At 64.9% G+C, this 55,607-nt stretch carries 57 protein-coding genes (2 of these 57 running past the window's edge); 23 read left to right on the top strand and 34 right to left on the bottom strand.

The features are described from left to right. From F8237_RS15895 to F8237_RS15905, 3 genes are all read right to left on the bottom strand, one after another. Window positions 1-139, bottom strand: partial view of a flavin monoamine oxidase family protein gene (locus F8237_RS15895; protein ID WP_151646038.1) — the 5' portion only. Its footprint begins 1,109 nt before the window's first position; 139 of the gene's 1,248 nt are visible here — the first part of the coding sequence; its start codon is at window positions 137-139; the stop codon falls past the left edge of the window. Between the two features lie 200 nt (window positions 140-339). After that, window positions 340-2,166, bottom strand: coding sequence for a translational GTPase TypA (gene typA / locus F8237_RS15900; protein WP_151646040.1), 1,827 nt, complete (start codon window positions 2,164-2,166; stop codon window positions 340-342). A 288-nt stretch (window positions 2,167-2,454) separates the two neighbouring features. Further along, on the bottom strand, window positions 2,455-3,231 hold the full coding sequence (locus tag F8237_RS15905; RefSeq protein WP_151646042.1) for a Crp/Fnr family transcriptional regulator: 777 nt from the start codon (window positions 3,229-3,231) through the stop codon (window positions 2,455-2,457). A gap of 185 nt (window positions 3,232-3,416) precedes the next feature. Between F8237_RS15905 and F8237_RS15910 the strand changes: the two genes are divergently transcribed. Then, complete coding sequence (locus F8237_RS15910) at window positions 3,417-3,800, top strand: response regulator (protein ID WP_374761612.1); 384 nt, start codon at window positions 3,417-3,419, stop codon at window positions 3,798-3,800. A gap of 34 nt (window positions 3,801-3,834) precedes the next feature. Here F8237_RS15910 and F8237_RS15915 read toward each other — a convergent pair whose 3' ends face one another. After that, the gene (locus F8237_RS15915; protein WP_162006070.1) at window positions 3,835-5,376 is read right to left on the bottom strand and encodes an alkaline phosphatase D family protein; all 1,542 of its coding nucleotides are present in this window, start codon (window positions 5,374-5,376) and stop codon (window positions 3,835-3,837) included. A gap of 175 nt (window positions 5,377-5,551) precedes the next feature. Next, window positions 5,552-6,997: a TAXI family TRAP transporter solute-binding subunit gene (locus F8237_RS15920; protein WP_151646048.1), complete on the bottom strand. Its 1,446-nt coding sequence runs from the start codon at window positions 6,995-6,997 to the stop codon at window positions 5,552-5,554. Between the two features lie 151 nt (window positions 6,998-7,148). On the opposite strand from F8237_RS15920, the gene F8237_RS15925 reads away from it, so the two are divergent. Together F8237_RS15925 and F8237_RS15930 are read left to right on the top strand one after the other, a co-directional pair. Then, window positions 7,149-7,451, top strand: a complete 303-nt coding sequence (locus F8237_RS15925; RefSeq protein WP_151646050.1) for a 4a-hydroxytetrahydrobiopterin dehydratase — start codon at window positions 7,149-7,151, stop codon at window positions 7,449-7,451. Window positions 7,452-7,541: 90 nt separating this feature from the next. Further along, window positions 7,542-7,934 (top strand): YkvA family protein, encoded by a 393-nt coding sequence (locus F8237_RS15930; RefSeq protein ID WP_151646052.1) that lies wholly within the window; start codon window positions 7,542-7,544, stop codon window positions 7,932-7,934. Between the two features lie 194 nt (window positions 7,935-8,128). On the opposite strand, the gene F8237_RS15940 is transcribed toward F8237_RS15930, so the two are convergent. The 3 genes from F8237_RS15940 to F8237_RS15950 form a co-directional block, all read right to left on the bottom strand. Next, the gene (locus tag F8237_RS15940) at window positions 8,129-9,289 is read right to left on the bottom strand and encodes a TAXI family TRAP transporter solute-binding subunit (protein ID WP_151646056.1); all 1,161 of its coding nucleotides are present in this window, start codon (window positions 9,287-9,289) and stop codon (window positions 8,129-8,131) included. A 20-nt stretch (window positions 9,290-9,309) separates the two neighbouring features. Further along, window positions 9,310-10,131 carry a hypothetical protein gene (locus F8237_RS15945; RefSeq protein WP_151646058.1) on the bottom strand — a complete coding sequence of 274 codons (822 nt, stop codon included), beginning with the start codon at window positions 10,129-10,131 and terminating at the stop codon, window positions 9,310-9,312. Between the two features lie 430 nt (window positions 10,132-10,561). Beyond that, a complete protein-coding gene (locus F8237_RS15950) occupies window positions 10,562-11,536 on the bottom strand; it encodes an NADPH:quinone oxidoreductase family protein (RefSeq protein ID WP_151646060.1) in 975 nt (324 codons plus the stop codon). Window positions 11,537-11,763: 227 nt separating this feature from the next. On the opposite strand from F8237_RS15950, the gene F8237_RS15955 reads away from it, so the two are divergent. From F8237_RS15955 to F8237_RS15985, 7 genes are all read left to right on the top strand, one after another. Further along, window positions 11,764-12,603: an SDR family oxidoreductase gene (locus tag F8237_RS15955; RefSeq protein ID WP_151646062.1), complete on the top strand. Its 840-nt coding sequence runs from the start codon at window positions 11,764-11,766 to the stop codon at window positions 12,601-12,603. 118 nt (window positions 12,604-12,721) lie between these two features. Next, window positions 12,722-13,369 (top strand): invasion associated locus B family protein, encoded by a 648-nt coding sequence (locus F8237_RS15960; RefSeq protein ID WP_151646064.1) that lies wholly within the window; start codon window positions 12,722-12,724, stop codon window positions 13,367-13,369. A gap of 225 nt (window positions 13,370-13,594) precedes the next feature. Further along, window positions 13,595-14,797 carry a dual-specificity RNA methyltransferase RlmN gene (gene rlmN, locus F8237_RS15965; protein WP_151650564.1) on the top strand — a complete coding sequence of 401 codons (1,203 nt, stop codon included), beginning with the start codon at window positions 13,595-13,597 and terminating at the stop codon, window positions 14,795-14,797. Window positions 14,798-14,922: 125 nt separating this feature from the next. After that, complete coding sequence (locus F8237_RS15970; RefSeq protein ID WP_151646066.1) at window positions 14,923-15,417, top strand: hypothetical protein; 495 nt, start codon at window positions 14,923-14,925, stop codon at window positions 15,415-15,417. A 217-nt stretch (window positions 15,418-15,634) separates the two neighbouring features. Beyond that, a complete protein-coding gene (locus F8237_RS15975) occupies window positions 15,635-16,411 on the top strand; it encodes a phosphatase PAP2 family protein (RefSeq protein ID WP_151646068.1) in 777 nt (258 codons plus the stop codon). A 93-nt stretch (window positions 16,412-16,504) separates the two neighbouring features. Then, complete coding sequence (gene argG / locus F8237_RS15980; RefSeq protein ID WP_151646070.1) at window positions 16,505-17,842, top strand: argininosuccinate synthase; 1,338 nt, start codon at window positions 16,505-16,507, stop codon at window positions 17,840-17,842. Window positions 17,843-18,045: 203 nt separating this feature from the next. Beyond that, window positions 18,046-19,803 carry an alkaline phosphatase gene (locus F8237_RS15985; RefSeq protein WP_151646072.1) on the top strand — a complete coding sequence of 586 codons (1,758 nt, stop codon included), beginning with the start codon at window positions 18,046-18,048 and terminating at the stop codon, window positions 19,801-19,803. A gap of 65 nt (window positions 19,804-19,868) precedes the next feature. On the opposite strand, the gene F8237_RS15990 is transcribed toward F8237_RS15985, so the two are convergent. The 9 genes from F8237_RS15990 to sdhC form a co-directional block, all read right to left on the bottom strand. Beyond that, window positions 19,869-21,995: an OmpA family protein gene (locus F8237_RS15990; protein WP_151646074.1), complete on the bottom strand. Its 2,127-nt coding sequence runs from the start codon at window positions 21,993-21,995 to the stop codon at window positions 19,869-19,871. A 180-nt stretch (window positions 21,996-22,175) separates the two neighbouring features. Further along, window positions 22,176-22,418 (bottom strand): hypothetical protein, encoded by a 243-nt coding sequence (locus F8237_RS15995; protein ID WP_162006380.1) that lies wholly within the window; start codon window positions 22,416-22,418, stop codon window positions 22,176-22,178. Window positions 22,419-22,501: 83 nt separating this feature from the next. Then, complete coding sequence (locus F8237_RS16000) at window positions 22,502-22,888, bottom strand: VOC family protein (RefSeq protein ID WP_151646076.1); 387 nt, start codon at window positions 22,886-22,888, stop codon at window positions 22,502-22,504. A 24-nt stretch (window positions 22,889-22,912) separates the two neighbouring features. After that, complete coding sequence (locus F8237_RS16005) at window positions 22,913-23,737, bottom strand: FkbM family methyltransferase (protein WP_162006071.1); 825 nt, start codon at window positions 23,735-23,737, stop codon at window positions 22,913-22,915. Between the two features lie 212 nt (window positions 23,738-23,949). Continuing rightward, the gene (locus tag F8237_RS16010; protein WP_151646080.1) at window positions 23,950-25,908 is read right to left on the bottom strand and encodes an ABC transporter ATP-binding protein/permease; all 1,959 of its coding nucleotides are present in this window, start codon (window positions 25,906-25,908) and stop codon (window positions 23,950-23,952) included. A 62-nt stretch (window positions 25,909-25,970) separates the two neighbouring features. Further along, window positions 25,971-26,753 carry a succinate dehydrogenase iron-sulfur subunit gene (locus F8237_RS16015; RefSeq protein WP_151646082.1) on the bottom strand — a complete coding sequence of 261 codons (783 nt, stop codon included), beginning with the start codon at window positions 26,751-26,753 and terminating at the stop codon, window positions 25,971-25,973. Window positions 26,754-26,860: 107 nt separating this feature from the next. Further along, the gene (gene sdhA, locus F8237_RS16020; protein ID WP_151646084.1) at window positions 26,861-28,696 is read right to left on the bottom strand and encodes a succinate dehydrogenase flavoprotein subunit; all 1,836 of its coding nucleotides are present in this window, start codon (window positions 28,694-28,696) and stop codon (window positions 26,861-26,863) included. A 3-nt stretch (window positions 28,697-28,699) separates the two neighbouring features. Continuing rightward, entirely contained in the window at window positions 28,700-29,104 is a 405-nt protein-coding gene (gene sdhD, locus F8237_RS16025) for a succinate dehydrogenase, hydrophobic membrane anchor protein (RefSeq protein ID WP_151646086.1), read from the bottom strand. Then, the gene (gene sdhC, locus F8237_RS16030) at window positions 29,101-29,499 is read right to left on the bottom strand and encodes a succinate dehydrogenase, cytochrome b556 subunit (RefSeq protein WP_151646088.1); all 399 of its coding nucleotides are present in this window, start codon (window positions 29,497-29,499) and stop codon (window positions 29,101-29,103) included. Before sdhC ends, sdhD begins: the two co-directional genes overlap by 4 nt. Window positions 29,500-30,007: 508 nt before the next feature. Between sdhC and F8237_RS16035 the strand changes: the two genes are divergently transcribed. Continuing rightward, window positions 30,008-30,868: a sulfite exporter TauE/SafE family protein gene (locus F8237_RS16035; RefSeq protein ID WP_151646090.1), complete on the top strand. Its 861-nt coding sequence runs from the start codon at window positions 30,008-30,010 to the stop codon at window positions 30,866-30,868. 185 nt (window positions 30,869-31,053) lie between these two features. On the opposite strand, the gene F8237_RS16040 is transcribed toward F8237_RS16035, so the two are convergent. After that, window positions 31,054-32,583, bottom strand: coding sequence for a malonate--CoA ligase (locus tag F8237_RS16040; RefSeq protein WP_151646092.1), 1,530 nt, complete (start codon window positions 32,581-32,583; stop codon window positions 31,054-31,056). A gap of 114 nt (window positions 32,584-32,697) precedes the next feature. Between F8237_RS16040 and F8237_RS16045 the strand changes: the two genes are divergently transcribed. The 4 genes from F8237_RS16045 (at window position 32,698) to F8237_RS16060 (ending at window position 36,006) form a co-directional block, all read left to right on the top strand. Continuing rightward, complete coding sequence (locus F8237_RS16045; protein WP_151646094.1) at window positions 32,698-33,459, top strand: SDR family oxidoreductase; 762 nt, start codon at window positions 32,698-32,700, stop codon at window positions 33,457-33,459. A gap of 385 nt (window positions 33,460-33,844) precedes the next feature. Next, the gene (locus tag F8237_RS16050; RefSeq protein WP_151646096.1) at window positions 33,845-34,399 is read left to right on the top strand and encodes a fasciclin domain-containing protein; all 555 of its coding nucleotides are present in this window, start codon (window positions 33,845-33,847) and stop codon (window positions 34,397-34,399) included. A 183-nt stretch (window positions 34,400-34,582) separates the two neighbouring features. Beyond that, complete coding sequence (locus F8237_RS16055; RefSeq protein ID WP_151646098.1) at window positions 34,583-35,212, top strand: cytochrome b/b6 domain-containing protein; 630 nt, start codon at window positions 34,583-34,585, stop codon at window positions 35,210-35,212. 11 nt (window positions 35,213-35,223) lie between these two features. Beyond that, window positions 35,224-36,006 (top strand): molybdopterin-binding protein, encoded by a 783-nt coding sequence (locus F8237_RS16060; RefSeq protein ID WP_151646100.1) that lies wholly within the window; start codon window positions 35,224-35,226, stop codon window positions 36,004-36,006. 126 nt (window positions 36,007-36,132) lie between these two features. On the opposite strand, the gene F8237_RS16065 is transcribed toward F8237_RS16060, so the two are convergent. Then, a complete protein-coding gene (locus tag F8237_RS16065; protein WP_151646102.1) occupies window positions 36,133-37,320 on the bottom strand; it encodes a YbfB/YjiJ family MFS transporter in 1,188 nt (395 codons plus the stop codon). A 267-nt stretch (window positions 37,321-37,587) separates the two neighbouring features. On the opposite strand from F8237_RS16065, the gene leuB reads away from it, so the two are divergent. Continuing rightward, on the top strand, window positions 37,588-38,700 hold the full coding sequence (gene leuB / locus F8237_RS16070; protein WP_151646104.1) for a 3-isopropylmalate dehydrogenase: 1,113 nt from the start codon (window positions 37,588-37,590) through the stop codon (window positions 38,698-38,700). A gap of 223 nt (window positions 38,701-38,923) precedes the next feature. Here leuB and F8237_RS16075 read toward each other — a convergent pair whose 3' ends face one another. Further along, window positions 38,924-39,316 (bottom strand): hypothetical protein, encoded by a 393-nt coding sequence (locus F8237_RS16075; RefSeq protein WP_151646106.1) that lies wholly within the window; start codon window positions 39,314-39,316, stop codon window positions 38,924-38,926. A 169-nt stretch (window positions 39,317-39,485) separates the two neighbouring features. Beyond that, the gene (locus tag F8237_RS16080) at window positions 39,486-40,280 is read right to left on the bottom strand and encodes a hypothetical protein (protein ID WP_151646108.1); all 795 of its coding nucleotides are present in this window, start codon (window positions 40,278-40,280) and stop codon (window positions 39,486-39,488) included. A 116-nt stretch (window positions 40,281-40,396) separates the two neighbouring features. Between F8237_RS16080 and F8237_RS16085 the strand changes: the two genes are divergently transcribed. Beyond that, window positions 40,397-41,431: an aspartate-semialdehyde dehydrogenase gene (locus F8237_RS16085; protein ID WP_151646110.1), complete on the top strand. Its 1,035-nt coding sequence runs from the start codon at window positions 40,397-40,399 to the stop codon at window positions 41,429-41,431. 128 nt (window positions 41,432-41,559) lie between these two features. On the opposite strand, the gene F8237_RS16090 is transcribed toward F8237_RS16085, so the two are convergent. Continuing rightward, entirely contained in the window at window positions 41,560-42,204 is a 645-nt protein-coding gene (locus tag F8237_RS16090; RefSeq protein WP_151646112.1) for a carbonic anhydrase, read from the bottom strand. A gap of 169 nt (window positions 42,205-42,373) precedes the next feature. Here F8237_RS16090 and F8237_RS16095 point away from each other — a divergent pair, with 169 nt between their 5' ends. After that, complete coding sequence (locus F8237_RS16095; protein ID WP_151646114.1) at window positions 42,374-43,255, top strand: HpcH/HpaI aldolase/citrate lyase family protein; 882 nt, start codon at window positions 42,374-42,376, stop codon at window positions 43,253-43,255. 10 nt (window positions 43,256-43,265) lie between these two features. Here F8237_RS16095 and F8237_RS16100 read toward each other — a convergent pair whose 3' ends face one another. Next, window positions 43,266-44,021 (bottom strand): SDR family NAD(P)-dependent oxidoreductase, encoded by a 756-nt coding sequence (locus tag F8237_RS16100; RefSeq protein ID WP_151646116.1) that lies wholly within the window; start codon window positions 44,019-44,021, stop codon window positions 43,266-43,268. A gap of 191 nt (window positions 44,022-44,212) precedes the next feature. Between F8237_RS16100 and F8237_RS16105 the strand changes: the two genes are divergently transcribed. Together F8237_RS16105 and F8237_RS36875 are read left to right on the top strand one after the other, a co-directional pair. After that, window positions 44,213-45,106, top strand: coding sequence for an AraC family transcriptional regulator (locus F8237_RS16105; RefSeq protein WP_151646118.1), 894 nt, complete (start codon window positions 44,213-44,215; stop codon window positions 45,104-45,106). Between the two features lie 59 nt (window positions 45,107-45,165). Next, on the top strand, window positions 45,166-45,531 hold the full coding sequence (locus F8237_RS36875; RefSeq protein ID WP_244626126.1) for a hypothetical protein: 366 nt from the start codon (window positions 45,166-45,168) through the stop codon (window positions 45,529-45,531). Between the two features lie 70 nt (window positions 45,532-45,601). Here the strand turns inward: F8237_RS36875 and F8237_RS16115 are convergent, their stop codons facing one another. From F8237_RS16115 to F8237_RS16135, 5 genes are all read right to left on the bottom strand, one after another. Continuing rightward, on the bottom strand, window positions 45,602-46,021 hold the full coding sequence (locus tag F8237_RS16115; RefSeq protein WP_151646120.1) for a DUF6455 family protein: 420 nt from the start codon (window positions 46,019-46,021) through the stop codon (window positions 45,602-45,604). 129 nt (window positions 46,022-46,150) lie between these two features. Then, window positions 46,151-46,885 carry an alpha/beta fold hydrolase gene (locus F8237_RS16120; protein ID WP_151646122.1) on the bottom strand — a complete coding sequence of 245 codons (735 nt, stop codon included), beginning with the start codon at window positions 46,883-46,885 and terminating at the stop codon, window positions 46,151-46,153. 28 nt (window positions 46,886-46,913) lie between these two features. Further along, on the bottom strand, window positions 46,914-47,699 hold the full coding sequence (locus F8237_RS16125) for a glycosyltransferase family 32 protein (RefSeq protein WP_151646124.1): 786 nt from the start codon (window positions 47,697-47,699) through the stop codon (window positions 46,914-46,916). Window positions 47,700-47,778: 79 nt separating this feature from the next. Next, a complete protein-coding gene (gene leuD / locus F8237_RS16130) occupies window positions 47,779-48,384 on the bottom strand; it encodes a 3-isopropylmalate dehydratase small subunit (RefSeq protein ID WP_151646126.1) in 606 nt (201 codons plus the stop codon). Window positions 48,385-48,544: 160 nt separating this feature from the next. Further along, window positions 48,545-48,943 carry a metallopeptidase family protein gene (locus F8237_RS16135; RefSeq protein WP_014438984.1) on the bottom strand — a complete coding sequence of 133 codons (399 nt, stop codon included), beginning with the start codon at window positions 48,941-48,943 and terminating at the stop codon, window positions 48,545-48,547. 162 nt (window positions 48,944-49,105) lie between these two features. Here F8237_RS16135 and F8237_RS16140 point away from each other — a divergent pair, with 162 nt between their 5' ends. The 3 genes from F8237_RS16140 to F8237_RS16150 all read left to right on the top strand — a co-directional run bounded on the left by F8237_RS16140 (window position 49,106) and on the right by F8237_RS16150 (window position 50,385). Then, entirely contained in the window at window positions 49,106-49,384 is a 279-nt protein-coding gene (locus tag F8237_RS16140) for a hypothetical protein (RefSeq protein WP_162006072.1), read from the top strand. Window positions 49,385-49,443: 59 nt separating this feature from the next. Continuing rightward, window positions 49,444-49,704 carry a hypothetical protein gene (locus F8237_RS16145; protein ID WP_151646128.1) on the top strand — a complete coding sequence of 87 codons (261 nt, stop codon included), beginning with the start codon at window positions 49,444-49,446 and terminating at the stop codon, window positions 49,702-49,704. 150 nt (window positions 49,705-49,854) lie between these two features. Beyond that, window positions 49,855-50,385, top strand: a complete 531-nt coding sequence (locus F8237_RS16150; protein WP_151646130.1) for a hypothetical protein — start codon at window positions 49,855-49,857, stop codon at window positions 50,383-50,385. 69 nt (window positions 50,386-50,454) lie between these two features. Here the strand turns inward: F8237_RS16150 and leuC are convergent, their stop codons facing one another. From leuC to ffh, 6 genes are all read right to left on the bottom strand, one after another. After that, on the bottom strand, window positions 50,455-51,861 hold the full coding sequence (gene leuC / locus F8237_RS16155) for a 3-isopropylmalate dehydratase large subunit (protein ID WP_151646132.1): 1,407 nt from the start codon (window positions 51,859-51,861) through the stop codon (window positions 50,455-50,457). A 321-nt stretch (window positions 51,862-52,182) separates the two neighbouring features. After that, complete coding sequence (rplS, locus tag F8237_RS16160; RefSeq protein WP_151646134.1) at window positions 52,183-52,563, bottom strand: 50S ribosomal protein L19; 381 nt, start codon at window positions 52,561-52,563, stop codon at window positions 52,183-52,185. Window positions 52,564-52,672: 109 nt separating this feature from the next. Next, complete coding sequence (gene trmD / locus F8237_RS16165) at window positions 52,673-53,440, bottom strand: tRNA (guanosine(37)-N1)-methyltransferase TrmD (protein WP_151646136.1); 768 nt, start codon at window positions 53,438-53,440, stop codon at window positions 52,673-52,675. 116 nt (window positions 53,441-53,556) lie between these two features. Beyond that, the gene (rimM, locus tag F8237_RS16170) at window positions 53,557-54,114 is read right to left on the bottom strand and encodes a ribosome maturation factor RimM (protein WP_151646138.1); all 558 of its coding nucleotides are present in this window, start codon (window positions 54,112-54,114) and stop codon (window positions 53,557-53,559) included. 9 nt (window positions 54,115-54,123) lie between these two features. Beyond that, the gene (gene rpsP / locus F8237_RS16175; protein WP_014438992.1) at window positions 54,124-54,456 is read right to left on the bottom strand and encodes a 30S ribosomal protein S16; all 333 of its coding nucleotides are present in this window, start codon (window positions 54,454-54,456) and stop codon (window positions 54,124-54,126) included. An 86-nt stretch (window positions 54,457-54,542) separates the two neighbouring features. Then, window positions 54,543-55,607, bottom strand: the 3' portion of a protein-coding gene (ffh, locus tag F8237_RS16180) for a signal recognition particle protein (RefSeq protein ID WP_151646140.1). It continues 483 nt past the right edge of the window; the window shows 1,065 of its 1,548 coding nt (coding positions 484-1,548); its start codon lies off the right edge, out of view — the gene reads right to left on this strand; its stop codon occupies window positions 54,543-54,545.

Consider the following 55,607-nt stretch of genomic DNA (forward strand, 5'->3'; position numbering starts at 1 on the left):
AGGCCCGGCCGCCGAGACGACCGCGCGCTTCCAGCACGATCACGGAGAGGCCGGTGCCTTGCAGCGCATGCGCGGCGCCGAGGCCGGCGGCACCCGCGCCGATGATGGCGACGTCGACGGATGAGGGGAGAGAACCCATGGGCGGGCTCTAGCACGTTCGTGGGGTGTGCTGAAGCCGGCCAGATATGCAGCTCTCGTGTCCCGGACGCGGTGCGGCGTGTAACGCCGCTCCGCAGAGCCGGGACCCAAGGTGATGTGCAGGTGGTGAGAATACTGGGCCCCGGCTCAGCAGCGCATCACTGGCGTGCTGCGCTGCGTCCGGGGCGCGAGACAGTGGCTTTACGCCACCGCTTCCTTGGACTTTTCCGCGCGCTTGCGCTCGTTCGGGTCGAGGTGCTTCTTGCGCAGGCGGATCGACTTCGGGGTGATCTCCACCAGCTCGTCGTCCTCGATATAGGCGAGCGCCTTTTCCAAGGTCATCCGGATCGGCGGGGTCAGGCGCACAGCCTCGTCCTTCGAGGTCGTGCGGATGTTGGTGAGCTGCTTGCCCTTGAGCACGTTGATCTCGAGATCGTTGTCGCGGGTATGTTCGCCGACGATCATGCCCTTGTAGACCTTCCAGCCGGGCTCGATCATCATCGGGCCGCGGTCTTCCAGCTTGAACATGGCATAGGCGACTGCGTCGCCCTGGTCGTTGGAGATCAGCACGCCGTTGCGGCGGCCCTGGATCGGGCCCTTGTAGGGCAGGTAGTTGTGGAACAGACGATTCATGATCGCCGTGCCCTTGGTATCGGTCATCAGCTCGCCCTGGTAGCCGATCAGGCCGCGGGTCGGCGCGTAGAACACCAGACGCAGGCGGTTGCCGCCGGACGGCCTCATCTCGATCAGCTCGGATTTGCGCTCGCTCATCTTCTGCACGACGACGCCGGAATGCTCCTCGTCGACGTCGATCACGACTTCCTCGATCGGCTCCAGCGTGGCGCCGGTCGCTTCGTCCTTCTGGAACACGACGCGCGGGCGCGACACGGAGAGCTCAAAGCCCTCGCGGCGCATGGTCTCGATCAGGATCGCGAGCTGCAATTCGCCGCGACCCGATACTTCCATCGCGTCCTTGTCCTGGGACTCGACCACGCGCAGCGCGACGTTGCCCTCGGCCTCGCGCAACAGGCGATCGCGGATCAGGCGGCTGGTGACCTTGTCGCCTTCGGTGCCGGCGAGCGGCGAGTTGTTGACGATGAACGACATCGATACGGTCGGCGGATCGATCGGCTGCGCCTGCAGCGGGATCTCGACGGACGGATCGCAGAACGTGTCGGCCACGGTGCCCTTGGGCAGTCCGGCGATGGCGACAATGTCGCCAGCTTCGGCAATATCGACCGGCTGGCGCTCGAGGCCGCGGAACGCCAGGATCTTGCTGATCCGGCCGGTTTCCACCAGCTTGCCGTCACGTGACAGCACTTTCACGGCCTGGTTCGGCTTAACCGTGCCGGATGTGATGCGGCCGGTGATGATGCGGCCGAGATAGGGGTTGGCCTCGAGAATGGTGCCGAGCAGCCGGAACGGACCTTCCTCGACCACCGGCGGCGCCACATGCTTGAGCACGAGATCGAACAGCGGCTTCATGCCCACGTCATGGGATGCGTCCGGCGAGTCAGCCATCCAGCCGTTCTTGCCCGAGCCGTAGAGAATCGGGAAGTCGAGCTGCTCGTCGGTGGCGTCCAGCGCCGCGAACAGGTCGAACACCTCGTTGACGACTTCGGAGATGCGGGCGTCAGGACGATCGACCTTGTTGATGGCGACGATCGGCTTCAGGCCGAGCTTGAGCGCCTTGCCGACCACGAATTTGGTCTGCGGCATCGGGCCTTCAGCGGCGTCGACCAGCACGATCACGCCGTCGACCATCGACAGGATACGCTCGACCTCACCGCCGAAGTCGGCGTGGCCGGGGGTGTCGACGATGTTGATCTGGGTGTCTTCCCAATGCACCGAGGTGCATTTGGCCAGAATGGTGATGCCGCGCTCGCGTTCCAGATCGTTGGAATCCATCGCGCGCTCGACCTGGCGCTGGTTGTCGCGATAGGTGCCGGACTGCTGCAGCAGCTTGTCGACCAGAGTGGTCTTGCCGTGGTCGACGTGGGCGATGATGGCGATGTTGCGAAGGTTCATGGGTGAGCTTCTTTGCGGTCGGACAATGGGTTAAGCGCGATCTCGCCGGTCAAGCCGGGACCTTATTTCGAAACAACGCTGGAAGACTGGAAACGGGGGCTTTCCGCCCAAAAAGGAAGCCCGGCCATATCGACCGGGCACCCTATGCGTTGCGGCGCAATATAGGCAAAAACCGCCAAAAAACAATGTGTTCTTTGGGCCTTGGTTGACTGAATTTTGTCCGGGAATCCCCGGGACTTAGCTCAAATCCCGCACCAAACCGGCCCTTTAGCCGGGAACGGGGCCCGATCAGCCCTGTGCTGAGCTGGGGCTGGTCTCTTCGGTCGGGTAGACCCCACGCAGCACCTCCTCGAAATGCAGCTTCACGGCGTCGTTGCAGAGGCAGGCGCGCTGGCGCAGGCCATCGTGGTTGCGGACCAGGATCGAGCCGCGCCGCGTGTCCAGCACACCCTCGGCCTTGAACGATTGCAGCACGCGGCTCGCATAGCTGCGGCCGACGCCGAGCAAAGTCGCGAGCTGCTCATGCGTCAGCGGCACGCTGCTCTCGTCACCGGTGCGCTCCATCGCCGCCAGGATCCACTTCGCCGTGCGCTGCTCGATCGAGTGGATGGCGTTGCAGGCGGTGGACTGGAAGATCTGCGCCAGCATGCAGTCCGCGTAGCGGGCGAAGATGTTGCGCAGCGAGGCCGAGCGAAGCTTTGCCGCTTCCAGCTTGGCGACGTTGACGCGCGCAAACGGGCCGCCGAACTTCACGCAGATGCGGGTGTAGGCCGGCAGAAATCCCTCGCTGACGATTCCGCCCACCGCCCCTTCGCGGCCGACCAGAATGGTCTCGACGTCGCGGCCGTCTTCATTGGGAACGAGGAAGGTCGCGAGCGCCGGTCCGCAGGGAAAGTGCACGACCTGGACATCGTCGCCGGGACTGTAGAGCAGCTCGTTGGCCGCGGCGTCGTCCACGATGACGTGGGGCGCGAGCAGCGCGTAGTCCGCCGGGTTCAAACGTCGCAGCAGATTGTTGGCCGGCCGGCTGTCGACCTCGGTTGTCTTGCTGGTGCGCACGTCCATCGTAAATCCCCTGCTCTCCTCTCGACACTAACGAGGTCCGTTCGTCCGCTGTGTGTACAAGTGGACAGACGGCCCAACTGTTGTGTGGTGAGTTTCGTTCCGGGAACCCTCCGATGCGCTGGGCGCAGGCGTCAGGATGAGGCTGTCCTGATCGGAAAATGATGCAGACCTCGATAGCCAGGATCATGATACCTGCTTCCCCGGACGGCTTGGCCGATGTCCCCGCCGATGTCCTCATCGTCGAGGACGATCCGATCATTGCGATCGATTTCGAGGATCGCCTGCTCGGATTTGGCGTGGCGAGCGTGCGCACCGTGGGATCGGTGGCGCAGGCGCTGGCCGCGATCGCGGCGCGTGCGCCTGATTTCGCGCTGCTCGACGTCGAGCTTGGCCGCGAGAAGAGCTTCGCCGTCGCCGAGCGGCTGACGGCCGCGCAAATTCCCTTCGTCTTCGTGACCGGCTACGGCGCCGAGACCAGCATCCCGGCCGCGTTCAAGGCGCGGCCGCGGCTGCAGAAGCCTTGCTCGTCCGACGCCCTGGAGACCGCGCTCCGCACGCGCGGAGCGTGATCGGCCGTTGCTAGCGGCTGAGCTCCCTCGAGCGTCAGGCAGGCTTCGGATCGAGTGTGGTCGACCACAGCGCGACGTCGGCGCGGTCGCGCAGCGTCACCGTCATCTGGCCGGAGGCGCCGTCGATCTTGACGTGGCCGAAGAACTGCATGCCGGCGGATGGCGGCAGGTTCTGGTTGTCCCTGCCCGGCGCCTTGATGAAGCGCACCTCCGGCCCAAAGGTGTTGTCGAGCGCGTTCGGGCCGAAGGTGCCCGCATGCAGCGGGCCCGAGACGAACTCCCAGAACGGCTCGAAGTCCTGGAACTGCGCCTTGTTGGGATCGTAATAGTGCGCGGCGGCGTAGTGCACGTCCGCGGTCAGCCATACTGTATTGCTGATCGGCGCCATCTTGATGAAGCGCAGGAGGTCGGCGATCTCGAACTCGCGGCCGCGCACCGGGCCGTCGCCTTGTGCGAACGCTTCAGATCCGCCCCTCGGCGTGTCTGAGACGACGAGGCTGAGCGGCATGTCGGACGCGATCACCTTCCAGGTCGCGCGCGAGTTCAGAAGGCCGCGCTTGAGCCAGGCGATCTGGTCCGGGCCGAGGAAGTAGCTCGCGGGGCCGTAAGCGGTGTCGAGATTGGGGCCGTTCGGGCCGCGATAGCTGCGTTCGTCGAGCATGAACACATCGAGATGCGGGCCGTAGGATATCTGGCGGTAGACGCGGCCCGGCTCGTTGATGCTCTCGCGCATCGGATACATTTCGTGGAAGGCTCGGGCGCCGCGCGCCGCGAGCAGCGCGATGTCGCGCTCCTTGTAGGTCGCCGGCAGCTCCTTCGACGGCGACCAGTTGTTGGTCACCTCGTGGTCGTCCCACTGCACGAAGATCGGCACTTCGGCATTGAAGGCGCGCAGATTCTCGTCGGTGAGATTGTATTTGTGCGCGGCGCGGTACTCGTCCAGCGTCTCGGCGACCTTGGCCTTCTCCGGGATCGTGACGTTCTTCCAGATCTTGCCGTCGGCGAGCTTCACCTCGGATGCAATCGGGCCGTCGGCGTAGATCGTGTCGCCGGAGTGCAGGAAAAAATCCGGACGATGCTTGCGCATCGCGGAGAAGGTGAACATGCCGCCGTCATCCGGGTTGATGCCCCAGCCCTGTCCGGCGACGTCGCCGCCCCAGACGAAGCTGACATCGCGGCGGTCGGCGGGCGCAGTGCGGAAGCGGCCGACCACCGGCTCGCCCTCGACCGCGGTGTGCGAGAGGTCGCGGAAGCGGATTCGGTAGAAGATGTCCTGTCCGGCCGGCAGGCTGTCGATCAGCATCTTTGCGGTGAAGTCGCTCTCGGGCAGCGCGGCGATCGGCGGCAGCGCGCGGACGTCCTTGAACGACTCCGTGGTTGCCACGTCGACCAGCATCTGCGCGGGCCGGTCAGCGCGCGCCCAGACCACGCCGCCGTCGACGGTGACATCGCCCGACTGCACGCCGTGCGTCACCGCCGGCCGGTCCGCCGCACGCGACAGATAGGGCATCGCGATCGCGCCAAGCGCGCCGGCGCTGGTGGCGAGGAAGCGGCGGCGGGAGAATTTGATCTTCATGGTGGGTTGATCCGAAAACGAGGCCGCAGCAAGGCTCGTCATTCCGGGGCCCGCCGTCAGGCGCGAGCCCGGAATCCATTGGCCCTCATCTATGCTGCTCGATGGATTCCGGACTCGTGCTTCGCGCGCTCCGGAATGACAGCGGGAGCTATATTAAGACAATGTGACGCGGCGATTACGCGTTGCCGGCTGCTCTGAATTGCGGGCCTGTGCGTTGCGGGTTTTGCGGCATGGTGAACAGCACCGCCTTGCGGTCGGCAACGGCCGCGTGGAACTGATCGAGCACGATGTTGAAGGCTGTAAGCGCACCCTCTTCAATCGCGCCGTTATCGTAGCAGCGCAGCGTGTCGCGCAGGATCTCGTCGGCTTCGGTTTGCATCAGATCGAGCTCTTCGGTCGTCTCGCTCTTGCGCGCCGCCGCGATCATGTCGAACAGGCGTTCGCGCAGATGACTGTTGTTGTCGCGCTCGTCCTTCTTGAGATAGCCCGCGAACCAGGCGCCAATCGAGCCCATGGCCGAGAGCCCCATCAGGCCCCACCAGATGTAATCGCTGTATTTGTCGAGGAAGGTCTTCTCCTCGCCGTCGACGAAGGCGGCGGCGCCGGGATGCACGGGGATCACCGCATCCTTGTCGGTGTCGGGCGTCTCGATTTTCGCCGCCAGCGGGAATTCCGTCACCAGTTGATGCCGCACGGCAAAGAGCTGGCGCGTGAATGCGGCGATGGTGGTTTCGGACACGCCCTTGCGCGCCACGATGTGGTGCGAGAAGCTGATGGTCTTGACCTCGTCCTCGGGACGGTCGGGCGAGCCGCCATAGGTGCCGGCGGGAATCTCCGAGGCCTCGTAGACCGGATGGTTCTGCGCGATCGCGTCGGCGGAATCGATGGCGAGGAAGATCGGCGTGCCACCGTCTTTGGCGGAGGCCGCGATCGCATCCGACGTGATCTTGCTGTTGACGGGGCCGGCCGCGAGATAGGCGTCGGCCTTCTGGGCCTTGATCGCCTCGGCGGCCTCACTGGCCGGGAACTGGATGATCTCGACCTTGGCGGGATCGACGGCGTATTGCTGCAGGATCACCTTGAGCAGATTGACGTTGGCCTGCGTCTTGCCCACCACGCCGACGCGATGGCCGGCGAGCTGCGCGATCTTGGTGATCTTCGCGCCCTTCTTCTTGCCCTTGCCGGGTACCGACCACAGCACCACGACGTTCTTGCGCAGGGTCGCGACCGCCTGCGCATTCTTCGGCACGTCGACGTCGCCTCGCACGATGGCGAGATCGACCTTGCCTTCCGCGAGCGCCTCGGCACTGGCGTTGGCACTGTCGGTCTGGATCGGCCGCAGCCGCACGAAACTCTTGTTCTGCGTGAATGCCTGCGTCAGCGCCTGCACGACCTTGAGATCATCGCTGTTGGCCGGACCGACCGCGATCTTCAACGCAACAGGTCGCATCGCGAAATAATAACCGCCAGTGAGCGCACCGATGATGGCAAGCACCAATGCGAGAGAGACGAGCGCCGTCCGTCGCGCCGCGGATCGCGGCGACGTCGTGACGGGCGTTTCGGCCAGGTCCAATCCCCCGGTCATCGATCTCCCAAACAGGCGCTTGAGGCTCAGTTTCATCCTGGCCGGCGATTTACGCCCGCAATTGTAGCAAATTTCTTGTCCGGCGGGGTTACATCTCCGTCATGGTTAGCGGATGGACGAAATCCCGGTCGAACCCGGGCCCTACGCACGGTGTTAGGGTAAAGTTCCCCTGAAAACGGAGGCCATCATGGCAGAGCGGCTGACGACGGACGCACGCAAGCAGGCACTGGGCGCCATCCCGGGCTGGACTGACATTCAGGGCCGGGACGCCATCGGGAAAACCTTTGTCTTCAAGGATTTCAACGAGGCTTTCGGCTTCATGACCCGCGCGGCGCTGGTCGCCGAGAAGATGGACCATCACCCCGAATGGCGTAACGTCTACAAGACAGTGGAAGTGATGCTGTCGACCCATGACGCCGGCGGCGTCACCAAGCTCGATATCGAGCTCGCCCAGGCCATGAATGCCTTCGCCAAGCTGACACCAGGCTGACATCTTGCGGAGAGCGGCCGCATCCCCATGTTGTGATCAGCGCTCGCTGCGGCCATCGGCCGCGCCGGGCTGAACGGAGAGTTTTGGACCATGGCAGCCGAGCACAGCGTCGGTTTCGAGCCGGCCGATCGGCTCGCGGAAGATCGCGAGAGCGTGCGCCGCCGTTTCTGGCGCAAGCTGAAGCGCGTCGCCGCGCAACTGCCCTTCGCTGAAGATCTGCTCGCCGCCTATTACTGTGCGTTCGACCGGCAGACGCCGCGCCACGTCCAGGCGTCGCTGCTGGGCGCGATCGCCTATTTCATCCTGCCGTTCGATTTCGTCCCCGACGTGATGCCGATCCTCGGTTTCACCGATGACGCCGCCGTGCTCGCCACCGCGCTCCGCATGGTCGCCAGCCACATCACGTCGGAGCACCGCGAAGCCGCCCGCGCCGCGCTGAAGCGCGGGGTGGATGAGGGGGACTCGGGGGCAGAAGCGGCGTAGCCGCCGCTATCACTCCGCATTCCGCTGTCATTCCCCGCGAAGGCGGGGAATCCAGTACGCCGCGGCTTCTCGATTCAATCACCGCCGTCACGGAGTACTGGATCGCCCGCCCCTGTGCGCAATTGCGCACTGGGCGGGCGATGACACTGAGTGTGTGGCTGCTGCTTGCCCCAAGCTCCTCGCAATGCCGCCAGCTACTTCTTCTCCGCCTGCGCCCGCGCCTTCTCCGCGTCCCACGCCTGGAATTGCCTGAACAGCGCCTCCTTGTCCGTATCGGTCACCTTCGCGGCCGTGGGGCTCTGCTTCAAGAACGCCTCGAAGCGCTGGCGTGTCACCGGTTCGACGCCGTGCTTGTCGAGCCATTGCTGCGCCACCGGCAATCTGTTCCAGCCGGACAGCGGCGCCGAGAGCGAAACCTCCTTCCACTTGGGATGGAACGGCGGGTTCTGGAGCGCGGGGAATTTCGTGAAGAACGCGTCCACGAACAGCGCAAGCTTGCGATAGCGCTCGGTGTTCGGCGCCCAATTGTAGGCCGCCAGCACCGCGGGCACCGCGATCGTGTCGACGCTCTCGCCTTCCCTGATCAGGTTGGGATAATCCTTGGCCGTCAGCGTTGCAGGCAGGTAGTCGTTTTGGAGCGGCTTGGCATAGTCGACCTTCGCGAGATGGAAGCGGCCGTCATTGCCGAAGGTTGTGACCGATTTGTACGGCTTGCCGCCGACCACGATGACGGCGTCGATCTCGCCGGCCTTCAGCTTCTCCATCGCGATGCGCTGCTCGACATAGACGAACTTCGCCTTGATCCCGAGACGCTCGAACACGGTGAGCGCGGTGACGAAGGTGCCGCCGTTCGGCAGGTCCACGCTGACCGTCTTGCCCTCGAGGTCTTTCAGCGTCGCCACCGATTTCGGCGCGATCACCTGCATCTCTTCGTTGTAGAGCTTGGTCACGTAGGTGAACTGCCGCTTGATGTCCTTGGCAAAGCCCTTGCGCTCGAGATAGTCGAGCGTGTCGGCCCGGACGATGCCGAGATCGACGCCCTGCAGGAACAGGATGTCGGCAACGCTCTGCACCGAGCCGCGGCCGACGATCGGCAGCACTCGGATTCTGTTGCCGTCGTCGAGCACGGAGGCGAGGTCGGCGCCGAACTGCACATAGGTGCCGCCGATCGTGCCCGTGATCAGCGTGACGGTGTTGGAATTCAATGCCTGTTTGGTCGACGTCGATCCGAACTGGAAGATCGCCTTCAAACTGTCGGAGACCTTGGCCGGATCGTATTCGGTCTGCTCGGCACGCGCCGCGCAGGCGCAGATGGTCATGATGGCGGCAAGCGCCATGCTCAAAGCGTTACGCATGATGTGTCCCCTGGAGATGTCTAGTTCGAAAGCCGGGCAAGGCGCTGCTGCGCCTCCGCCGATCCGAGCGTTGCGGCCCGCTGGTACCAGTCGCGAGCGACCGACGCGTCGGCGATGATGCTCCGCGCGTCGCTGGTCCCGAGCACCGTAGGATCATAGGTCTGCGCCAGCAGCAGCGCGGCCGCTGCGTCGCTCGCGTTGGCCGCGCGTTCGAGCAGCAGGCGCGCCGCGACGATGTCGCCGACGCCGATCATGCTCCTGGCGCGCGTCATCAGCCCCGTCAGCGTGTCGGCGTCGAGCGTCCTGACAGGCGCGGGCGGTGCCGGCTGCGCTGCGACAGGCAGCGGCGCTGGTGTTGGCGCCTGGGCCTGTAGCGCAATCTGATAGGCGGTCGCGATCGCTTCGCGGCTAGGCGCCGACGGACCAGGAAGGCTCTGTGTGTCGGCGCTCGCCAGCATCGTGTTGGTGACGCGGACCGGATCCTTGATCGGGGCCTGCGTATTGGCCTGAACTGCGCCTGTCGAACGGTCGGCATAAGCGGCAACCAGGCCACGCAGGTCGGATTGAAACAGCGCGGCCAGGATCGCCGCGGCGGAGATCGCGAGCACAGCGGCAAGTAGGCGAGGGACGAGCCTGGTCCTGGAGCGTAACGCCAGTGGCTCATATTCCCGTGGGTCCGGCTCCCCCAGCGGATCGGACAGGAACAGTGGCATTGGATCGTCGGAAAGATCGGCCCGCGCGGCCTGCGCACGGATAGAGGACGCGGTGGGCGGACGTGATGCGAAATGATCGGAGTCGAACGCCCGCGACTCCCTGGACGGACGGTATGCCGTCGTCTCCATGGTGATGCTCCCCATTACTGACGCAACGCAGGGGCAGTCCCGGCTTCAGTCTTCTTGTTGTTGTCCAGAAGCGCCCCGCAAACTGGAACCGGTAAATCGCCGTCCGATTCAGCCCAAAAGACGACGGCGGTTTGCGCGAATCTGGAGATATTTGGGTTTGATTACGGCGAGGCGGCGGAATGCACCGCATTTTTGGCGGCGACGGTTGAGGGGGATTTTATCGGGCGGCAACGGTTCGGTGCGAACGAGCAAGTTGACCACGCTGCCCATTCCACAATCGGTGTCATGCCCGCGGAGGCGGGCATCCAGTACGCCGCGCCCCATCGATTGAACCACGCCGCCTCGGAGTACTGGATCGCCCGGTCAAGCCGGGCGATGACCGTTGAGTGTGTGGCGACGACGTCGCTACGTCATCCGCCGACGCATCACCTCACGGATGCAGGATCACCTTGCCCATGGCCTGGCGTCCCGCCAGCACCTTCAGTGCATCCGCCGTCTGAGCCAGCGGGAAGGTGCGGTCGACATGCGAGGAGATCTTGCCTTCCGCGGTCCACTTCACGAGCTTCTCGAGATTGGCGCGGTTCTTCTCCGGATTCTGCCGGGTCCATGCGCCCCAGAACACGCCGCGGATGTCGCAGCCCTTCAAGAGCGCGAGGTTGAGCGGCATCTTCGGAATGTCGCCGGCGGCAAAGCCGATCACGAGGAAGCGGCCCTCCCAGGCGATCGAGCGTAGCGCCTGTTCGGCATAGGCGCCACCAACCGGATCGAAGATGATGTCGACGCCCTTGCCGCCGGTGAGCTTGCGCAGGCCTTCCTTCAGATCTTCCTTGCCGTAGTTCAGCGTCAGCTCGGCGCCATGGGCTTTTGCGAATTCGAGTTTTTCGTCCGACGAGGCGCAGGCAATGACCTTCAGGCCCATCAGCTTGCCGAGCTCGCAGGCGGCAAGGCCGGTGCCGCCGGCGGCCCCGAGCACCGCGAGCGTCTCGCCGGGCTTGGGGCTGGCGCGATCTTCCAGCGCATGCAGCGCGGTGCCGTAGATGATGATGATGCCGGCCGCGCGGTCATAGTCGAGATTGTCGGGGATTTTCACGATCGACGCCGCCGGCAGTGCGATCTTCTCGCGCGCGCCGTTGTGGCCGCAGGAGGCGACGACGCGGTCGCCGACCTTCACGTCAGTGACGCCGGGGCCGATGCTCTCGATCACGCCGGCGACTTCGGCGGCCGGCGAGAACGGGAACGGCGGCTTGATCTGGTACTTGCCCTGGATCATCAGGATGTCGAAGAAGTTCAGCGCCGCCGCCTTGATCGCGATCACGGCTTCGCCGGGGCCCGCCACCGGATCCGGGATGTCAGCCAGAACGAGGTCGTCGGGCTGGCAATATTGCGAGCAGAGGATGGCTTTCATGGCGGCACCTTCTTGAGAAGTACTGGGCGTTTCGAGTGGAATTATAGTTGACCCGTTTCTGCCGGATTTAGACCCGGGCGACAATCCGGATTCTTTGCTCAAAGCGACGCGCAGGCCTATCCTCGCGTCATTGCGAGCGTAGCGAAGACTATTTCCGCGAGACGGACTCAGGATCGTTTCGCAGCGTTCGCAATGACGAAGCAAGAACAAGAAGAAGGATTCAAACGATGTTTGAAACGGGTCTGCTCAGGGACAAGCGCATTCTCGTCACCGGCGGCGGCTCGGGTCTCGGCGCGGCCATGGGAGCGCGCTTCCTCGCGCTTGGCGCCGAGCTCGTGATCTGCGGCCGCAAGCTCGATCGGCTCGAGGCCACGGCGAGCGAGATGCGCGCGCAGACAGGCGGCAAGGTCACCACCATCGCATGCGACATTCGTGACGGTGCGGCCGTCGACAACATGATGGACGCGGTCTGGCGCGAGGCGCCGCTCGATATCCTCGTCAACAATGCTGCCGCGACCTTCATCGCGCAGAGCGAACATCTCTCCTTCCGCGCCGCCGACGCGATCCTCGCGCCGACGCTGCACGGCGCGATGTACTGCACGCTCGCCGCCGGCAAGCGCTGGATCGACGGCAAGCATAACGGCGTCGTGCTCTCGATCCTCTCGACCTCGACCATCACCGGCCGCGCCTTCACCGTACCCTCGGCGATGGCGAAGTCGGCGGTGCTGGCGATGACGAAGAGCCTCGCGGTCGAGTGGGGTCCGAAGGGCATCCGCACCGTCGCGATCGCGCCGGGTCCGTTCCCGACCGCCGGCGCATCTGGCCAGCTTCGCCCGGAGGGCCGCGACGAAGGCTGGACCGCGCGTAACCCGATGGGCCGCACCGGCGAGCACGGCGAACTCGCCGACCTCGCCAGCTTCCTGGTCTCGGACCGCGCCGGCTACATCAATGGCGAGATGGTGGTGATCGACGGTGGCGCGCATTTGCGCAGTTCCGGCGCCGAGGATCTGTTGCGCTGGACCGACGTGCAATGGGCCGAGCAGCGCGCCGCGCGATCCAAAGGTTGACGAACAGGCTGACCCGCTAACTGCCTTCCCAAATTGGGCTTTCCCGACTATCCCTGCTGCGGGGACAAAGCGCGGCCGAGCCATCTTCCAGTCACAATATTGAGGGAACCACTCCAGCATGTGGCGGGTGCTGATTTTAGCTTTGATGACTGGCGTGACAGCCGTCGGAATCATCGATTCCGTGCGAGCACAGACGGCGCAGCCGGCGCCCAAAGCCGCACCGAAGGCGCCCGCGCCGGCGGCCAATACGGCAGCGAAGACCACAGCAAAACCCGAGAGCAAGCCGGCGGCTCCACCCGCGGCGGTTGCGGGCGGCGCCGAGCCGACCCTGATCGGCCAGTTCGGCACCTGGGGCGCCTATTCCGCGACGCCCAACGGCAAGAAGGTCTGCTTTGCGCTGGCCAAACCGTCGTCATCGAAGACCAACCCGCCGAATCGGCCGCGCGACCCCGCCTATGCCTTCGTGTCGACCCGGCCGTCGGAGAAGGTGAACAACGAAGTCTCGGTCATGATCGGCTACGCGCTGAAGCCGGGCTCGGAATCGTCGGTCGAGGTCGGTGGCGCTGCCTTCGCGATGTACACGCAGGGCGACGGGCTCTGGATCAAGAACGCGGCCGAGGAGGACCGGATGGTCGAAGCCATGCGCAAATCCGCCGATCTCGTGGTCAAGGGCGTCTCGGCCAAGGGCACGGAGACGACCGACACGTTTTCGCTGAAGGGTCTTGCCCAGGCGCTGGACCGGATCTCGCAGGACTGCAGGCGCTAGGGCTGCAGACGTTAAGCCTGCGGGCGGTATCACGGTCGCAATCGGCGGTTCCGGTTGCTATATAGGGCCGGTTCCACAATTTCGGTCGTCATGGCCGGGCTAAAGCGTGAAGCGCGTCTTCGCACCAGATGTCCCGGCCATCCACGTGCTAACCACGGGCGAAAAAGAACGTGGATGCCCGGGACAAGCCCGGGCATGACGAACAGCAGCAATCTCAGGCAACCCATGCAACCGACGACCGAGCCGCACAACGCAATCCTGGTGGAGAAAACTCCACTCGAAACCTATGTGCCGCCGGCCAAGCCGTCGCTGATCGGCCTGTCGCGCACCGAGCTTGCCGACCGCCTCGGCGAGATCGGCGTTGCACCTGCGCAGCGCAAGATGCGGGTGCAGCAGCTGTGGCACTGGATGTATTTCCGTGGCGCCCAGAATTTCGACGAGATGACGTCGGTCTCGAAGGGCATTCGCGCCGAGCTCGCGCAGCATTTCACGGTCGACCGTCCCGAAGTCGTGGCCGAGCAGATCTCCAACGACGGCACCCGCAAATGGCTGCTGCGGCTGCCGAGCGGCGACAATGTCCAGAAGGCGCATGAAGTCGAGTGCGTCTACATCCCCGAAACCGATCGCGGCACGCTGTGTGTGTCCTCGCAGGTCGGCTGCACGCTGAATTGCTCGTTCTGCCACACCGGCACGCAGCGCCTGGTGCGCAACCTGACGGCGGGCGAGATTGTCGGTCAGATCATGGTCGCGCGGGATCGTCTCAACGACTGGGCCGATCGCGAGGACGGCACGCGCCGCGTCACCAACATCGTGATGATGGGCATGGGCGAGCCGCTCTACAATTTCGACGCGGTGCGCGATGCGCTGCTGATCGTCGGCGACAATGAAGGCATCGGCATCTCCCGCCGCCGCATCACGTTGTCGACCTCGGGCGTGGTGCCGAACATCGTGCGCGCCGGCGAGGAGATCGGCGTCATGCTGGCGATCTCGTTGCATGCAGTGCGCGACGAATTGCGCAACGAGCTGGTGCCGCTCAATCGCAAATATCCCATCAAGGAACTGCTGCAGGCCTGCCGCGACTATCCCGGCGCCTCGAACGCCCGCCGCATCACCTTCGAATATGTGATGCTCAAGGGCGTCAACGATTCGCTCGACGATGCCAAGCTGCTGGTGAAGATGCTCAAGGGCATTCACGCCAAGATCAATCTGATTCCGTTCAATCCCTGGCCCGGCACGGCCTATGAATGCTCGGACTGGGACCAGATCGAAAAATTCTCCGAATACATCTTCAACGCCGGCTACTCCTCGCCGGTGCGCACCCCGCGCGGCCGCGACATCCTCGCCGCCTGCGGCCAGCTCAAATCGGAGACCGAAAAGCTCAGCGTCCGCGAACGCGACGCGCTGCGCGCCATGGCGATGACGGATTGACGATGCGCTCTCGCCTCCTCGTCATAGCGAGCGCAGCGAAGCAATCCAGACTATTTCCACGGCGGCAGTCTGGATTGCTTCGTCGCTACGCTCCTCGCAATGACGGCTGAATTGGCTTTCCCCGCATGTCCCTGATCGGCCGCCTCATCGTCATCTTCATCGGCTTTCTCGCCGCCTGTTTCGTCGGCGGCATGATCGTCGTCGTCGCGCTGCTGTTCCCGGAATTCGCCGATCTCGGTGCAGGCCCGGTCGATCAAGGCACGATCGACATCCTGCTCGGCTTTGGCTTCATCTTCGTCTCCGGCTTTGCGTTGGTGCCGGCGATGGTGGTCGTGGCGATCACCGAAGCGCTCTATATCCGCAGCGCGCTCGCTTATGCCGTAGGTGGCGGCGTCGTCGGGCTCGCCTGCTATCTCGGCCTCGTCCCCTTCCACTCCGATACGTTTCAGTTTGAAGGCATCGTGCGGCGTCACCTGGAGATCATGACCGGTGCCGGCATCGTCGCCGGTGTCGTCTACTGGCTGATCGCAGGCCGCAATGCCGGCGCCTGGCGCAATCCGCCGCCTGCGCGCCAGCCGCCTCCGCCGCTGCCGTCGAATTCAAGGCCGGATGCGCGGTGATTTCTTACCCTCCCCTGGAGGGGGAGGGTCGCTTCACATTGAGCGAAGCGAAATGTGAAGCGGGGTGGGGTGACGGTCTGTCCGCGTCGAACACTGCCCGAGAGGAGAAATCACCCCACCTCGCTCGCGCTCCGCGCGATCGATCTCCCCCTCCAGGGGAGGATGGGCACTTCTCCCGGGGTTTTCATCCCCTCTCCGCTCCGCTAAACCGCGTGCCATGAACCGGACTGGACTCTTCATCGCTCTGGCGCTGTGGCTTGTGATCGGCGTCGTTTTCGGCCTCTATCCCGAGCTCGATCTCAAGCTCGCCGCGCTGTTCTTCGACCCTGATACGAAGACGTTTCCGCTCAAGCTGAACGGCTGGGCGGCGTTCGCGCGTGACGCTGCGATGTGGGTCGCCTGGGCGTTCGTGCTGCCGCCGCTGATCGCGCTCGTGGTCAAGATGGTCAGGCCCGACCGGCCGTTGATGGTGTCGGGGCGCGCGATCGTGTTCCTGCTGGTGACGATCATTCTGTCGGCCGGCATCCTCACCAACCTCACCTTCAAGACCTATTGGGGCCGGCCGCGGCCGGTGGTGGTGATGCAGTTCGCCGGCGACCAGCAATTCGTGCCGTGGTGGGACCCGCGCGGCGACTGTGCACGCAACTGCTCGTTCTTCTCGGGCGAGGGCGCGACCGCGTTCTGGACGCTGGCGCCGGCCGCGCTGGCGCCGCCGGCATGGCGGCCGCTGGCCTACACCGCAGCCGTGGTGTTCGGCGCCGTCACCAGCGGGCTCCGCATGGCCTTCGGCGGGCACTTCTTCACCGACGTGTCGATCGCCGGCCTCGTCACCTTCGTCGTGATCTGGTTTGCCTACGCGCTGATCTACCGCTGGCCGCGAACCCGGTTCTCGGACGCGGCGGTCGATGCCGCCCTGACCCGGCTGAACATGCCGGCCTACCGGCTCCGCCGGCGCCTGTTCAGCCGCAAGACGGACCCAGAGTCCTCGGTTTGAGCCATTAAATGCGTGCCGAGCCCCGCGAAATTTGATATTCGCGCGGTCAAGTTCGCTCCTTGCATCAGCCTTCGAGACCCGATTGGAAGCCCCATGACCACGATCCTGAAAAGCCTGCCCAAGAGTGAGAAAGTCGGCATCGCTTTTTCCGGCGGTCTCGATACCAGCGCGGCGCTGCTCTGGATGAAGCAGAAGGGCGCGCGCTGCTACGCCTATACCGCCAATCTCGGCCAGCCTGATGAGGCCGACTACAACGAGATCCCGCGCAAGGCGATGGAGTTCGGTGCCGAGAAAGCGCGCCTCGTCGATTGCCGCATGCAGCTCGTCCACGAAGGCATCGCCGCGATCCAGTCCGGCGCCTTCCACATCTCGACCGGCGGCATCACCTATTTCAACACCACGCCGCTCGGGCGCGCGGTCACCGGCACGATGCTGGTCGCGGCGATGAAGGAAGACGGCGTCAACATCTGGGGTGACGGTTCGACCTTCAAGGGCAACGACATCGAGCGCTTCTACCGCTACGGCCTGCTCACCAATCCGGGCCTGAAGATCTACAAGCCCTGGCTCGACCAGCAGTTCATCGACGAGCTCGGCGGCCGCGCCGAGATGTCGGCCTTCATGACCGCTCAGGGCTTCGCCTACAAGATGAGCGCCGAGAAGGCGTATTCGACCGACAGCAACCTGCTCGGCGCCACGCACGAGGCGAAGGATCTCGAAAGCCTCGACAGCGGCATCAAGATCGTCAACCCGATCATGGGCGTGCCGTTCTGGCGCGACGACTGCAACGTCAAGGCCGAGAAGGTCGTGGTGCGTTTCGAGGAAGGCCAGCCCGTCGCGCTGAACGGCCAGACGTTCGCCGATCCCGTTGCGCTGTTCCTCGAAGCCAACGCCATCGGCGGCCGTCACGGCCTCGGCATGAGCGACCAGATCGAGAACCGCATCATCGAGGCCAAGAGCCGCGGCATCTATGAAGCGCCGGGCATGGCGCTGCTGCATATCGCCTATGAGCGCCTCGTCACCGGCATCCACAACGAGGACACCATCGAGCAGTACCGCATCAGCGGCATGCGCCTCGGCCGCCTGCTCTACCAGGGCCGCTGGTTCGATTCGCAGGCCCTGATGCTGCGCGAGACCGCGCAGCGCTGGGTCGCGCGCGCCGTCACCGGCGAGGTCACGCTCGAGCTGCGCCGCGGCAACGACTACTCGATCCTCAACACCGAGAGCCCGAACCTGACCTATGCGCCGGAGCGGCTCAGCATGGAAAAGGTCGAGGACGCCCCGTTCACGCCGGCCGACCGCATCGGTCAGCTCACCATGCGCAACCTCGACATCGCCGACACGCGCACCAAGCTGAAGCTCTACACCGACACCGGCCTGTTGTCGGGCAGCGAAGGCTCGCAGATCTTCCGGCTCGAGAACGACAAGGGCTGACGCTCTCGCTGTCGTAGGGTGGGCAAAGCGAAAGCGTGCCCACCATCTTTCCGCGACCGGGATAGTGGTGGGCACGGCGCTTACGCGCCTTTGCCCACCCTACGATTGCTCGTAGCCTGGATTGAGCTACGCGCTTAATGACGGTGTCATGCGCGATCGCTACGTTTCCTGTTTCTGTCGGAAATGGGCTCACGGAGCATCGCATGATCAAAGGATCGGCACTCGCCTCTCTCATCGTCCTGTGTTGGACGTCGTCATTGTCGGCGCAGACGATCTATCCGATCGATCGCGCCGAGATCCTGGCCGGCGCGCAATTCGACTTCAAGGTTGAATTTCCCGGGACGGTCGATCCTGCCAGGCTGAAGGTAACGGTGAACGGCGCGGACTATGCCGGCGTGTTCGGCCGCGCCGGGACCTTCGTCGAGCGCGAGGATGGCAAGGACCAGTCGGCGCTGGTCCTGCGCGACGTCACGCTGACCAAGCCGGGCAGTGTCTCGGTCGACGTGAGCGACGGCACGCATCAGCGCAGCATCGCATGGACGGTTTACGAGACCGGGCCGCGCAAGGCGAAGAACGTCATCCTGTTCATCGGCGACGGCATGTCGCCGGCGCATCGGGTCGCGGCGCGAATCCTGTCCAAGGGCATTGCGGAGGGCAAGAGCCGCGGCAAGCTCGCGATCGACGACATGCCCCACATGGCGCTGGTGGCGACCGCGGGCTCGGACTCGATCATCACCGATTCCGCGAACTCGGCCAGTGCCTATGCGACCGGCCACAAGAGCGCCGTCAATGCTCTTGGCGTTTATGCGGACCGCACCGCAAGCCCGTTCGACGATCCCCGCGTCGAGACCATCACCAGCCTCGCCAGGCGGCGGCACGGCATGGCGATCGGCGTCGTCACCAACACCGAGATCGAAGACGCGACGCCGGCCGCGATGGTCGCGCACACGCGCCGGCGCGCCGCCTATGACGAGATCGTCGAACAGTACTTCGCCGCGAAGCCGGATGTGCTGATGGGCGGCGGCAGCGCGAATTTCCTGCCGAAGTCGGCGGCGGGCTCCAAACGCAAGGATGAGGCCGACTACATCGCGAAGTTTCGCGACGCAGGCTATCAGGTCGCGACGACCGCAAGCGAACTCGGTGCTCTCTCAGCGAAGCCGGAGACGGGCAAGCTGCTCGGGCTGTTCGCCACCGGAAACATGGATGGCGTGCTCGACCGCAAATTCCTCAGGGGCGGCGGCGTGAAGAAATTTCCGGAGCAGCCCGACCTGACCGAGCAGGTGCAGGCGGCGCTGAACATCCTCTCGAAAAACGAGACCGGTTTCTTCCTGATGGTCGAATCCGGACTGATCGACAAATATGCGCATCTGCTCGACATGGAGCGGGCGGTCTACGACACCATCATGCTCGACAATGCGGTGCGCCAGACGCGCGACTGGGCGCGTGCGCGCGGCGACGACACCCTCATCCTGGTGCTGGCGGACCACAATCACCCCAACAGCTTGGTGGGAACGGTCAACGACGACATGGGCACGACGCCCAACGTGCCGCTGCGCGAGCGCGTCGGCGTCTACGAGCAGGCCGGATTCCCGAATTATCCGGCTCCGGACGCGGAAGGTTATCCGTCACGCGTCGATGTCAGCCGCCGGCTCGCCATCTTCTCGGCCAGCCTGCCGGATCACTACGAGACCTTCCGCCCGAAGCTCGACAATCCCAATGAGCCGACCGTCAAATCCGCCGACGATGGGACCTTCAAGGCCAACGACAAATACAAGGATGTTCCGGGAGCGGTGCTGCGTCCCGGCAATCTGTCGGCGATGATCGGTGCCAGCGTGCATTCGGGCGAGGACGTCATCCTGACCGCGACCGGGCCGGGCAGCGAGCGCGTGCACGGCTCGATGGACAATACCGAGGTCTTTCGCGTCATGGTCGAAGCGCTCGGCCTCGCCGCCGGGCAGTAGCGCGCGCGGCTCAAACGAAAATGGCCGGGATCGCTCCCGGCCATTTTGTAGTTGTGTGCTTCGGCTCAGCGCGGCGGCGCGGTGCCGGGCGGGGGCGGCGGCAGGGAGGCCTGTCCACCGTTGAGCAGCGGCGTGATGTTGCGGATGGTGACACGCCGGTTGATCAGGCTCGGTCCTTGCGTCTGCTCCTTCAGATACTGCTCGCCGTAACCCTGCGAGGTCAGGTTCTCCGAGGGCACGCCGAACTGCTGGGTCAGCAATTCGGCCGCGGACTGCGCACGACGGTCCGACAAGGACAGATTGTCGACGTCGTTGCCGACCGCGTCGGTGTGACCTTCGATCAGGAACACCACGCGCGGGTTGGCCTGGATCGCACGGTTGAGGCCGTCTGCGATCGACTGCAGCTTCGCCGCCTGGTCCGGCGGGATGCTCCACGATCCCGTCTCGAAGTTGATCGTGTTGAGATCGATGCTCGGCATCTGCATGCGAACATTGGGGCTGTAGCGGATCTCGTCGAGCGTGTAGCGGCGATTGATCCGCTGCACCGGCGGCGCCACCATCGTCTCGTAGATCACGTCCGGCGATGCTTCCTGGGCATCGACGATGTAGCGATCGTAGGGAATGTTGACGACCGGAGGCGGCGCATCGACATAGAAGCCGCCGACCGACTGCGGATCGCGGTAGCTGTTGTCGATGATGATGAGCTCGCGTCCGCCGGGATCCCTGCGGATTCGCCGCAGCAACCGGCCGTCCGGACCGACCACGGTGATGATCTCGCTGCCGTCGGGACGGACCACGATGGTGCGGGTGTCGCCGCCGATAGTGTCGGTGCGGATGTCGCGGGCGCCGTAGCGGAAGCGATAGAGATCGTTGCCGCGGACGTAGGCCTGCCCGCCCGGATCGCGGATGATGATGCGGTCCGGCTCGGTGTAGACGGTGCGGCCGCCTTCGACGGTCTCGCGGCGCTGGTTGCGGTAGTCGGCGATGGTCGCGCCGATCACGGCACCGGCCACCACACCCGCGCCGATCGCGAGTGGTGTCAGGTCACGCTGCGGTGGACGCGGCGGCGGCGGTAGCGGTGCTGCGACCGTCGGTGCGGCGCGGAAGGCCGGTGCGACTGTCGGCGGCGCGTATTGCGCCCTGTCGGGCGGCGGTGCGGCGGCCGCCGTGCCGGGCACGACGGTCGGCGCTGCGGCACCAGCGGGAGGCGCCGGCGGCCGGGGCGGAAGGCCCGCAGCAGGTCCGGTCGCGGGTGCACCGGCGGCCGGTCCGCCGGGCGGCGGCGCACCAGGACCACCTTGGCGTCCCGGAGGCGGGGTCGGAGCACCACCAGCGGGCGGCGTGGGCGTGGGTGCCGGTGTTGCGCCCGGCGCAGGCGTCGGCGATCCCGCAGGAGCAGGCGATTGGCCAGGACGTCCGGGAAGCGGTCCTCCAGCACCAGCCGGAGGCGTGCCGGTCGGCAGGGGTGTGGCACCTGGAACGGTCGTCGGAGCACCGGCCGGCGGCGGACCGGCGCGGCCCGGCGATGGCGTCGCTCCCGGAGCCGGTGTCGGCGTCGGAGCGGGCGCGGCACTCGGACCCGAAGTCGGCGCAGGCGGCGTTCGTCCCGGCGGCGGTGAAGCCGGGGGCGGAGGCGGCGGGGTCGGTGTTGCGCGTGTGGTCGGAGGCGGCGGTGGCGGAGCTGCCGGCGTGGGCGCCGGAGCAACGCGAGCCGGCGGCGCCGATGCAGGTGGCGGGGGCGGAGGTGGCGTCGGCGCATGCTGCTGCGGAGCCGCCGCCGGAGGCGGTGCCTTCGGTGCAGCGGCAGGCGGAGGCGGCGGGGGTGCCTGATGCGTCGCGGGCGGCGGGGGTGGCGGCGTCGGACGTGACGGTGCAGGGGGCGGCGGAGGTGGCGCGGCCGGGCGCGGAGGCGGCGCAACTGCGGGTGGCGGCGCGGTCGGACGCGGGGGAGGCGGCGGCGGTGCTGCAGCGGGCGGTGGCGGCGGAGCGGGGGGCTTGGCCGCGGGCGGCGGCGGTGCCGCAGGTCCCTTCGGCGGCTGCTTCGGTTTTCCGTCAGGGCCGACTTCGCCTGCCGGCCCGGCCTGCGCGATCACGATGGGCGCTGCGGTGCTTTGTGCATATGATGCGGAGCTTGCGAATGGCATCGCGGTGAGAGCCGTCGTGGCAAGCAGCACGAAGCGAAGATGAGTCATGAGAATGAATCCCCGGAAGGTTCTTGAACGAAGTCGGGTGAATAGTCGTTCGACGATGAACGGATACGCGTTAGGCCGGATTGTGGCGGTGGGACGCGACGCTGCTCGATTTATTTCTTCATGCGAAGTCACTCAAAACATCACCGTTCATTACGCATTCAGATGAATCTTGCAATCGCTTCACGAGCGCGCCTGCGACAATCCGGCGTCCGTCGCCGGATTCGGTGTCAGCGGCCCGTTCGGCCCGCGCGACGGAATCTCCTCTGGTGCACGTCCTGGCAGTTCGTCGGGCCGCGGTGATTCGCCGGGCTCGCGCACCGGCGACGGGATCTCAGGCTGCGGATTTCCGGGCGGAATTCCAGGTGGCGGTTCGGCGGGCGTGCCGGGCGTCGACGGCGGAATCTCGGGCGGTTCGATCGGCATCAGCATCATCGAGATCAGTTGTTCGGAGAACGACAACGATGATGCCGCGCCGATGTTCCTCGTCGCGGCGTTCCGGACGCGCGCTATTCCGGTGCGTGGCACACGGCCTCGATGTTGTGGCCATCGGGGTCGCGCACGAAGGCGCCGTAATAATTCGGATGATAGTGCGGGCGGATGCCGGGCGCGCCATTGTCGCGGCCGCCGGCCGCCATGGCCGCCTTGTAGAAGGCGTCGACCGTGGCACGGTCTTTGGCTGCGATCGCAACGTGCACGGGCTTGTTCATCGCGCCTTCGCCGCCGATCCAGAAAGCGGGCTTGCCGTCGGTGCCGAATCCGGCCGCGGCGTCGTGGCCGGTCTGCTCCGCCGTCACTTCCATGATCAGGCTGTAGCCGAGTGGTGTGAGGGCCTTGATGTAGAACGCTTTCGCGCGCTCATAGTCGGAGACGGAGAAGCCCATGTGATCGATCATCGCAAAGCTCCGTGGTTGGTCTCGTCAGCGTGACAGGAACGTATTGCTCCGCGTCTTGCGCGCGATCGTAAAGCCGCGCGTGACCATGTCGCCAATACAATCCTGTTGCCACTCCTTTTGTGACAGATGCTCGATCACCACCGCGCGCGGCCACAACGCTTGCGGGGCATCGCGGAAGAAGCCGATCAAGACGCGGTCCTCGAATCCCTCGACGTCGATCTTGAGCGAATCGACCTGGGTCACGCCGGCCTCGTCGAGGATGCGCGTCAGCCGCAGCGACGGGACCTTGATCGCCTTGCTGCTGGCGGTGCCGGTGACGACATGCGTGGCGCCGAGATTGCCGCCGCCGCTTTCGATCATCAGCTCGCCGTCGCTGTCGCCGGCCGCGGCCTGCACCAGGCGCACTTGCGTCGCCTTTGATGCGGCGTGATTGAACGCCAGCCGTCCAAATGTCAGCGGATGTGGTTCGATCGCGACCACCTTGCCTGATGGCCCGACTTGCCGTGCCATCACCAGAGCGAATGTGCCGACATTGGCGCCGACGTCGACGAATGTGCCGCCTAATGGGGTGTGCTGGCGCAGGAAGTCGAGCTCGTCGAGATTGTAGTCGGGGTTGAACAGCGCGCCGCGTTCGGTCGCGCTGCCCTGGTGATAGAAGCGGAAAGAGGCGCCCTGATACTGCACGTCGACCGGACCGCCGCGTAGCAGATTGACCAGCCGCGACATCCACGGACGGAACGCGCCGCGCTTCAACCCCGACTGTGTCGCGAGGCGAATGATCGCAGACTGCGCCGCGTTCGGCGCAAACGCGCCGAACGGCGCGGACGATGGGTCATTGTCGGGCGTCAAGCAGGCGGTCCTCGTTGCAAGCGGCGCATGCATAGCCGGTTTTGCCGGGGACTCCAACGCTCCATCACCGGTGTCGTCCCCGCGAACGCGGGGACCCATAACCCCAGGGAGAGGTCGTGACGCGAGACGCCCACTCCGAGTCCTCGCCAAACTTCTCCCTGTGGGTATGGGTCCCGGATCTGCGCTTCGCTTGTCCGGGACGACAGTGTGTCTTACGCCGCCTTCTTCGGCGGCGCCTTCCGCTGCCTCAGGAATCGCCCGAGCAGCTTGCGCTTGCCCTTGCGCGGGATCAGCTCGATGTCGCTGACCAGCTTGGCGCCGCCCTTGCGCCGCTCCAGCACGATCTTGCGGCTGTGGAAGGCTTCCAGCTCGACGCGGTGCGCGACGCTGACGATGGTCGCTTTCGGCAGCTCGTCGGTGACCATCTGCATCATCTTGTCCTGGCTCTTCTCGTCGAGCGCGGAGGTCGCTTCATCCAGCACGACGATATCAGGGTTGTGCAACAGCAGCCGCGCGAAGGCGAGGCGCTGCTTTTCGCCGCCGGACAGCGTCTGGTCCCACGGTCCCTCTTCCTCGATCTTCTCCTTGAGATGATCCAGCCCGACCTTGTGCAGGGCCTCGCCGATCTCCTCGACGGTCCAGTCGTCCTCGGCGCCGGGATAGGCGACGGCGCGGCGCAAGGACCCGGACGGCACGTAAGGCCGCTGCGGCAGCATGAACAGCCTTCGGTCCGGATGGAAATTGACGTTGCCGCCGCCCCATGGCCAGAGACCGGCGATGGCGCGCACCAGCGTGCTCTTGCCGGTGCCGGATTCGCCGGCGACCAGCAGCCGTTCACCCGGCTCGATCGCGACCTCGGTCTCGCCGACCACCGCGGTGCCGTCGTCGAGCGTGACCGAGAGGTCCTTCAGTTCCAGCATCGTCTCGTTGCTGGTCTCGCCGCGCTTGATGCGGCCGAGGCCGTCGCCTTGCTCGGCGCGCTCGAGACCGTCGAGCGACATCATCAGCGAGGCGATGCGGCGCGCGCAGGCGTTCCAGTCGGCAAGCCGCGGATAATTGTCGACCAGCCAGCCGAACGCGCTCTGCACGATGGTGAAGGCGGAGGCCGCCTGCATCACCTGGCCGAGCGTCATGCTGCCGTCGAGGAATTTTGGCGCGCAGAGCAATAGCGGCACCACCGGCGCAACCAGGCTCGATCCCTGCGACACCAGCGTGGTGCGCATGTGTTGCCCGGCGAGCCGCGCCCATTGCCGCAATACGTTGGTAAAATTCCGGTCGATGCCGTCACGCTCTTCCTCCTCGCCGCCGAGCAGCGCGATGCTCTCGCCGTTCTCGCGTACGCGCGTCAGCGTGTAGCGGAAATCCGCCTCGGCCTGGTTCTTGTCCTCGGAGACCTGCACGAATTGGCGGCCGATCACCAGGATCGAGCCGGAGGCGATCGCGGCATAGAGGATCGCGGCAATCACGAGGAAGCCGGGAATGGTGACGGTGGATCCGCCGAGCGTGACGGTGAGCGCGCCGCCGATGGTCCAGAGCACCACGATGAAGGTCACGGCCGACAGCATTGCCGAGGTGACGCCGGCGAGGAAGTCGACCGGCGAGTCGGTCGCGATGCGCAGATCCTCGGCGATGCGGTATTCGGGGTTCTTGTGATCGCCGCCGACGAGGTTGAGCTGGTAGTAGCGCCCGTTCGTGAGCCAGCGCGTCAGCACGCTGTTGGTCAGCCACGCGCGCCAGCGCCGCTGAATGCCCATCCGCGCGAACACTTGCGCGACGCCGAGCACGATGCTGCCGATCGCGAGCGGGAAGAACACCGCGGTGAGATGAAACACGCTTGCCGCATCGCGCTTCTCGATGGCGTCGAAGATCGCGCGATTCCAGACATTGATGCCGTACTGGAAGGCGACGGTGAGGACGATCAGCACGACGAGGCCGATCGAGAACGGCCAGGCCAGCCGATCGCCACTGCGGCCCCAGAAGCCGCGTGCGCTGATCCAGAAGCGCGTCAGCAGATAGTTCTTGCGCGCCTGCTCGGCCTCCTCGGGCGACAGCTCCGGGTCAGGCTCGACCAGCTCGGGCGGCGGCGGCGTGATCTCGTCGCCATCCTCACCCTTGATTTCGACGATGGGCGGCTTCTTGCCCTGTTCGCGCTTTCCGGCCAGCTTTTGCATGGCCGGATAACGCAAGGGAAATCAAACGGTTCCCTTGCGGTTCCAGCATTGATTCGACTGGCTTAAATCTGCCGCTCGACCATCTTGAGCTTGAGCTCGGCGATGGCTTCCGCCGGGTTCAGGCCCTTCGGGCAGGCCTTGGCGCAGTTCATGATGGTGTGGCAGCGATAGAGGCGGAACGGGTCCTCGAGATTGTCGAGGCGCTCGCCGGTCGCTTCGTCGCGCGAATCCTTGACCCAGCGGTTGGCCTGGAGCAGCGCGGCGGGGCCGAGATAGCGGTCGCTGTTCCACCAGTAGCTCGGGCATGAGGTCGAGCAGCAGGCGCAGAGGATGCACTCGTAGAGGCCGTCGAGCTTCTCGCGGTCCTCGTGGCTCTGGCGCCATTCCTTCTGCGGCGTCGGCGAGGTCGTCTTCAGCCACGGCTCGATCGAAGCATATTGTGCGTAGAAATTGGTGAGGTCGGGGACGAGGTCCTTCACGACGGGTTGGTGTGGCAGCGGATTGACCTTGACCGCGCCGTCCTTGACGTCGTGCATCGAGCGGGTGCAGGCCAGCGTGTTCTGGCCGTCGATGTTCATGGCGCAGGAGCCGCAGACGCCTTCGCGGCAGGAGCGGCGGAACGTCAGCGACGGATCGATGTGGTTCTTGATCCAGATCAGGCCGTCCAGCACCATCGGTCCGCAATCATGGGTATCGACGTAATAGGTGTCGACGCTCGGATTCTTGCCGTCGTCCGGATTCCAGCGATAGACCTTGAACTCACGGGTCTCGGTCGCGCCCGCGGGCTTCGGCCAGGTCTTGCCGCCTGATATCTTGGAGTTCTTCGGAAGTGCGAATTCAACCATTGCTCTAACCTTTCGTCATTCCGGGATGGTCCGAAGGACCAGACCCGGAATCTCGAGATTCCGGGTTCGATGCTGCGCATCGCCCCGGAATGACGGCTACTATTCGCTCAGTACACGCGCGCTTTCGGCGGAATGTACTGCACGTCGTTGGTCATGGTGTAGTCGTGAACCGGGCGGTACTCGATCTTGACCTTGCCGGCGTCATCCAGCCAGGCCAGCGTGTGCTTCATCCAGTTCTTGTCGTCGCGATCGGAGAAGTCCTCGCGCGCATGCGCGCCGCGGCTCTCGGTGCGGTTGGCGGCGGAGTTCATCGTCACCACCGCCTGCGCGATCAGATTGTCGAACTCCAGCGTCTCGACGAGATCTGAATTCCACACCAGCGAGCGGTCTGAAACGCCGATGTCGGTGATGCCGCTGTGGACCTTCTCGATCAGGTTCTGGCCTTCGCTCAGGATGTCGCCGGTGCGGAACACCGCGCAATTGTTCTGCATCACGTGCTGCATGCCTTCGCGCAGCTTCGCGGTCGGCGTGCCGCCGGAAGCGTAGCGGTAATGGTCGAGACGGCCGAGCGCGAGGTCGGACGAGTTCGCCGGCAGCTCGGGCTGCTTGGCATTGGGCGTGAGCTTTTCGGCGAGGCGCAGCGCCGCGGCGCGGCCGAACACCACGAGGTCGATCAGCGAGTTGGAGCCGAGGCGGTTGGCGCCGTGCACGGAGACGCAGGCGGCTTCGCCGATCGCCATCAGGCCGGGGATGACCGCGTTGTCTTCGCCATTCTTCTTGGTGAGGACTTCGCCGTGATAGTTCGTCGGGATGCCGCCCATGTTGTAGTGCACCGTCGGCACGATCGGGATCGGCTCGCGCGTCACGTCGACATTGGCGAAGATCTTCGCGGATTCGGAGATGCCCGGCAGGCGCTCGGCGAGCACCGCGGGATCGAGATGGTCGAGATGAAGGAAGATGTGGTCCTTCTTCTTGCCGACGCCGCGGCCTTCGCGGATCTCGATGGTCATCGCGCGCGAGACGACGTCGCGCGAGGCGAGATCCTTCGCGGAGGGCGCATAACGCTCCATGAAGCGCTCGCCCTCGGAGTTGACGAGATAGCCGCCTTCGCCGCGCGCGCCTTCGGTGACCAGACAGCCCGAGCCATAGATGCCGGTCGGGTGGAACTGCACGAACTCCATGTCCTGCAGCGGCAGGCCGGCGCGCAGCACCATGCCACCGCCGTCACCGGTGCAGGTATGCGCCGAGGTGCAGGAGGCGTAGGCGCGGCCATAGCCGCCGGTGGCGAGAATGACAGTCTGGGCGCGGAAGCGGTGCAGCGTGCCGTCGTCGAGCTTGAGCGCGATGACGCCGCGGCAGGTGCCCTGGTCGTCCATGATCAGGTCGATGGCGAAGAACTCGATGAAGAACTCGGCCGCGTGGCGCAGCGACTGGCCGTACATCGTGTGCAGCATGGCGTGGCCGGTGCGGTCGGCGGCGGCGCAGGTGCGCTGCGCCTGGCCCTTGCCGAAGTCCATGGTCATGCCGCCGAACGGACGCTGGTAGATCTTGCCGTCCTCGGTGCGCGAGAACGGCACGCCCCAATGCTCGAGCTCGTAGACTGCGTCGGGCGCGTTGCGCACCATGTATTCGATCGCGTCCTGGTCGCCGAGCCAGTCCGACCCCTTCACGGTGTCGTACATGTGCCAGCGCCAATCGTCCTTGTGCATGTTGCCGAGCGAGGCGGAAATGCCGCCCTGCGCCGCGACAGTGTGCGAGCGGGTCGGAAACACCTTGGTGATGCAGGCGGTTTTCAGGCCGGCCTCGCTGCAGCCGACGGTGGCGCGCAGGCCCGCGCCGCCGGCGCCGACCACGACGACGTCATAGGTGTGGTCTTCGATCGGGTAGGCTTTTCCGTTGGTGGCGGGACCGCCGTTGCCCTTGCCATTTGTCTCAGCGGCCATGGGTTACACTCCGGAAGAAAGCTTCACGATCGCGTAGGTCGAGGCGAGCGCGACGGCGACCGAGAAGAAATTGTTGAGCATGATCGAGACGAGCTTCAGCTTCTCGTTGTGAACGTAGTCCTCGATCACGACCTGCATGCCGATCTTCATGTGCCAGGTGCTGGCAACGATGAAGAGCAGCATGATGATGGCGATCGGCAGCGAGCCGATGGTCTGCGCCGCGAAGGCCTGGTTGCGGCCGAACAGCATCATGATGACCACGATCACCGGGATCATCAGCAGCGTCATCGCGACCGCCGTGAGGCGCTGGCGCCAGAAGTCGGATGTGCCGGAATGGGCGGCGCCGAGATTGCGGACGCGGCCAAGCGGTGTGCGCATGCTGCGCTTCGGCGTATCGGCTGCGCTCATTTTCCACCTCCGACCGCATAGGCGATGATCCAGACCAGCACCGTCAGCGCGATGCCGCCGATCGCTGCGCCCCAGGTCAGGGCCTCGCGCTCGTTGGCCTTGAAGCCGTAGCCGAGGTCCCACACGAAGTGCCGGAGGCCGCTCAGCATATGGTGCATCAGCGCCCAAGTGTAGCCGAACACGATCAGGCGCCCGATGATGCTGCCGGTGAAGGCCTGGACATGGGCATAGGCGGCGGGGCCGGAGGCCGCCGCAACCAGCCACCAGACCAGCAGCAGGGTTCCGACATAAAGGGCGACACCGGTGGCGCGATGGACGATGGACAGCGCCATCGTCAGCGTCCAGCGGTAGACTTGCATGTGGGGTGAAAGCGGTCGTTCGATCCGTGCGGTCATGGGCTTTTGATGTTTATTGCGGCCCAGCGTGGGGCACATGGGGATCGCGGAAGGTCGGCTCTATTTACGGAGTCGATTTCGCCTGCGCAATCACCAATTTGCCAAAAATCGAACCGGGGTTCAGCACTAGAGCCCTGATGAACCAAGCCCAATCAGAGGCTTGGTATACCAGCACGTCGGTCCGCCGATCATATAACGAATTTGTATTCATATGTTCCAATCGCGCCCAGGTGCATTGAAATTACTATTGGAACGCCTCTAAACGGACCATACCGTCCAAGCCGATCGAGGGGGCAGCCCCGCCCCCTCCCCAACCTGTCGAATGGGCACTGGGGCCGCCTCCTGTCGATCCCGTCCGCCCGTCAGCGGATATGCGCATCCTGCAATCCACCCCAGCCGGGAGATGGAGCGTGTCGACCTCGGGAATCAGATCGCCTAAAGCTCCGAACGCAGCCCCCGGCATCGACGAATCGGAGAGGTTGCGACCAGTCGCCGGGGCAGGTCAGGGGTGATCGCAGGTCTTGATATCAGGGAGATCGTCGAGCTCGCGCTGTTGCTGATCGCAACCGGCGCGCTCTCCGGATTCCTGGCCGGCGTGTTCGGTATCGGCGGCGGCGCGATCCTGGTGCCGGTGTTCTACGAATGCTTCCGGATCGCTGGCGTGCCGCTTGAGGTGCGCATGCCGCTCTGCGTCGGCACCTCGCTTGCCGTGATCATCCCGACCTCGATCCGCTCGTTCCAGGCGCACTACAAGCGCGGCGCCGTCGACCTGGGCATCCTGCGCGTCTGGTGGCTGCCGATCCTGATCGGCGTCGTCGTCGGCAGCGTGGTCGCGCGTTACGCGCCGGAGCGGCTGTTCAAGATCGTGTTCGTCTGCGTCGCCTGGTCCGCCGCCGTGCGCCTGATCTTCGCTCGTGATACCTGGAAGCTCGGCGACGATCTGCCGAAGGGGCCGCTGATGCGAATCTACGGCTTCTGCGTCGGCATTCTCTCGACGCTGATGGGCATCGGCGGCGGCCTGTTCTCGAATCTGCTGATGACATTCTACGGCCGGCCGATCCATCAGGCGGTCGCGACCTCGTCGGCGCTGGCCGTGCTGATCTCGATCCCCGGCGCGCTCGGCTACATCTATGCCGGCTGGCCCGCGGCTGTGAACTATCCGGCGGTCGCGGCGCTGCAAGTGCCGTTCGCGCTTGGCTATGTCTCGCTGATCGGCGCCGTGCTGGTGATGCCGATGAGTCTCGTGACGGCGCCGCTCGGCGTGAAGGCCGCGCATGCGATGTCGAAGCGGATGCTGGAGGTCGCGTTCGGGTGTTATCTGTTTATCGTCGGCAGCCGATTTGTGATGAGTTTGATTGCCGGACAGTGATTGACGTCAGCCAAAACGCTCACCGCGCACTCCGCTGTCGTCGCCCGACTTGATCGGGCGACCCAGTATTCCAGAGACAGCAGTGATAGACCCGAGAGGCCGCAGCGTACTGGATGCCCCGGTCGAGCCGGGGCATGACAGTGCGTTGTGTGGATGCTCCTTGTCGCGACAACCGGCGAACGCCCTCACTTCTTCGCGTAAATATCCTTGTACGTATCCCGCAGCACGTTCTTCTGTACCTTGCCCATCGTATTGCGCGGCAGCTCGTCGACGACGAACACCCGCTTCGGCATCTTGAACTTTGCCAGCCTTCCGTCGAGCGCCTTCAGCACCGCGCCTTCGGTGACATCCGCGCCCTTGTTGCAGACCAGCACCGCCGTGACGCCCTCGCCGAAATCGGCATGCGGCACGCCGATCACGGCGGATTCGATCACGCCCGGCATGGCGTCGATCTCGCTCTCGATTTCCTTGGGGTAGACGTTGAAGCCGCCGGAGATCACGAGGTCCTTGCCGCGGCCGAGAATGTGGACGTAGCCCTTGTCGTCGATCTTGCCGAGGTCGCCGGTGATGAAGAAGCCGTCGGGCCGAAATTCCGACTTGGTCTTCTCCGGCATGCGCCAGTAGCCCTTGAAGACGTTCGGGCCCTTCACCTCGATCATGCCGATCTCCTCGCGCGGCAATTCCTTGCCGGTCTCGGGCTCGGTGACGCGCACGGAGACGCCGGGCAGCGGAAAGCCGACCGCGCCGGGCACGCGCTCGCCGTCGTAAGGATTCGACGTGTTCATGTTGGTCTCGGTCATGCCGTAGCGCTCGAGCACCGCATGTCCCGTGCGCGCCGACCATTCGCGATGGGTTTCGGCGAGCAGCGGCGCCGAGCCGGAGATGAACAGCCGCATATGCTTCGTCGTCTCCTTCGACAGCGCGGGATTTTGCAGCAGCCGCGTGTAGAAGGTCGGCACGCCCATCAGCACGGTGGCGCGTGCCATCAGCTTGATGATGAGGTCAGGGTCGAGCTTCGGCAGGAAGATCATCGATGCGCGCGCGAACAGCGTCACGTTGGTGGCCACGAACAAGCCGTGGGTATGGTAGATCGGCAGCGCGTGGATCAGCACGTCCTTGTCGGTGAAGCGCCAGTAGCCGACAAGCGAGAGCGAGTTCGACGCCAGATTGTCGTGCGTCAGCATCGCGCCCTTGGAGCGCCCCGTCGTGCCTGATGTGTAGAGAATCGCGGCGAGATCGTCGTTCGCGCGCGCCACGGTGGCGAATTCGGGGCTGGCCTTGTCGGCGGCGTCCGTCAGCGAGCCCTTGCCGTCGGGCCCGAGCGTTTCGATCTTCGCCTTCACCTTGGCGGCGATCGGGGCGAGGCCTTCAGCCTTGGATGGATCGCAGACCACCAGAGATGGCTCGGCATCGCCGATGAAGTAATCGAGCTCGTTGAGCGTATAGGCAGTGTTGAGCGGCAGATAGACCGCGCCGGCCCTGACAGTGCCGAGATACAGCACGATGTTGGCGACGGATTTCTCCACCTGCACCGCGACGCGGTCGCCGGGCTTGACGCCGCGCGCGACCAGCACATTCGCCATCTGGCCTGCCCGCGCGATCAGCTCGCCGTAGCTGATATGGCCGCCGTCCTGCGTCTCGATCGCGAGGCGCGCAGGGTTGTCGAGGCCGTCGAACAGGCGCGAAAACAAATTGGCGTTGGCAGCTTGGTTCATGCAAGATTTCCTCGACCGCAGGGCCTGTCCTACAAGGCTTGTTAGACAAGGCCGGTCAAAACCGAGGGCTGGATTAGCAAAAACCGCCCCGATGAAGCAACGGAGACAGTTTGCATGACCAAGAACGGGAAACGCGTGGCCTGGGTTACGGGCGGCGGCAGCGGGATCGGGGAGGCCGGCGCCGAGGCGCTGGCTGCCGACGGCTGGACGGTGGTGGTGTCGGGCCGCCGCAAGGATGCCCTGGATACCGTGGTTGCGAAGATCAACGGGGCGGGCGGGGTGGCCGAGGCTATCGCGCTGGACGTCTCCAACGCGGACCAAGCCCAGAAGGCGGCCGATCAGATCGTCGCCAGGCACGGCCGGATCGACCTGCTCGTGAACAACGCCGGCATCAACGTCCCCAAGCGCAGCTGGAAGGACATGGAGCTGGACGGCTGGGACAAGCTCGTCCAGGTCAATCTCAACGGCGTGCTCTATTGCATGCGCGCGGTGCTGCCGACGATGCGCAAGCAGCAGGACGGCTCGATCATCAACGTCTCGTCCTGGGCCGGCCGCCACGTCTCGAAGATGCCGGGGCCGGCCTACACCACCACCAAACATGCGGTGCTCGCACTGACCCATTCCTTCAACATGGACGAATGCGTCAACGGCCTGCGCGCCTGCTGCCTGATGCCGGGCGAGGTGGCGACGCCGATCCTGAAGCTGCGCCCGGTGGTGCCGAGCGAGGCGGAGCAGGCCAAGATGCTGCAATCCGAAGATCTCGGCCGCACCATCGCCTTCATCGCGTCGATGCCGCCGCGCGTCTGCATCAACGAGCTGCTGATCAGCCCGACGCATAATCGCGGATTCATTCAAACGCCGAACAACAGGGATTGAAGCGCACGCGTGCGTCAATCTCCCTCGTCGTCCCGGGGCACGACGAAGTCGCGAGCCCGGGACCCATAACCACAGGGAGAAGTTGTGGCGCGAGTTGGCAACTCCGGGTCTTCGACACACCACTCCCTGTGGTTATGGGTCCCGGATCGGCGCTTCGCTTGTCCGGGACGACAGCTGAGTGTGTCGTACGTTCTCGCGCCGCACGGACGCGCCCGCTCATAGTTTCACGCATCACGATAAATTATTTCCCGAAACCACTTCGCGAACCCTCCCGTAGTTCGGACCAACGACGCGTGACTGCCTCATGTCAAACTGTCGCAGGCGCCGTTGTTGCCCAACGCAAACGCCGGCCATCGCCGGTCACAATCCAATCGGGAGTCTCTCCATGTCGAAGCGCATTGCCTATCTCACCGCCGCTGCCTTCAGCGCCCTGGCCATCACCGCGACCGTCGTCGCGCCTGCCCGAGCCGAGGAAAAGACCGTCATGGTCGGCGGCGCCGCGATGTTCCCGTCGAAGAACATCGTCCAGAACGCGGTCAATTCGAAGGATCACACCACGCTGGTGGCGGCAGTGAAGGCCGCTGGCCTCGTGCCGACGCTGGAAAGCAAGGGCCCGTTCACGGTGTTCGCGCCGACCAACGCCGCCTTCGGCAAGCTGCCGGCCGGCACCGTCGACAATCTGGTCAAGCCCGAGAACAAGGCGACGCTGACCAAGATCCTCACCTACCATGTCGTGCCCGGCAAGCTCGAGGCCTCCGACCTCACCGACGGCAAGAAGCTGAAGACCGCCGAAGGCGAGGAGCTGACCGTCAAGAAGCAGGACGGCAAGGTCTGGATCGTCGACGCCAAGGGCGGCACCTCGATGGTGACGATCTCCAACGTCAACCAGTCGAACGGCGTGATCCATGTGGTCGACACCGTGCTGATGCCGGCGTCGTAACACCGCACAACCCGGTTTCATCCCCCACACCGGATGCGACGAAACAGCGAGCCGGGGGTGCCCGGCTCGCTTTATTGTGACCACGATAGCCTGCGGGCATCGATTCGATGTCCGGCCGGGCGTAACGAAAGCGGAAGCATCGGCGTATAATTGCTGTCACACGACGTTCAGGACGGAACCGCCATGTCGAGCCTCACAGTCACCGACGAACAGGTCAGCGCCACCCCGGCCAAAGTGATCCAGCCGGCCTGGGTCCGGGTCATGCACTGGACCAACGCCGTCGCCATGGTCCTGATGATCCTGTCGGGCTGGCAGATCTACAACGCCTCGCCGCTGTTCGGCTTCAGTTTTCCGCGCGAGTACACGCTGGGTGGCTGGCTTGGCGGCGGCCTGCTCTGGCACTTTGCGGCGATGTGGCTGCTGATGATCAACGGCCTCGCCTATCTCGTCACTGGTTTCGCCACCGGCCGCTTTCGCAAGAAGCTGCTGCCGATCACCCCTTCGGGCGTGCTCCATGACGTCAGGGCGGCCCTGACCTTCAAGCTCGGCCATGACGACCTCAGCGTCTACAATTACGTGCAGCGGACGCTCTATGCCGGCATCATCCTGGTCGGCGTGCTGATCGTCCTGTCGGGCCTGGGGATGTGGAAGCCGGTCCAGCTGCATTGGCTCGTCACGCTGTTCGGCGATTATCCGACCGCGCGCTACGTGCATTTCTTCTGCATGGCCGCGATCTGCGCCTTCCTCGTCGTTCACGTGCTGCTTGCGCTGCTGGTGCCGAAGAGCCTGCGCGCGATGATCATTGGACGTTAAGGGAGCAAGTCATGGCCAAGCGTTCATTCCTGATCCCGGGCGTCGACAAGCGGCTGCTGATCAAGGACTCCATCAAGACGATGCCTGATGTCACCCGCCGCCGCTTCATCGCCGGCGGCGCCAGCCTTGGCGCGCTGACGTTGCTCACCGGCTGCGACGTGGTCGATTCCTCGTCAGCCGACGCCCTGTTGGCGAAGATTTCGAAATTCAACGACGCCGTGCAGGATTTCATCTTCAATCCCGACGCGCTGGCGCCGACTTTCGCCGAGAGCGCGATCACAAAACCGTTTCCGTTCAACGCCTATTACGATCTCGACGACGCGCCGGAGGTCAATGGCGACGACTGGAAGCTCGAAGTGCGCGGCCTCGTCGACAACAAGAAGTCGTGGACGCTGCCGGAGTTGTACAAGCTGCCGCAGGTGACGCAGATTACCCGTCACATCTGCGTCGAGGGCTGGAGCGCGATCGGCAGCTGGACCGGCACGCCCTTGCGCGACTTCCTCAAGCTGATCGGCGCCGACACCCGCGCCAAGTACGTCTGGTTCCAGTGCGCCGACAAGGACGGCTACAATTCGCCGCTCGACATGCGCACCGCGCTGCATCCGCAGACTCAGATGACGTTCAAATACGCGGGCGAGATTCTGCCGCGCGCCTACGGCTTCCCGATGAAGATCCGCGTGCCGACCAAGCTCGGCTTCAAGAACCCGAAATACGTGGTGTCGATGGAAGTCACCAACGATTACAAGGGCGGCTATTGGGAAGATCAGGGCTACAATTCGTTCAGCGGAAGCTGATCGTCGTTCCAGCGAAACTGTCGTAGGGTGGGCAAAGCGAAGCGTGCCCACCAAACTGCATCCGCGTTGGTACACAATGGTGGGCACGGCGCTTTGCGCCTTTGCCCACCCTACGGCACCGATGACCTAGGCCGGTCCCACCTTCCGCTGGCACAATGCCGCAACCGCGCCCAGTGCCAGCAGCGCCGCCGAGACGTTCAGCGCGTAGCTCAGGCTCCCCAGCGCATCCGTGATGGCGCCGACCGCGATCGGCCCCAGCGTCTGGCCGATGCCGAACGAGATCGTCATCGCCGCGATCGCCGTCGGCCACACCTCGGGCGGATAGTTGAAGCGGACGAAGGCGGTGGTCGAGTTGACCACGGCGAAGAAGCCGACGCCGAACACGACCGCGGAGACCGCCAGCCATGCCGTTGAATGCCCCAGCATCGGCAGGCCGGCGCCGATCGCGTTGGTGCCGAGGATGATGGCGGTCGCGAGCCCGCCGCGGTCGAGCGCGAGCACGCCGCGCCAGACCCAGGGCGTGACGAAGGCGCTGACGCCGATCAGGCCCCAGAACGCAGCCTGTGCCGTCGCATCGCCGCCGCCGTCGCGGACATAGGCGATCATGAAGGTCATGTAGGCGATGTAGCCCGCGCCGAACAGGAAGTAGCCGGCCAGATAGATCAGCACCGGGAGAATCGCAAAGGAGGCGTGGCTCGCTTCGGCGAAGCGCGCCCTGCCCTCGATGCGGATCAGGAACAGCGGCACCGTCATCACCAGTGACAGCAACGTCAGCGCCCACCACACGATCCACCACGAGCCCGGCCCGCACCATTGCAGCGTGAACGGTGCGATCAGCCCGGAGGAGAGAATGCCGACGCCCGGACCGGCATAGAACAGGCTGAGCAGGAAATTGGAGCGCTCGGGATAGGACTGCGCGATGGTCGCGGCCAGGGCGCCGCCGGCAACGAAGGCGACCGCGGCGCCGATGCCGAGCACCAGCCGTGCCAGGCTGAGCGCGACAAAATTCCCGGTCAGCGCGCACGTGGCGAGAGCAGCCAGACAAACCAGGGTTCCGCCGCGGATGGCGGCCGACCAGCCGAACCGCCGGATCAGGCGGGACGCCACCAGCGCGCCCGCGAGATAGCCGACGGCGTTGATGGTGTTCATGAAACCGGCCGCGGAGTAGGACCAGCCGAGGTCCTCCCGCATGTCGGGCAGCACCAACGCATAGGCAAAGCGGCCGATGCCAAGCCCGACCGTCGCCGCCAGCGACAGGGTCAGGATCAGCCGCGCGGGGCGCGCGTCGGGCGGGGTGCGGTCAGGCGCGTGCAAGGGGGTACTCCGGCACGCGCAGTGTGGCAGGCCTCGCCCGCCTTGCACAGCCGCGAGGCGGCAATGGTGTCTTGCCAAGCGCGCAACGCCGCTCTAGCACTCCGGCCGGCCGTCATTCCGGGGCGCGCCTCTTGGCGCGAGCTATGGTGCGCAATTGCGCACCTGAGAATCCATTTCCCCGCTTGCGCTGCGGCCCGATGGATTCCGGGCTCGCTCGCTTTGCTCGCGCCCCGGAATGACGAGAGAGGATTGAGAAGGAAATCGACCATGGCGACCCACAAACTGCTGCTGCTCCCCGGCGACGGTATCGGCCCCGAGGTGATGGGCGAGGTGAAGCGGCTGATCGACTGGTTCAATACGGCCGGGATCGCCAAATTCGAGACCGATACCGGCCTCGTCGGCGGCTCCGCCTATGACGCGCACAAGGTCTCGATCTCCGAGGGCGACATGGCCAAGGCGCTTGCCGCCGACGCCATCATCTTCGGCGCGGTCGGCGGTCCCAAATGGGATGCCGTGCCCTACGAGGTTCGCCCCGAAGCCGGCCTCCTGCGTCTGCGCAAGGATCTTGCCCTGTTCGCCAACCTCCGTCCCGCCGTGTGCTATCCGGCGCTGGCGGATGCCTCGAGCCTGAAGCGCGAGGCGGTCGAGGGTCTCGACATCATGATCGTGCGCGAGCTCACCGGCGGCGTCTATTTCGGCGAGCCCAAGACCATCACCGATCTCGGCAACGGCCAGAAGCGCGCCATCGATACCCAGGTCTACGACACCTATGAGATCGAGCGCATCGGCCGCGTCGCCTTCGAGCTTGCCAGGAAGCGCAAGAACAAGGTGACGTCGATGGAGAAGCGCAACGTCATGAAGTCGGGCGTGCTCTGGAACGAGGTCATGACGGCGGTTCACAAGCGCGAATACCCCGATGTCACGCTCGAGCATCAGCTCGCCGATTCCGGCGGCATGATGCTGGTGAAGGCGCCGAAGCAGTTCGACGTCATCGTGACCGACAATCTGTTCGGCGACATGCTCTCCGACATCGCGGCGATGCTGACCGGATCGCTCGGCATGCTGCCCTCGGCCTCGCTCGGCGAGGTCGACGTCAAGAGCAAGAAGCGCAAGGCGCTGTACGAGCCGGTGCACGGTTCGGCGCCCGATATCGCCGGCAAGGGCCTCGCCAATCCGATCGCGATGATCTCGTCGTTCGGCATGGCGCTGCGCTATTCTTTCGACATGGGCGCGCTCGCCGACAAGGTCGACGCCGCGATCGCGGCGGTGCTCGCCAGCGGTCTTCGCACCGCCGACATCAAGTCGGAAGGCACCATTTCCGCCTCGACCACGCAGATGGGCGAAGCGATCCTGAAGGAATTGCAGAAGCTGCACGCGTAACGGCAACGCAGCGCTTGTAGGGTGGGTTAGCCTTGCGAATGCGCGAAGCGCAGTTCGCTGGGCGTAACCCACCACTTCTGTCTCCGCGGAAACCAACGAGGTGGGTTACGCCGCGCCGACTGCGCTTTGCGCAGCCACGCAGCTAACCCGCCCTACGGCATCTCTCACAAACAAAAATGGCCGGGCTTGAGCCCGGCCATTTGATTCGGTCGATACGTCCGCTTCAGTACAGCGGGAAATTCTGCGGATAGCCGCCGACGTCGGACGGCGGGCTCAACGGCTGGCGATCGAGCGGGCGGTTGAGGTTTTCGCGGGCGAAGGACGGATAACCGACGGCCGGCGGGAAGGCGTAGTCGGAGAACTTGCGGTCGCCCGGATTGACCTCGGTGCCGCCATCGAGCCAGGAGCGCTTGCTCACATAGAGGCGGGTGCGGCCCTGCTGATAGACCGCGTTGGGGCCGGTCGGGCCGTAATAGTGGCGGCCGCTGTCATAGCGCTGCTTCTTGGTGTCGGCCGAGGCAGGCGTCGCGAAGCCCAAAGAAGCGGTCATGGCAATCGCGGCGCCCGCCGCAAGCCAGGTCGCCAATTTGTTCGCGGCAGAGAAATTCGAGCTCATCACGTCCCCTTCAGGCGGCACGCCGCCAGTCGATATCGTCCCATACTAGCCCGGCCGGGGTCTCCGCAACTAGGTCAATTGGGTCACACCAGCGCGGAATAATCGTGCGCGCCGGCAAAAGTTGCATCAATACCAGCCACTTGAGCTTGATGCAGGAGCTTGACGAAAGTCAAAGCGCGCCGCGCAATTGCGCGTTCGCGGCGCCCAGCAGCCAGTCCGACGAGCTCACGGGGTCGCAGCCCCCGCGCCTGAGTTCGGCATGGGCGAACAATTCCGCCAGTTTCGGCTCATTGCCGGAGGTCAGCAGCGTCAGCCGGTTCAGCGTGCAGGCGACTGCCGCGCGCCGCGCGGGCAGGGTGTCGCCCTGACAGGTGAACCCGGAGATCTGGAGCGGCGGCTCCTCGCTGCGCTTGAGGTAGCCGAGGCAGGCGTGGGTCCCGTCCGCTGTATCGGTTGGCCGGAACAGGGCGACGGGGCCAAATTTGGTGTCGATCAGGCCGGCCTGCTCGAGCGGGGTGGCCGCACCCAGTCCCATCTGGATGACCAGATCCGCCGTCGCCGGACGGGCCACGTCGAATTCGCCGCCCTCGCGGTAGATCTCGAGCTCGGCAACGGGCCTGTTGGCCTCGCCGGCCCAGCGCATCACATCCCGGCGGCCGCCTTCGGGATGCCGAAGGATGATGTAAGAGGCTGTTTTTTCTGATGAATCGAGCCGGCTGAGGGCGAAGGCCGGGTGCGAGCGGGAGGCCTCACTCCACCCCGGCTTGTCCGCGGGTTCATCGTCGCCCAGGCTGGGCAACTGGCCGAACGCCGCAAGCGCGAGGATGGCAAACAAGGCGAGCGTCCCCACATAGGCGAACAGGCGCGCCAGCGTGCCGACGACCTCGTCGGCGAAGGCTGCGAGCGCCAGATGGATGGCGGTCCTGGTGGGGCGAACGGCCATACTGGCCTCAGGCGACTGCATCCACGGCCTTCGGGCAGGGTCCAACGTTGTCTTGAGGCCGGTTCTCGCATAGAAGCGCTGCTCTTCCTGTTTAAGCGTCAGCTTCAGGAACGGGCTTTTTCATCGGAGAGTGAACGATGGGTTACAAAGTCGCAGTCGTCGGCGCGACCGGCAATGTCGGACGGGAAATGCTCAACATTCTGGATGAGCGCAAATTTCCCGCGGACGAGGTCGTGGCCCTGGCGTCACGCCGCAGCGTCGGCGTCGAGGTCTCCTACGGCGACCGCACCCTGAAGTGCAAGGCGCTCGAGCATTACGACTTCTCCGACGTCGACATCTGCCTGATGTCGGCGGGCGGCTCGGTGTCGAAGGAATGGTCGCCGAAGATCGGCGCCGCCGGCACGGTCGTGATCGACAACTCGTCCGCCTGGCGCATGGATCCGGACGTGCCGTTGATCGTGCCTGAGGTGAACGCGGACGCGGCGGCGGGCTTCAAGACGAAGAACATCATCGCCAATCCGAACTGCTCGACCGCGCAGCTCGTGGTCGCGCTGAAGCCGCTGCACGACAAGGCGACGATCAAGCGCGTCGTGGTTTCGACCTATCAATCGGTGTCGGGCGCCGGCAAGGATGCGATGGACGAATTGTTCTCGCAGACCAAGGCCGTCTACACCAACCAGGAGCTGGTCAACAATAAATTCCCCAAGCGCATCGCCTTCAACGTCATTCCCCAGATCGACGTCTTCATGGAGGACGGCTACACCAAGGAAGAGTGGAAGATGATGGCGGAGACCAAGAAGATTCTTGATCCCAAGATCAAGCTCTCCGCGACCTGCGTGCGCGTGCCGGTGTTCGTCGGCCACTCCGAGGCCGTCAACATCGAGTTCGAGAATCCGATCAGTGCGGATGAAGCGCGCGACATCCTGCGCAAGGCGCCCGGCTGCCTCGTCATCGACAAGCAGGAGCCCGGCGGCTACGCCACGCCGTATGAAGCCGCCGGCGAGGACGCCACTTACATCAGCCGCATCCGCGAGGACGCGACGGTGGAGAACGGTCTCGTGCTGTGGTGCGTGTCCGACAATCTGCGCAAGGGCGCCGCGCTGAACGCGATCCAGATCGCTGAAGTGCTGATCAATCGCAAGCTGATCAGCGCGAAGAAGAAGGCGGCCTGAGAAAAGAATGTAGGGTGGGTTAGCCGAAGGCGTAACCCACCACTTCCGTCGCTGCGGAATGAGAAGAGGTGGGTTACGCCCAGCGAACTGCGCTTCGCGCATTCGCAAGGCTAACCCACCCTACGAAGTTACGCCGCGCCCCGCACGCTCTTGAATTCCTTGCTCGTCTTGTCCAGCACGAACAGCGATCCCTCCGCGACGCCGAAATAGGCGCCGTGGGTCTGCATCTGGCCTGACTCCACCGCCTTCTGCACGAACGGGAAGGTCATCAGGTTCTCCAGGCTGCGGAACACCGCGGCCTTCTCGATGCGCTCGACGAACTGCGCCATGGTCTCGCGGTCGCGCTGCTCGACCACCTCGCCCGGCTTGATGAACATCTGCATCCATTTGCCGATGAAGTCGCCCGGCGTGAGCGGCTCGATCTTGTCGACGAAGGCGCGGATGCCGCCGCACTGCGCGTGCCCGAGCACCACGATGTGCTTCACCTTCAGCACCGTCACGGCATATTCCAGCGCGGCCGAGACGCCATGCGCGTTGCCGTCGGGCTGATACACCGGCACCAGATTGGCGATGTTGCGAACGACGAACAATTCGCCCGGGCCGACGTCGAAGATCACTTCGGGCGATACGCGGCTGTCGCAGCAGCCGATCACCATCACTTCCGGGAACTGCCCCTTCACCGACAGTTCGCGATAGCGGGTCTGCTCGGTCGGCAGCCGCTGGGTGGCGAAGGCCTGGTAGCCTTCCAGCAAATACTCAGGGAATGTGATCATGGCCTATGCCTAACCATAGACCGCAGGGACGAACAAGCCTTTCGAACAGGCATGCCAGATGCTATCGGCTTGGCTTGTCGTTTGAGCATGATCCTTTCGGAAAACCGCCGCACACTTTTCCGGGCTCATGCTTCAGAATGCACCCGAGGAAACCGGAAGGAACGCTTGCATGACCCGCCCGCGCCGCAGCCATCTGTTCATGCCCGGCTCCAATCCGCGCGCGCTGGAAAAAGCGCGAAATCTGGCCGCCGACGGCCTGATCCTGGATCTGGAGGATTCCGTCGCCCCCGACGCCAAGGCGGCGGCACGCGACGGGATCGCGGCCGCGATCGCGGCCAAGGGGTTCGGCAAGCGCGAGGTCCTGATCCGGACCAACGGTCTCGATACGCAATGGTGGGCCGAGGACGTCGCGATGGCTGCCAAGGCCTCGCCGGACGGCATCCTGGTTCCAAAAGTTTCAAGCATCGAAGATCTCCAGACCATCGGCCGCGATCTCGCTGAGCTCGGCGCCGCGCCGACCGTGAAGGTCTGGGCCATGATCGAGACCGCGCGCGCGGTGTTGCATGCCGAGGAGCTGGCCGCGGCCGGCCGCGATCCGAAAACGCGCTTGTCAGGCTTCGTGTTCGGCCCGAACGATATCTCGCGCGAGACCCGGATCAAGATGCTGCCCGGCCGCGCCGCGATGGTCCCGATGATCACCCACTGCATCCTGGCGACGCGCGCTGCCGGCCTCGAGATTCTCGACGGCCCCTACAGCGACATCAACAATCCCGACGGTTTTGCCACCGAATGCGCGCAGGGCCGTGACCTCGGTTTCGATGGCAAGACGCTGATCCACCCCTCGCAGATCGACGCCTGCAACGCGATCTTCACGCCGCCCGAAGAGGACATCGCGCGTGCGCGAAAAATCATCGCGGCGTTCGAGCTGCCGGAAAACGTCTCGCGTGGTGCGATCCGGCTCGACGGCGCGATGGTGGAGCGCCTGCATGCTGACATGGCGAGGCGCACGATCGAAATCGCGGACGCGATCGCTGCGATGGGGAAGGTGTAACGGGCTTCGTTCAGATTGTTTGCCCGCCGGACACCTCGATACGTTGCGCCGTGACCCAGCGGTTGTCAGCACCAAGAAGGCTCGCAACCATCGGCCCGATGTCATCGGGAAGGCCGACGCGGCCGAGCGCGGTCATCTGCGCAAACTGCTTGTTCAGATCGGGCATGTCCCGGACGGCGCCGCCGAGAAAGTCGGTCTCGATCGCGCCCGGCGCGACGACGTTGGCCGTGATACCACGGCCGCCGAACTCCCTGGCCATATAGACCGTCAGAACCTCGATGGCGCCCTTCGCAGCGGCATAGGCGGAGAAACCCGGGAACGACACACGCGTCAGACCGCTGGAGAAGTTGATGATCCGCCCTGAGTCGGCCAAGAGCGGCAACAGGGCCTGCGTCAGAAAGAACGGCCCCTTGACGTGCGTGTCGAAGAGGTCGTCGAATTGCTGCTCCGTCGTCTCTGCGATGCCTGCCATCTCGCCTTGACCGGCATTGTTGACGAGATGATCGAACGTCGCCGCGCCCCAATGCTCCGCCAGGGCGGATCGAACCTTTGCGACGAAATCGGGAAAGGTCGAGATGGAGGTGACGTCAAGCTCGAGCGCGACGGCCTTGCGACCAAGCGCCTCGATCTCGGCGATGACTTCGCGGGTGGCGGCTGCCCCGCTGCGATAGGTCAAGATGACGTCGCCGCCGTGACGTGCGATGGCGAGCGCTGTATTGCGGCCAAGGCCCCGGCTGGCGCCGGTGACGAGAGAAATGGTGGGCATCGGAATTCCCGTGGAGAGTTGCGGTAAGCTCTATTTGCCCGCGATCGGTCGTCCGATGTTGCCGGATCCTCGGATAGTCTTGCCCAACACTCTGGAATACGGCTGCGGCAGACTTGCCCAAAACTCCTGCTTTTCTGCCTGATCGACCGGTGCCGATTGCTCGCGCGCCGGGCTCGGCTTAAAATTGGCGGGTGACCGAACCGCTGCTCCAGATCGCCAGTCGTTATTCCGCGGCTCACGCCGACGACAAGGGCATCGCCTCCACTCCCTTCGCCGGAATCTCGATCGTTCGCGAGACCGCGCCGAGCGCACTCCTATACGCGATCTCCAAGCCTCTGGTCGCACTGGTCCTGCAGGGCGCCAAACGTGTCGCAACCGGCCGGACGTCCCTCGACTTCGGTGCAGGTGATTCGTTGCTGATCGCGAGCGACGTACCGACGGTAAGCCAGATCACGCGCGCGACGACGTCCGCTCCGTATCTGTCGCTCGTCATCGAGCTCGACCCCACCGTCATCGAGGGTCTGGTCGTCGAGATGGGGTCGGTCCCATTCGTTCCGTCTCGGCCGCTGCGAGTCGAGCCGACGGAGCAGGAGGTCGCGGACGCGGCCCTTCGGCTGCTGCGTCTGATCGATCGTCCCTCAGCCTTGCCGATCTTGCAGGGCCAATTGGTGCGAGAGCTGCATTATTGGCTGCTGGCCGGCCGGCACGGCGGCGCGATCAGAGCACTCGGCATCGCCGACAGCCATGCGCAACGTATCGGTCGCGCCGTTGCGATCATTCGTGCCGACTATGCCAAACCATTGCGCATCGACCGGCTGGCCAAAGCTGCGGGAATGAGTCAGTCGGCGTTTCACCTGCACTTCCGGAGCGTCACGTCGCTGACCCCGCTCAAGTTCCAGAAACAGCTTCGCCTGATCGAGGCCCGTCGCGCGATGCTGGCCGACGGTGCGCAGATCGCGACCCCGGCTCATCAAGTCGGCTACGAAAGCGTCACGCAGTTCACGCGGGAATATTCTCGGCTGTTCGGCATGCCGCCGGGGCGCGACATGCGCGAAGCGAAGAGGCGTGTCGAAACTGCAGCGTGAAGGGGTATTGGCGCAATAGCCGCGGTCATTCTCCGCAGTGGCGCCACGCAGAGATCGCGGTGGCGCTTCATTCCCTCGTCTCGGCCGCCTCGGCCTGTGTGATGTCATGCACATTCATCCGCGGCGATGTCGAGCATGATCCCATTCACGCGCTGCACGGTGCAGCTCAAGAAAACGGGATAACAACCATGACCTCTCGCGTCGCGCTTTTTGCCCTCGCTGCCATCCTCGGCTTCGGCTCGCTGGTCGGCTCCACCTCCAGCTCGCACGCCTACACCACGGATCTTCGCTGGGCCAGCAATACAGGCTATGTCAATTGCGTGCAGGGCGTGAACCAGCGCGGGCAGGCGATGCGCCCCCAAATGCGCGGCGCGTACGTGGCGGAAAACACCGGCCGCTGCAACAAGATGTTTTACGGTCGCTAAGCTCAGTCTCGTTCCCTGGTTTAGCGCATCGATCGCCCGCTGCGTGCGGGCGATTCGTTTTGCAGATAACTCAGTGCGGCGCGCCGCCTGCGCGATCGAGCGATTCCAGCGTCGACGCGTTGGCGCAATAGCCGTGGTAATTCTCCGCGGCGGTGCCGTCGGCGAGGTCGCGATCGCACTGCGCCTTGTGCGCGCAGAGCGAACAGACCCGTTCCATGTCGCGCAGCAACAGCGGCTGTACGCGGCCGAGATGCTCTTCGCTGATGCCGAGTTGTTCCAGCATTTTCGGCAGCTCGTCGGCGGCGTGCCGACCGTGTCGGACCAGTTCTTCGAGATCGTCAGGCGCGATCCTGAGATCGCCTGCGATCCGATCGAACTCGGAGCGGTCGAGTTGCCGCATCTCGTTCAGCTCACGGCGATGCTTCAGCCACGCGGCAAAGGACTCGATGAGGTCCTGGACGATGGGATAAGGCCTGCTTGCTGTGCTCATGATGAGCTCCATTCGATCAGCGGAACTGGAGCCAGATTAGGCACAATGATGCAGGAGCGCGTTGCGCTGGATCAAAGCCGTGTTCATGCTTGCGGTGACGGCAGAGGCCCCGGAAGTTCGTGGCGAGGCTCATGAACGCCAGTGCGCCACCAAAACCTCGGCGATGGCGGGCGCGCGTTCCACGATCTGCCAGTGACCTGCATCCGCCTCGATGCGGAGCTTGCAGGCATGGCGTTGGGCAAAGCGTTCGGCGACGGCGACGGACACATAGGGGTCGTTGGCACCCCAGACCACGAGGCCGCGATCGGGCAGGTCGCGGAGCCGGTCGATCCAGTCACCCTCGAAGCGAAGACCATCCGCGGAGCGATAGAGCGCAAGGATCGCGCGGCGCATCTGCGGGCTCCAGGCCGACGCCTCCTGCCGTGCCAGCTCGGCCGGCAGGCCGCCGCGGCGGAAGCTGCGCTCCATCGCTGTGGTCGAGGATATGGCCATGACGAGCTCGCCCAAGCCGGGCGTATTCCAGAGGCGGGCGACGACGTGGCCGCGGTAGACAGGATCGATCGCCGCGCCACAGATCGCCCATGACCGGATCAGGTCGGGACGCAGCGATGCGGCGCGAAGCGCCAGCAGCGCGCCCCAATCGTGACCGACCAGGTCGACCGGGCCGTCGCTCTCGTATCGGCTTTCCAGCAGCCGTATGAGCCATTGCGCATAGGCGTCCTTGGTGCAGTCGAACCCGTGAGGAGCGGGGCCGCAGAAGCCCGGCAGGCAGGGGGCGGTTACCGGTTCGCCCAACCTGTCGATCAGCGGCCGCCAGATCGCGGGTGTGTTTGGTACGCCGTGCAGGAGAATCCGATTGCTCATCGAGGCTTCATACTCCGCCAGTCGTGTCTCATGCGAACCGCTCCGCCGCCCAATGATACAGGCTGCCGGGAATCGGCTTCTCGCCACCTCGCCCTTTCGGCGAGATGTGCAGGCCGATAATGTCAGGGTTGGTGACGAGGCCGAGATAGCTCGAGGGGTCGAAGAACAGTTTTGGCGCGGCATGCACGGCGTAGAACGATTGCTTCGGCAGCGCGCATCCCAGCTCGCCGGTGCGGCGCGCGAGCGCCGTCAGCGCGGCCGGCCCGAAGATCGCAACGCGAATATCCGCAAGGCGATTCGAGCCGCCGCGCAGGCGGCGCATCATGAAGGTGATGCGATGGCGTACCGACAGCCAGTTCGGCGTCAGTTCCTCCTGCTCCACCAGTTCCTCGAAGGCGGCAACGATGCCGTGCGCGGGCGGCAGGTAGATCACGGAATTGCCGAGTTGCCGGGAGCGCTCCCAGGCAAAGTAAGGCTTTGCCGGATCGATCTCGACGGGCTTCAGCAGCAGCACATCCGCATCGAGCCAGAGGCCGAGGCCCTTCGCCATCAGCTTCATGCGGAAGAAATCGCTGAACTGAAGCGTGGTCCAGTCGCGCCAGCTCCCGTCCGGCTGCGGCGGCCGCAAGCGTTCTGAGAAGACGTGCGGCAGGATCGCCTCGGCATCCGCATTCTCGATGCCTGCGGGCAGGCCGGGAATGGTGTCGAAGCTGTACACCGTGACCTTGTGGCCGGCCGCCAGCTGCGAGCGCAGACAGGTCTGGCGCAGCGCATCCATCGGGCCGTGCCAGAAGGTGACGATCTCGGGCAGCATGGGCAAGCTATACGGGATATTTTGGGCAAAGAAAAAGCCCCGGCGCTGGCAGCACCGGGGCTTGAACGAAAACCTGCGATCAGGCCCAGGCGCGTTCGTGCTTGAGCTTCTCTTCGTACGTATCGATGGACGACTTCTTCTCCATCGTCAGGCCGATGTCGTCGAGGCCGTTGATCAGGCAGTGCTTGCGGAACGGGTCGATCTCGAACTTGACCTTGCCGCCGTCGGGGCCGCGGATCTCCTGGTTCGGCAGGTCGATCGTCAGCGTCGCGTTGGCGCCGCGCTCGGCGTCGTCGAACAGCTTGTCGAGGTCTTCTTGGGCAACGCGGATCGGCAGAATGCCGTTCTTGAAGCAGTTATTGTAGAAGATGTCGCCGAACGAGGTCGAGATCACGCAGCGGATGCCGAAATCGAGCAGCGCCCAGGGCGCATGCTCGCGGCTCGAGCCGCAGCCGAAATTGTCGCCGGCCACCAGCACCTTCGCATTGCGATAGGCGGGCTGATTGAGCACGAAATCCGGATTCTCGCTGCCGTCGTCCTTGTAACGCTGCTCCGAGAAGAGCCCCTTGCCAAGGCCGGTGCGCTTGATGGTCTTGAGGTACTGCTTCGGAATGATCATGTCGGTGTCGACATTGATGATCTTCAGCGGCGCCGCGACGCCTTCCAGCGTGGTGAACTTGTCCATGGTTGCGCTTTCCCGGGGTGGTTCTGGGGAACTGGTATCTATCGCGATCGGGGGCCGAATCCTAGGCCGAATTCGGCAGATCTCGTCTGCTCTCAGCCCAAAAGGAAGTAGGCCCCCTCTCCCGCTTGCGGGGGAGGGAGCGCACCACCTTTGTCGGCGCCTACTCTGCCTGAGCCTCAATCGCCGCCATATCGTCGTCCGAGAGGCCGAAATGGTGGCCGATCTCGTGGATCAGGACGTGGCGAACGATGTGGCCGAGGCTCTCGTCGTGCTCGGCCCAGTAATCCAGGATCGGCCGGCGGTAGAGCCAGACCATGTTGGGCAGCCGCGCCACGTCGCCGAAACTCTGCTGGGGCAGGCCGACGCCCTGGAACAGGCCGAGCAGGTCGAACTCGCTCTCGCACTCCATCTCGTCCATGACCTCCTCTGTCGGGAAGTCGTCGACACGGAGGATCACGCCCTCGCAGAGGGCGCGAAACTCCGCCGGCAGGCGATCGAAGATGTCATGCGCGGTCGCTTCCATCTCGGCCAGCGAGGGCGCTTTCAATTCCGTCCACATATACGCCTCTTAGCGCGGGTTCCCCGGCGATGCATCCGGCTTTATAAGATCGGGGCGTTGACGCCGCGCGCGAAAACGAGGAGCGTACGGCGCTTCAAGGGGTTGGCTCACGTGGGTGGTGGTACGATGCGGGCGGGAACAGCGGTTCTGGTTCTACTGTGCATGGGGTTGTTTTCGCAGTTTTGCGTTGGCGCTGAAGCCCAGACGGTTGGCACCGAAGTCCGCGTGGCCCAGGCGGCCTCGCCCGATGCTCCGCCGCCGCGCAAGCGGCGCCCGGCCCGGCTCCGCGTCACGCCCTATTACAGCCCGGACGGCGTCTATCCGCGCTACAACCCGGGGCCGGATGCGGTCCGCGAGTGCAACGCCACCTATGTGCAGGAATACCGGCCCAGCGGCACGGTGATCGTGCCGCATATGAGCTGCTACTGGCGCCGGGGCTGAGGCGCGCTCAATTGCCGCGCAGTGCCGATGATGCGACATGTCGCAGGCGGAGGTGGGCATTGACGAGATGGATCGCATTGGCCATTGCCGCCGGGCTTGCCGCAGGCCTGCCTCACGCGTCCGCGGCGCACAGAGTGACGAAGCTGCCGGATGCTGCGGCGGGGCGCGCGGTGTTCGATGGGCGACGACATGTGCGGTCCGACACCGTGCGGTACTCTCCGCGTCCTGATCCGCATTATTACGCGCGGCCTGTCTACTACCGTCCCTATCCCTACGCTGTCCCCGCGCCGTTCGTGTTCGGCTTCGGGCCGTGGTGGTGACGTCACGCGCGTTGCGAGGGCGCCGTTCATTCATGAGGCGTTCACGTCGCTGTCCCTAATTTCATCTTGGGAGCGACCGCAAATGAACAGTGGTGGTACGAGCGCAGGCGCTGCGCCGCAGTTCCGCTGTTCAGATTCAGGGAGAATTCCATGCTGAGAGTTCTGGGTTTCGCGACCAGCCCGATGCGCTTGCTCGGGCTTGCGGCCGTGGCCACGCTGATGCTGTCGGCCGGCACGGCACGTCGCGCGGAGGCGATGACGCCGATCAATCCAACGGCGCTGCCGGCGGCGAAGGCTGCAAGCGACGACATGATCACGCAAGTGCGCCACGGCGGTGGCGGACATGGTGGCGGCTTCCATGGTGGCGGAGGGTTTCGCGGCGGTGGCTTCCACGGCGGCGGGGCGCATTTCGGTGGCTTCCGCGGCGGCGGCTTTCGCGCTGCGCCCGCCTTTCATGGCGGTGGCTATCGCTACGGCGGAATGCATCACGGCGGCGGATTTCATCGCTACGGAATCTATCGCCCGCACTACTACGGCCATCGCCATTTCCACCGGCGCTACTACGGCGGCTACTATCCCTATTACAGCCATCCGCGCCGCTGCCGGGTGATCTGGACCTATTACGGCCCGCGCCGCGTCTGCCGCTGGCATCGCTGGCACCATCCGTACCGCTATTGGTGAGCACGGTTCGACATGAAAAGGGCGCCTCAGCGGCGCCCTTTTTTTATTCGTGCGTTGAGAGGAAGCGGCTCAGCGCCACTCCCTGACGTCGACGAAGTGACCCGCGATCGCCGCAGCTGCCGCCATCGCCGGCGACACCAGATGGGTGCGGCCCTTGAAGCCCTGGCGGCCCTCGAAGTTGCGGTTCGAGGTCGAGGCGCAGCGCTCTTCCGGCGCCAGCTTGTCCGGGTTCATGGCGAGGCACATCGAGCAACCGGGCTCGCGCCATTCGAAGCCGGCCTTGATGAAGATCTTGTCCAGACCTTCAGCCTCGGCCTGCTCCTTCACGAGGCCGGAGCCCGGCACGACCATGGCGTTGACATGGCCCGAGACGGTCTTGCCTTCCGCGATCTTGGCGGCGGCGCGCAAGTCCTCGATGCGGCCATTGGTGCAGGAGCCGATGAAGATGCGATCGACCTTGATGTCGGTGATCTTCGTGCCCGCGGTCAGGCCCATATATTTCAGCGCGCGATGCTTCGACAGACGCTTGGCTTCGTCCGCGATCTTGTCCGGATCGGGCACGAAGCCGGTCACCGAGATGACGTCCTCAGGCGAGGTGCCCCAGGTCACGATCGGCGGCAGCTTGGCCGCATCGAGGCGCAGCTCGTGGTCGAAATGCGCGCCCTCGTCGGAGCGCAGCTTCTCCCAGTAGCGCATCGCCGCGTCCCACGCCGCGCCCTTCGGCGCCTTCGGACGGCCGCGCAGGAAGTCGAACGCCTTCTGGTCGGGCGCGACCAGGCCGGCGCGCGCGCCGCCTTCGATCGACATGTTGCAGACCGTCATGCGGCCTTCCATCGACAGCGCCTGGATCGCGGCGCCGGCGTATTCGAGCACGTAGCCAGTGCCGCCGGCGGTGCCGATCTCGCCGATGATCGCCAGGATGATGTCCTTGCCCGTCACGCCGTCCGGCAATTTGCCGTCGACGGTGACGCGCATGTTCTTCGCCTTCTTCTGGATCAGCGTCTGCGTCGCCAGCACGTGTTCGACCTCGGATGTGCCGATGCCGTGCGCGAGCGCGCCGAACGCGCCATGCGTCGAGGTGTGGCTGTCACCGCAGACGATGGTGGTGCCGGGCAGCGTAAAACCCTGCTCGGGGCCGATGACGTGAACGACGCCCTGGCGCTTGTCGAACTCGTTGTAATATTCGATGCCGAATTCCTTGGCGTTCTCGGCGAGCGCCTTGATCTGCTCGATGCTCTCCGGATCGGGATTCGGCTTGGTGCGGTCGGTGGTCGGCACGTTGTGGTCGACGACGGCGAGCGTCTTTTCGGGCGAGTGCACCTTGCGCCCGGTGGCGCGCAGGCCTTCGAACGCCTGCGGCGAGGTCACCTCGTGCACCAGATGGCGGTCGATATAGAGCAGGCAGGTGCCGTCGTCGGCTTCGTGCACCAGATGGTCGTTCCAGATCTTGTCGTACAATGTGGTGGGCTTGGACATGAGCTTGAGCTCCGGAATGTGTGTCAGCGAAGAGCGCGGGTGGCGCGCCGGGCAACAAAATCGTCAGCGCAGCTTTTAGGCTGCGCGCGTAAGCTCTGACGTTGCCGAAGTCGCGAAGCGTCCGAAGAACCGGCCAGGCAGCCGCGAGCGATCGTCGATGACGACGCGCTTGATGGGCTCCATGCTGGTCCGATCTGGAAACATTCTACGAATATATAGCAGGCCGAACCGGAATCGCGAGGGCTTTGACGCGCACGGCTGACGCAACAAAAAAGCGCGGGGTTTTGCCCCGCGCTTTGGAAACTCGACTGTAAGCGGAGCTTACTCGTTGACGGCCTTGGCGTGCTCGGTCTTCTCGACGATACGAGCCGACTTGCCGCGCAGCTGGCGCAGGTAATAGAGCTTGGCGCGACGCACCTTGCCGCGGCGCACCACCTTGATCGAGTCGATCATCGGCGACATCACCGGGAACACGCGCTCGACGCCCTCGCCGTAGGAGATCTTGCGGACGGTGAAGCTCTCGTTGAGGCCACCGCCGGAACGGCCGATGCAGACGCCTTCATAGGCCTGCACGCGGGTGCGGTCGCCTTCGACCACCTTCACGTTGACGATCACGGTGTCGCCGGGGCCGAACTCCGGAATCTCCTTGTTGGCGGAGAGCTTGTCGAATTGCTCTTTTTCGAGCTGTTGGATCAGGTTCATGGGTAAATCTCCATCGGCGCGCCCAGCCTTGGAAACGGGGGCTGCGCGAAATTCGTTTATCCAGCCATTGCGGATGTGGCCGCTCCTATAAGGCAGTCCGGAGCGTTTGTCACCCGTCTGTCTTGTCTTTTGGCGTTTTTTGGCGGCCGGCCCGATTCGGGGCCTTGTTCGAGATCTTGGCCGGGATCCGGGCCCACAGATCCGGCCGCCGGGCCGCCGTCAGCGCTTCGGATTGTGCCCGCCGCCAGCTGGCGACCTTGGCGTGGTCGCCGGAGGTCAGGATCTCCGGGATCGGGGTTCCCTCGAACAGCTGCGGGCGGGTGTATTGGGGGTATTCGAGCAGGCCGTCCGAAAAGCTTTCCTCGGTTCCCGAGGCTTCCTTGCCCATCACGCCCGGCAATAGCCGGACGCAGGCGTCGATCAGCGCCAAAGCCGCGATTTCGCCCCCGGAGAGCACGTAGTCGCCGATCGAGACCTCCTCCAGGCCCCGCCCGTCGATTACCCGCTGGTCGACCCCCTCGAACCGCCCGCAGACGATCAGGGGGCCTGGGCCTCGCGCGAGCTCTGTGACGCGGGCCTGGGTCAGTGGCCGACCCCGCGGGCTCATCAGGAGGCGGGGCCGCTGAGGGCCGATCTCCGCGGCATCGATCGCCGCCGCCAGAACATCCGCCCGCAGCACCATGCCCGGCCCGCCGCCTGCGGGGGTATCGTCGACGCTGCGATGGCGGTCGGTGGCCGAGGCCCGGATGTCCCGGGCCTCGATCTCCCAGAGCCCTGAGGCCAGCGCCCGGCCGGCCAGGCTCACGCCGAGCGGTCCCGGAAACATCTCCGGAAACAGCGTCAGCACCGTCGCGCGCCAGGGTGAGGGATTGGTCATTGGATCTCAGTTCTCGTCGTCCCGGACAAGCGAAGCGCAGATCCGGGACCCATAGCCACAGCAGCCAGTTTGGCGATGACTAGAGCTATCAGCTTAGCCAAAACCACGGCCTGTGGTTATGGGTCCCCGCCTTCGCGGGGACGACTCTCGGAGGGAGCTTCGCCACGATCCTCGCCCTCGATCTCCTGCGGCAGCGCGATCACGACACGGCCGCTTGCAAGATCGACCTCAGGCACCACCGCGTTGGTGAACGGCAGCAGCATCGTCGCGCCTTTCGGCGGGGCGATCTCGATGATGTCGCCGGCGCCGAAATTATGGATCGCGAGCACGCGGCCAAGCGCATCGCCATCCGTGGTGACGGCGGCGAGCCCGATCAGATCGGTGTGGTAATATTCGTCCTCGTCGGTCGCGGGCAGCTTGTCGCGCGCGACGTAGAGCTCGATGCCGTTGAGCCGTTCGGCCTCATCGCGGGACGTGACGCCCTTGAACGTCGCGACCAGATGGTCCTTGGCCTCACGCGCCGTTGCGACCTCGAACTGGCGCTTGCCGTCCTTGGACAGCAGCGGACCATAGTGCCTGACGGCAAAGGGATCTTCGGTGAAGGTCCATAGTTTGACCGCACCGCGCACACCATGCGCGGCGCCGATCCGCGCGACGCAGACCAGCGCCGACATGGTCTGACCTTAACCCTTCGCGGCGGCTTCGGCCTGCGCCTTGCGCTCCTTGCGCGGCACGGCCTTTTCCGGGTTGTTGCGCGCTTCGCGCTTCTTGACGCCGGCGGCGTCGAGGAAACGCGACACGCGGTCCGACGGCTGCGCGCCCTTGGCGAGCCAGGCCTTCACCTTGTCCATGTCGAGCTTGAGGCGGGTCTCGTTGTCCTTCGGCAGCAGCGGGTTGAAATAGCCGAGACGCTCGATGAAGCGGCCATCGCGGGGGAAGCGCGAATCGGCAACGACGACGTGATAGACGGGACGCTTCTTGGTGCCTGCGCGCGCGAGGCGGATAACGACGGACATCTTAGTTCTCCTTCAAAGTACGTTTTGTTCGGTTGATTGGTATTCCGCGTTGCACGAGACCGGTGCGATCCCGTGCGACGAATTGCTCATTTCTTCTTGCCGGGAAAACCGCCGAGCCCCGGAAGGGTCGGCTTGCCGCTGAGGCCCGTAAGCCCCGGCAAATTCGGCAGGCCCGAGCGAAGGCCGGGCGGCAGATCCTTCGGCAGGCTGGGCAGACCCTGTCCGCCGCCGCCCTGCATCTTCTCCTGCATCGCCTTCATCTCTTCGGGCGAGGGCATCTTCATGCCGCCGCCGAAGCCCATCGCCTGCGCGATGCCGGCGAGCGGGCCGCGCTTGCCCGAGCCCATGGCCTTCATCATGTCGGCCATGTTCCGGTGCATCTTGAGCAGCTTGTTGACTTGCTCGACGCTCTGGCCGCTTCCCGCGGCGATGCGCTTCTTGCGGCTGGCCTTGAGCAGGTCGGGATGACGGCGCTCGTCGCGCGTCATGGAATCGATCACCGCGACCTGGCGCTTCAAGATCTTGTCGTCGATGCCGGCGGCCGCGATCTGGTTCTTCATCTTGGCGATGCCGGGCATCATGCCCATCAGGCCGCTGATGCCGCCCATGTTCGCCATCTGCAGCAGCTGCTCGCGCATGTCGTTGAGGTCGAACTGACCCTTGCGCATGCGCTCGGCAGTGCGCGCGGCCTTTTCTGCGTCGATGTTGGCGGCCGCCCGTTCGACCAGCGACACCACGTCGCCCATGCCAAGGATGCGGCCGGCAATACGATCGGGGTGGAAATCTTCCAGCGCGTCGGTCTTTTCTCCGGTGCCGATCAGCTTGATCGGCTTGCCGGTGACCGCGCGCATCGACAGCGCGGCGCCGCCACGGCCGTCGCCGTCGACGCGTGTCAGCACGATGCCGGTGAGGCCGACGCGCTCGTCGAAGGCGCGCGCAAGGTTCACGGCGTCCTGACCGGTCAGGCTGTCGGCGACCAACAGCACTTCATGCGGGTTGGAGGCAGCTTTGATCGCTGCGGCCTCCGCCATCATGTCTTCGTCGAGCGTGGTGCGGCCGGCGGTGTCGAGCAGCACGACGTCGTAGCCGCCGAGCTTGCCGGCTTCCAGCGCGCGCTTGGCGATCTGCGCCGGCTGCTGCCCCGCGACGAT

Source organism: Bradyrhizobium betae (assembly GCF_008932115.1).
Classification (GTDB): Bacteria; Pseudomonadota; Alphaproteobacteria; order Rhizobiales; family Xanthobacteraceae; genus Bradyrhizobium; species Bradyrhizobium betae.

Coding starts and splice junctions, on each gene's coding strand:
- typA (WP_151646040.1), bottom strand. CDS start 2,166: ATGAACCTTCGCAACATCGCCATCATCGCCCACGTCGACCACGGCAAG.
- F8237_RS15905 (WP_151646042.1), bottom strand. CDS start 3,231: ATGGACGTGCGCACCAGCAAGACAACCGAGGTCGACAGCCGGCCGGCC.
- F8237_RS15910 (WP_374761612.1), top strand. CDS start 3,417: ATGATACCTGCTTCCCCGGACGGCTTGGCCGATGTCCCCGCCGATGTC.
- F8237_RS15915 (WP_162006070.1), bottom strand. CDS start 5,376: ATGAAGATCAAATTCTCCCGCCGCCGCTTCCTCGCCACCAGCGCCGGC.
- F8237_RS15920 (WP_151646048.1), bottom strand. CDS start 6,997: ATGAAACTGAGCCTCAAGCGCCTGTTTGGGAGATCGATGACCGGGGGA.
- F8237_RS15925 (WP_151646050.1), top strand. CDS start 7,149: ATGGCAGAGCGGCTGACGACGGACGCACGCAAGCAGGCACTGGGCGCC.
- F8237_RS15930 (WP_151646052.1), top strand. CDS start 7,542: ATGGCAGCCGAGCACAGCGTCGGTTTCGAGCCGGCCGATCGGCTCGCG.
- F8237_RS15940 (WP_151646056.1), bottom strand. CDS start 9,289: ATGCGTAACGCTTTGAGCATGGCGCTTGCCGCCATCATGACCATCTGC.
- F8237_RS15945 (WP_151646058.1), bottom strand. CDS start 10,131: ATGGAGACGACGGCATACCGTCCGTCCAGGGAGTCGCGGGCGTTCGAC.
- F8237_RS15950 (WP_151646060.1), bottom strand. CDS start 11,536: ATGAAAGCCATCCTCTGCTCGCAATATTGCCAGCCCGACGACCTCGTT.
- F8237_RS15955 (WP_151646062.1), top strand. CDS start 11,764: ATGTTTGAAACGGGTCTGCTCAGGGACAAGCGCATTCTCGTCACCGGC.
- F8237_RS15960 (WP_151646064.1), top strand. CDS start 12,722: ATGTGGCGGGTGCTGATTTTAGCTTTGATGACTGGCGTGACAGCCGTC.
- rlmN (WP_151650564.1), top strand. CDS start 13,595: ATGCAACCGACGACCGAGCCGCACAACGCAATCCTGGTGGAGAAAACT.
- F8237_RS15970 (WP_151646066.1), top strand. CDS start 14,923: ATGTCCCTGATCGGCCGCCTCATCGTCATCTTCATCGGCTTTCTCGCC.
- F8237_RS15975 (WP_151646068.1), top strand. CDS start 15,635: ATGAACCGGACTGGACTCTTCATCGCTCTGGCGCTGTGGCTTGTGATC.
- argG (WP_151646070.1), top strand. CDS start 16,505: ATGACCACGATCCTGAAAAGCCTGCCCAAGAGTGAGAAAGTCGGCATC.
- F8237_RS15985 (WP_151646072.1), top strand. CDS start 18,046: ATGATCAAAGGATCGGCACTCGCCTCTCTCATCGTCCTGTGTTGGACG.
- F8237_RS15990 (WP_151646074.1), bottom strand. CDS start 21,995: ATGACTCATCTTCGCTTCGTGCTGCTTGCCACGACGGCTCTCACCGCG.
- F8237_RS15995 (WP_162006380.1), bottom strand. CDS start 22,418: ATGCCGATCGAACCGCCCGAGATTCCGCCGTCGACGCCCGGCACGCCC.
- F8237_RS16000 (WP_151646076.1), bottom strand. CDS start 22,888: ATGATCGATCACATGGGCTTCTCCGTCTCCGACTATGAGCGCGCGAAA.
- F8237_RS16010 (WP_151646080.1), bottom strand. CDS start 25,908: ATGCAAAAGCTGGCCGGAAAGCGCGAACAGGGCAAGAAGCCGCCCATC.
- F8237_RS16015 (WP_151646082.1), bottom strand. CDS start 26,753: ATGGTTGAATTCGCACTTCCGAAGAACTCCAAGATATCAGGCGGCAAG.
- sdhA (WP_151646084.1), bottom strand. CDS start 28,696: ATGGCCGCTGAGACAAATGGCAAGGGCAACGGCGGTCCCGCCACCAAC.
- sdhD (WP_151646086.1), bottom strand. CDS start 29,104: ATGAGCGCAGCCGATACGCCGAAGCGCAGCATGCGCACACCGCTTGGC.
- sdhC (WP_151646088.1), bottom strand. CDS start 29,499: ATGACCGCACGGATCGAACGACCGCTTTCACCCCACATGCAAGTCTAC.
- F8237_RS16040 (WP_151646092.1), bottom strand. CDS start 32,583: ATGAACCAAGCTGCCAACGCCAATTTGTTTTCGCGCCTGTTCGACGGC.
- F8237_RS16045 (WP_151646094.1), top strand. CDS start 32,698: ATGACCAAGAACGGGAAACGCGTGGCCTGGGTTACGGGCGGCGGCAGC.
- F8237_RS16050 (WP_151646096.1), top strand. CDS start 33,845: ATGTCGAAGCGCATTGCCTATCTCACCGCCGCTGCCTTCAGCGCCCTG.
- F8237_RS16055 (WP_151646098.1), top strand. CDS start 34,583: ATGTCGAGCCTCACAGTCACCGACGAACAGGTCAGCGCCACCCCGGCC.
- F8237_RS16060 (WP_151646100.1), top strand. CDS start 35,224: ATGGCCAAGCGTTCATTCCTGATCCCGGGCGTCGACAAGCGGCTGCTG.
- leuB (WP_151646104.1), top strand. CDS start 37,588: ATGGCGACCCACAAACTGCTGCTGCTCCCCGGCGACGGTATCGGCCCC.
- F8237_RS16075 (WP_151646106.1), bottom strand. CDS start 39,316: ATGAGCTCGAATTTCTCTGCCGCGAACAAATTGGCGACCTGGCTTGCG.
- F8237_RS16080 (WP_151646108.1), bottom strand. CDS start 40,280: ATGCAGTCGCCTGAGGCCAGTATGGCCGTTCGCCCCACCAGGACCGCC.
- F8237_RS16085 (WP_151646110.1), top strand. CDS start 40,397: ATGGGTTACAAAGTCGCAGTCGTCGGCGCGACCGGCAATGTCGGACGG.
- F8237_RS16090 (WP_151646112.1), bottom strand. CDS start 42,204: ATGATCACATTCCCTGAGTATTTGCTGGAAGGCTACCAGGCCTTCGCC.
- F8237_RS16095 (WP_151646114.1), top strand. CDS start 42,374: ATGACCCGCCCGCGCCGCAGCCATCTGTTCATGCCCGGCTCCAATCCG.
- F8237_RS16100 (WP_151646116.1), bottom strand. CDS start 44,021: ATGCCCACCATTTCTCTCGTCACCGGCGCCAGCCGGGGCCTTGGCCGC.
- F8237_RS16115 (WP_151646120.1), bottom strand. CDS start 46,021: ATGAGCACAGCAAGCAGGCCTTATCCCATCGTCCAGGACCTCATCGAG.
- F8237_RS16120 (WP_151646122.1), bottom strand. CDS start 46,885: ATGAGCAATCGGATTCTCCTGCACGGCGTACCAAACACACCCGCGATC.
- F8237_RS16125 (WP_151646124.1), bottom strand. CDS start 47,699: ATGCTGCCCGAGATCGTCACCTTCTGGCACGGCCCGATGGATGCGCTG.
- leuD (WP_151646126.1), bottom strand. CDS start 48,384: ATGGACAAGTTCACCACGCTGGAAGGCGTCGCGGCGCCGCTGAAGATC.
- F8237_RS16135 (WP_014438984.1), bottom strand. CDS start 48,943: ATGTGGACGGAATTGAAAGCGCCCTCGCTGGCCGAGATGGAAGCGACC.
- F8237_RS16140 (WP_162006072.1), top strand. CDS start 49,106: ATGGGGTTGTTTTCGCAGTTTTGCGTTGGCGCTGAAGCCCAGACGGTT.
- F8237_RS16150 (WP_151646130.1), top strand. CDS start 49,855: ATGCTGAGAGTTCTGGGTTTCGCGACCAGCCCGATGCGCTTGCTCGGG.
- leuC (WP_151646132.1), bottom strand. CDS start 51,861: ATGTCCAAGCCCACCACATTGTACGACAAGATCTGGAACGACCATCTG.
- rplS (WP_151646134.1), bottom strand. CDS start 52,563: ATGAACCTGATCCAACAGCTCGAAAAAGAGCAATTCGACAAGCTCTCC.
- trmD (WP_151646136.1), bottom strand. CDS start 53,440: ATGACCAATCCCTCACCCTGGCGCGCGACGGTGCTGACGCTGTTTCCG.
- rimM (WP_151646138.1), bottom strand. CDS start 54,114: ATGTCGGCGCTGGTCTGCGTCGCGCGGATCGGCGCCGCGCATGGTGTG.
- rpsP (WP_014438992.1), bottom strand. CDS start 54,456: ATGTCCGTCGTTATCCGCCTCGCGCGCGCAGGCACCAAGAAGCGTCCC.